Consider the following 57671-nt stretch of genomic DNA (forward strand, 5'->3'; position numbering starts at 1 on the left):
GGTGGTCGATGGCATGGATCGTTGCCACATGCCGCAGATGGACAAAGCTTTGGCTGGGGTCTGTTTTGACCCGATTGAGATAGGTGCGCGTGTCATTAAGGGCACGTCGCGTTGCGTCCAGGCGTTCTTCCTCTGCATCGTCTCTTAAATGCGGGTCTAACAAATCCGCAAGAATCTGAAACAGATCCAAAGCAATAGCCTGCGCTGTTGCCGCTGCCGCATCCACGGCGGCCGAGGCGTCTGGGATTAAGCGGTCGTCTAGGCGCGTCGTCAAATGTGGGCCGCGCTCGGGCACCAATCGGGTAATCAGGTTTGCAAACGCCGTTGTAAAAGGCAGCACCAGCAGCACGCCGATGATGTTGAACAGAGAATGAAACGCCACCAGGGCGACTTGCGCATCACCACTGCCGGCGCTCAAGCTGCCGTGCACGGCAGCGGTGTAAAACCCCAACAGGATAAACGCCATAACACCGGTCATGATATTGTAAACGACATGCGCATAGCCGGTTTGGCGCATCGCCGTCGACCCACCGATGGTGGCCAGAAACGCGGTGAAGGTCGTGCCCACATCCATGCCAATCACCATGGCGGCGGCTTGGGGAAACGAAATCGTTCCGGTGGACAGTGCCACCATCGCTGTGGCAATGCCCGCGCTCGAGGATTGCGTCACCAGGGTAATGGCAATGCCAATCCCCACCAGTTGCAGGCGACCGATAAGGCTGTCGCCGGGAAAATCACTGGGCGTCACACGGCCTTCAAATACCGCCATACCTTGCTGCATGGCATCGATGCCGATGAACAGCAGGCTGAACCCAGCCAAGGCCCAGCCCGCAGACTGCGCTCGGCCCCGGCCAAACATTTTCAGCAGAACGCCCAGCAGCACGACGGGCAAAACCACCACACCCAGGTGCAGTTTGAAGCCAATCAAGGCCACCAGCCAGCCGGTCATGGTGGTGCCGATGTTGGCACCAAAAATAACGCCTAACGCTTGAGGAAAGGTCATCAGACCCGCACCGACAAAGCCGATGGCGGTGACCGTGGTCGCACTTGAAGATTGAATGACGGCTGTGGTGACGGCCCCCGCCGCCGCGCCAGAAACCGGGTTGGTCGTGAAGCGCGCGAGGGCCCGGCGTAGGGCGTTGCCCGCCAAGTCTTTCAGACCGTCGGTCAGAATCAGCATGCCCAGCAAAAACAGGCCAACGCCGCCGATCGCGAGCAAGATGTCGGTGTTCATATCCTACTATAGGGGGCGGTGTTTGGGTTTGTGCACCCCTAAAACTCAATCCCTTTTGCTTTGAGGTGTTCAATCAGCTTGGGGTCAACGTTGGCTTCGTGGGCGCGCTTGAGCTGAATCAGGGAGGCCAGGGGCGCTTCAATCCAATGGAAGAATTTCCAAGCCTCGTCCTTTTGCCGCAACAGCGCGGTCACCCGGACTTCACCACCGATGGGCTTCTGGTAAAGTTTTTCGGTGGCGAAATAAACATTCCAGTTCATCGTCCAGAAGGCCTGCACCACGCCCGGGGCGATCTCGCGCGCGGTCACGTCACGATAGGTGATCAGATGGGCGGTGGTGTCCGGGTCGGCCCCACGAAAATAACTTTCAAGGGCCGGCCAACCGCGCAGCGCGTCGATTTCTTCGGCGACATAAATCAGCCCCGGGTCTGCGGTATCCCAGAAGGGCACCATGCCGTCGGCATCGTAATCATTCCATCGCGCCACATAGTCCGAGAGCAGGCGTTCAAACGTATCCGTCATATCGGTCATTTCTGCGTTGTCCTTTTGCAAGCGAGCCTCTTGTGCGCCCGCCCGGTGCGGCGTGGCGACCAGGGTGGCGGCTGTGACGCCAGCCGTGATGCCGGCCATGTGACGGCGGGTAAGTTTGGGCATCATTGTTTTGGTCATTAGGGTTTCCAAATGCTGAGTATAACAATGCCGCCAATCAGCAGCCAAAGCCCCACCAGTATGGCGGTGCCGTAGGTATAGATATGGCGGATTTTTGCTTCCAGGGCGTCAGAAGATCCATCCCGTTTGATGACGGCCCAGGTGCGATAGAAATCGATGATCGAAAGCCGGATGCCCACACCGCAGGCCATCACCCCGGCAAACAGCATGAGTTTCCAGGCCAGCCAGAACGGCACGTTCGTTCCGTTTGCCAAGGCATATAATCCCGCAGCGGCCAATCCAACCATCACCACATACCGCAGTCCCCGGTCGAGTCTGGCGAGGGCGGCTCCGGCAGGGTCTTTGCGTTTGTGATGAATGACCTCAACAAAGAGAAGCCACAGAATTGCTATCGCGGCGGTTGCCATCGCTGTCTCTGATCCGCCAGGCACAAAGCCGTACAGTGCGGCTAAGGTAAAGCCCAGTCCCAGTTGCAGGATCAGCGCATAGCGCACATGCTGGTCCACATCCAAAACATGGTCCATCAGCTTGTTGCGCTCTTCAAAAGGCATAGAGGCCGCGCGGCAGACATAGCGGTAGCCACTGTTAATGACGAATTCTGCACCAAGCCAGTACCCCAGCACGGCAATATGAGCGACCAGCAGTGTGGGTTCCAGCATGGGGTTACTCCTTTACATCCAGCTCATGGAAGTTGATGAACGCGTGACGCGGTTGGTAGTTCAACACCCGCGCCGCAACGCCATCAACGCCGGGCATTTCCCACAGGTACAAGGAGGTTGGTTCATCATTGTAGAGCTTCACCAGCTGTTGGGTTTTGCGCCGGCGTTCTTCCAAGTCGAATTCCCGTTCCGCATCTTCAATCAACGGCACCCATTCCGGGCGGCAATGCCAGGGCGCGGCCCACAGGCAGGAATGAATGCGCAGCGGCCACAGCACGTCCAAGGACGGCAGGTTGTTGAAGTCCATGCCAAAGGCAATGCCGTTCCAGCCGCCCTGGCGGATTTTACGAATATGAACCGGGAAGGGGTAAGACTGAAATGTCACGTTGACACCCACAGCTGCCAGATCACTGGCAATTTGCAAATACCACGTGCCGTCGCCCGCCATCGCGCCGAGGGTCATATCGGCGGGCATATCGAAGCCGTCCGGATAGCCGGCTTCCGCCAGCAACGCCCGGGCTTTGTCCGGGTCGTAAGGGTAGGCTTTAACGTCCGGGTTGTAACCGAACGAGGCTTTCACCGCCGCCTGACCAGACGGCTCGGTTGCGCCGCCCAGCAGAATATCAATGATCTGCTGTTTGTTGACGGCATAGTTCAGCGCCTGGCGCACGCGCACATCGGCCAGCGGGTTATCGCCGGTGGACAGAAACGTCAGCAGTTGCACCCGGCCCGAGGGGCGGAAATTCAGCCGTGCCCCTGCGGCGTCCAGCAACGGGCCATCATCGGGTCCAATATCAAAGGCGATATCCAGCGCCCCGGTCAGTAGACCTTGCAGCCGCGTGGTGATTTCCGGCACCGCTTTGATTTCAATCCGATCCAGCAGCGGCGCGCGCCACGAGTTGGGGTTGGCCACCAGATTAATTTGCGTGGTGTCCCAGCGGGTGGCGATAAACGGCCCTGATCCCACCGGCGCTTGCGCAAAGCCTTGGCGGCCCAGGGCGGCCCAGGGGCCGGGGGCGGGAATGCGAATGCCGGAGAGTCGTCGTGGCAAAAGAATATTCGGCGCTTTGGTTTTGACCTCCAGGGTCAAGCTGTCGATGGCGCGTGCGCTGGCGACATCAATCACCGACTGGGCAACCACTTCAATCAGGCCATCGCCAGAGGCAAAATAATTCAGAGCTGCCGCTGCTGCCGCCGCATCAAACGGCTCGCCGTTTGAGAAAAAGACATCCGGACGCAAATAAAAATGCCAGGTTAGCGGATCAACGCTGTCCCATCGCTCGGCGATCCAAGGCCGCAATGTGCCCTCGAGGTCGATGACCGTGAGAGAATCAAACACCGCCAGTCCCGGCACCACAGAGGGGATGGTATAAGAGCCATAGGGGTTGCCCAGGTCTTGCGGTAAGCTCACGGTGCCGATTCGCAGCATCTTCTCCGCGCTGGCTGTGGTGGGGGCCAGAGCAGACGCCACCAGCATCAAGGTCAAAATCGTCAGGTGCAGCGCACGTTTCATGAGTAAACCAATCCTAATACCGTATCTATCCTGAAATGATTTTGCGGGGTTCTGCGCTGCAACGCAATCGCGCTTGTTTTGCCCCCCGGGGTATGGGGTAGGGTGAGGCATATCTTATGGGACGTTTGGGACGTTCAGAACACATGGGAGGGGCGCATGCGCCACATTTTATTCACGGCAGCGGCTTTGACGACAACGGCTTTGGTGGCAGCTTGGACCATGACCACCGTCACAGAGGCTGTGGCGCAAACGGAACAGTCGGCAGCCGGAAAATTGCTGGCCTCGGTCAATCGCAATCCTTATCCCAGCACCTATGTGCCACGCCCAGCGCCGGTGACCGCTTTGGTTGGCGCGACCATTCTGGATGGGGCTGGCCAGCAGATTGACAACGGCACGGTCGTCATGGCTGGCAGCAAAGTGCTCGCCATCGGGGCCAATATCGCCATTCCCGACAACGCCGTTGTGGTGGATGCAGCCGGAAAATGGGTGACCCCAGGGATTATCGATATTCATTCCCACATTGGCATCGGCCCGGTGCCGGACACGGAACAGTCAGGCGACGTGAATGAAGCCACCTCGCCCAATACCGCACAGGTCTGGACCGAGCATGCTGTATGGCCGCAAGACCCGGCCTTCGGGCGGGCCATCGCCGGCGGCATCACCACTCAGCACATTTCGGTTGGCTCTGCCAATCTGTTTGGCGGTCGCACGGTCGTGGTCAAAAACGTACCCGCCCGCACCACCCAGGGCATGAAGTTTCCGGGGGCTAAACAGGGCCTTAAAATGGCCTGCGGGGAGAATCCCAAACGCGTCTATGGCAGCAAAAGCGGTCCCAGTACCCGCATGGCCAACTTCGCAGGCTATCGCGATGGTTGGTACGATGCACTCCAGTATCAATACGATTGGGATTTGTATGACTCAAAAGTTCAACAGGGCGACCCGGCGGCCAAGCCACCCAAGCGGGATTTAAAGCTGGAAACTCTGGCCATGGCGCTGTCCGGCGACATTCTGGTGCAGATGCATTGCTACCGTGCCGATGAAATGGCGTTGGTGCTCGATATGGCCAAGGAGTTCGGCTATCACGTCACCACCTTCCATCACGCCGTGGAAGCCTACAAGATCGCCGATCTGTTGGCCGAGGCTGGTGTCTGTGGCGCGATGTGGGCCGACTGGTGGGGCTTCAAGCTCGAAAGCTTCGATGGCATTCGTGAAAACATTGCCTTGGTCGATGCGGCGGAAAATGGCTGTGCCATTGTCCATTCGGATTCCAATGTTGATATCCAACGACTCAATCAGGAAGCGGCCAAAGCCATGGCCGCCGGCAATCGCATCGGGTTGAACATCTCCAAGGCGCGCGCCTGGACCTGGCTGTCGCTCAATCCGGCTAAGGCGCTGGAGCTTGACGATCAAACCGGATCTTTGGAACCAGGCAAAATGGCCGACGTGGTGCTGTGGAATGGTGACCCGTTCTCGGTCTACACCCAGGCGGAGCAGGTCTATATTGATGGCGCGCTGACTTATGATCGTGATGATCCGTCCAAGCAGTTTTTGTCGGACTTTGAAGTGGGGTACGTCGAGCAGGGAGACCTGAAATGAGAGCGCTTCTTTTCGGGGCAGCAGTTCTGGTGTTGTCTCACCCGGCTGCGGCAGACGTGACCGCCATCATCAACGGCACCGTGCACACCATGACCGATGCCGGCGTGCTTGAAAACGCCATCGTGTTGATCGATGACGATGAAATCGTCGCGGTCGGCAGCGCTGTTGAAATTCCGGACGGCGCAACCATAATCGATGCCGCTGGCCGCCCGGTCACGCCCGGTCTGATGAACGTGGTCACCAAAATCGGTTTGCTGGAAGTTGGGCAAGTCGATGCCGCGGAGGACTATGGTTTATCCGGTGCACCGTTCACCGCGGCCTTTAATGTTGCCGCTGGACTCAATCCGGACTCAGTATTGATTCCCATCACACGTTTGGATGGCATTACCCGGGCGGTCACAGTCCCATCCGGGTGGGGCGCCGTCTTCGATGGTCTTGGAGCCGTCGTTCATCTTGGCATCGACGACGACATTGTCGAAGAAGATGAAGCGGCGTTGTACACGTCCTTTGGCGGTCGTTCTGCCAGCGTTATGGGCGGTGCACGTGGCGCACTTGATGTGTTTTTGCGCCAAGCGTTTGAGGATGCCTTGCACTTTGATAAAAACCGTCGCGACTTTGAAAAGAACCGAACCCGTGAGTACGTCCTGCATCATCTGGACCTTGAAGCGCTGTTGCTCGTCTTGAGCGGCGAGATTCCCATGGTGGTGGACGTCAATCGCGCCGCTGACATGCGCGTGCTGATGGATCTCGCGGACGACTATGACATTCGCATGATTTTCACCAGCGCAAGGGAAGCCTGGAAAGTGGCTGAGGATCTGGCCGATGAAGAGATCACGGTAATCATTGATCCGTCCAACAACCTGCCGACCACTTTCGATAACATCTACGCCACCAAAGACAACGCACGGCTGTTGCACGAGGCCGGGGTGAAATTTGCCATCGCGACCATTTCGTTCAACGATCTTAATAACCCGCGCAACATCACTCAGCTGGCCGGAATCGCTGTCGCCAATGGTTTGCCCTATGACGCCGCGCTTAAAGCCATCACCCGCAATCCCGCGGAGATGTTTGATGTCGATGATGACTACGGCACGCTGGCGCCGGGTATGGACGCCGATGTGGTGGTGTGGGAGGGCGATCCGCTGGAACTCGTCACCCTCCCAACACATGTCTTCATCAAAGGCGATCTGATGCCGCAGGACAACCGCCAGCTCCGCCTGCGCGACCGCTACAAAAACCTCAGCAATCCAACGCCCATGCAGTATCGGTAAGGGGCGTACGTAACGCCCCTCCTGTCGAATTTCGCCTTGCGGAGAAGGAAGCTGCTGAACTAAATCTTACGTGGGTAAAAGCTTTGTCAGCTAAAGGTGAGCGTGTTGCTTTGAATACCTTGCGCGATAGATTAGGACTAGAAGAAGATATCTGCAAAAAGCTAGATATGTTCAATTGTTCAGGTTTTATGTCTCTTCACTTAACTCCATTAGGTAAGGTCATAGCAATCTCAAGTTTGCAGGCAAATGATCAAATAAATGGAAGTATGGACGAGTTGCTGTGATTTTAAATTCGCTTAAATCACTAGACGTTTATCGAACTTAGCTATGGCCGCTCGTAGTCAGATTATCAGAGATCGTTTGCTGAGCATTCTCCAGTCGCGGCAACATGATTATTCGATTGAATATAGCCGTGAGCAAGCCAAAATGATCGCTAAACACGATGGCTGGCTGTCTAACAGTAGGCGTGGAGTTTGGGCTGGTATGCTAGCACTTACAGAATTTCGAACGTCTATTTTAGTTGTGGGTCGTGCATATCTCAAAAAGTGTAGCCTTTCTAGGGTATGCCCAGCAGATCACATTGATATTGTTGAAGAAGTTATCGCTCACCATGTCGAGCGCATAGAGAGCATATTTATAACTAGTATCAATTCAGGTGCATCTTATGGGCATGTAAGTGGACATAAAAAAGTGTTCTGGAACGTTACCGGGCAGTTTAAGGAGCATGAGCTGCCAGCTTCCTTAAGTGAACTGCAGCGAGGGTTTGTTGATGACGAACTAATTTATGAGCACAAACCGATGATATTGCGTGTTTGGGAAACTTGGCTAAGGTCCACTATCTTAAAAGTGCTAGTGGGTGTTTTTCTTGGCGTCGCCGGTCTGTATTTAGCTCAGAACTTTAAAATCGGCATTAACAATACAATCGGTATTGAAGAACGTAATGGAAAATCGAATTGATGCCGCAGGACAATCGCCAACACCGCCTGCACGACCGCTACAAACACCTCAGCGACCCAGTGCCCATGCAGTTTAGGTAAGAACTTATGACGTCTCATTCACGCTTTGATGGCCAGTCTGCCATTGTTATCGGCGGGTCCAGCGGAATCGGTTTGGCCACGGCCCGGGGGCTGCTGGCCGAGGGGGCAACGGTGACCATTGCCGGGCGCTCACAGGAGCGCCTCACTGCGGCACAGGCTGATCTGGGTGCCGAGGTTTCGACAGTGGTTTTGGATTGTGCCGATGACGCCGCCGTCGCGGCTTTCTTTAACGGCCTCTCCCGCGTTGATCATCTGGTTGTGACCCTGGCGGGTGGTGCGTCTTTGGGGCCATTTACCGACGTGCCCGTCCAAGGCTTTCGCGATACCTTCGAGGGCAAGTTCTGGCCATATCTCAGCGCCATGCATCATGGGGCCAAGGTGCTGAGCGCACACGGCACACTCACCATTGTCACCGGGGCGTCGGCCATTGCGGCGGTGCCGACCGCATCGGCACTAGGTGCGGTCAATGGCGCGTTGGAAGGCATGATCAAAACCCTGGCCGTTGAACTGGCCCCGCGCCGCGTCAACGCGGTTTCGCCGGGTCTCACAGATACGGCCGCCTGGAGCCGCATTCCCGATGACATTCGCGAGGGTATGTATGCGCAGTCTGCGGCTGAAACGCCGGCGGGACGCATTGGTCAGCCGGAAGATGTCGCCGAAGCCGTGATGGCGTGCATGGCAAATGGGTTTCTCACCGGTCTTGTGTTGCCCTGTGACGGTGGCAAGCGTCTTACGTAAGGTCTAGTTTTTTTGAGCAGAGGATGTCCGGTTTCGTGCATGGGCTCGTTCCAAGGGGGCGTGCCGCAGCGCTTCCATGGGCTCGTTCCTGCACTCATACGTCCATGGGCTCGTTTGAACGCAACCAGTCGTGCATGGGCTCGTTCCACCGTCGAGCCCACAAACAATAATTCTCGTTCCACCGTCGAGCCCACAAACAATAATTCTCGTTCCACCGTCGAGCCCACAAACAGCGGATTTTCTTAAATCGTGCCGCCGCCATCGACGCGCAGTTGAGTGCCTGTCATAAAGCGGCTTTCATCGCTGGCGAGGAAGACAGCCGCATCTGCAACCTCTGCTGCCGTGCCCATGCGCCCCATGGGATAGCGCGCATTCACTGAGGCCACAAACGCCTCTTGAGATTGATCTGCGGTGCGATTTTTGTAAATCATTTGCGTATCAATTGCGCCGGGCAGAATGACATTACAGCGAATGCCATAGCCTTGTTCCGCACAATGCAACGCGACGGTTTTTGTCAGATTCACAATCGCGGCTTTAGATGCTGAGTAGGCTGTTGTCGGCGAGCGCGGACGCACCGCCGCCTGTGAAGCCATATTGATAATCACGCCGCCGCCGGTTTCCTTCATGGCTTTAACAGCCGCCTGACAGCCTAGAAACGTGCTGGTCGCATTCACGTCTTGAATGCGTTGCCATTGTGCTAGCGAGGTGTTTTCGATGTTACCGGTTTCCAGAGTACCGGCGTTATTGACCAGGATATCCAGACGTTTAAGCCGGACCAGAAGCGTTTCTATTACAGCCTGCCAGTCATTTTCCTGGGTAACGTCCATGTGTTCAAAAAAGGTCTGATCACCCAGCTCAGTCGCCAGTGCTGAGCCTAGATCCTGATTGATATCAGACACGCAAACCACAGCGCCTTCAGCCACAAACCGCTGTGCGATTTCAGCGCCGATATCACCCGCTGCGCCGGTCACCAGCGCTATTTTTCCATCCAGCCGTTTCATGTCAATGCGCCCATGGCTAATCTTTCCCTGCACGATCATCCAGAGGATCTGCTTGGCCCACCGGCAAAGGCTTCTACAGCGTTGAACCCGGCGTCATTGACCACGATGTAAGCATAATCAACCGCGGGAAACTCTTGCGCACACGCGCTAAACAGCGCCGTCCACCACTCCGCAGATTCCAGCGTGCAATGAGCATTCTCGCCGTTCGGCAGATGTTTGCCCGCCGGGTATGTGGCGATTGTAGCAAACACAGCTTTGTCGGCATGCTCGAAGAGTTCACGCACAATCCACGGCAGGTCGAGGCGGTCACAGTGTTCTAAGACATCTGTGCAGATCACCGCATCATATTTTTGACCCACCGCAGATGAAGTTTCGGGCCGGCCTGCATCGTACACTTTGACCGAGTCCACGCCGAGATAAGCGCTCATGTCGTTATAGGCAGCGTCTGACTTATCGCGTATGTCTTTCAGTGTGTATTGCTGACCCTTGCCGCCACCGTAATCCAGCACGGTTTGATAGTCTTTGTCTTTAAACAGATCTCGGATATAGGGGGCGACCCGCAGAAAGGTCATAATGCCAGCAAACGTGAGATCGCCATCATCCGTATTTTCGCTGTGCATCAGCTCATATTGTTGGGAAAGCTCAGCATAGCGAGGACTAGGCTGGTTTCGGCTGAACATCGGAGCGTTCGCCTCGTTGCGTGGAGGAAAAACAGACGTGTACTCCAGCGGCCTTACGGCAGCCAACCGGTCATAAACGGCTAAACTTTGAACTACATGTCCTGTCAGTGACAGGGCTGTAGATAGCACTTGCAGCATACTTGAGTTTTCAGGGTGTTTGGAGAGCACTTTTTCAGCGTTTTCTCGTGCGCGGTCCCACTCCAGGTTTCTGGCATAGGCGACCGCTAAATCGTGCAATGCTCCCACATGGTTTGGCAGACGGCTGACCAATTTCTCAAAATACGCAACGGCGTTGTGTGTGTCGTTTAAGTGCAGCAACAGAGCCCCCATGGCCGCAATCACGGCCGGCGAGTCCGGATATTTTAAGATGGCCGCGTTAAGCGTGTCCCGTGCTTCTTGAGGCCGACCCTGCGTGTTCAAGAGCGCGGCCAAGCCGAGGTAGATGTTTTTATGTTCAATGCCCGTTGCCAGGGCCGTTCGGTAGGTTTTCTCCGCGCCGTGAATATCTCCGGATTTCTGTAACTCAGATGCACGGCGTAAAAAATCGCTGGGGTCTTGGGGAGTGTTCATCAAGGGGGCTCTATAAGACAGTCAAAACTTAAACCATAGAAGCCTGTTTACCGTATTTTGAAAGTCTATGACACCATCCAGCTTTATACGGGTGTTGCGCTGTTGCTTGAGCGTTATCTTAAGTCCTAGGCGTCCTCGGCAATCATCCACATAAAAAACACGGCAATGAGGATGCCTGTTGCCGCAATGGTGGTCTGTGAGCTGCTCAACCAGTCCGGTATCTTCATGATCTCGAAATTGGGTGAGGGCACAGCAAGTGCCAGCCCAGAAATCTGCCATAGGGTGATCAATGCCGCAGCTGTACCCGTCGTGAACAGGATCAGAAGTCTTAAGCGTGCGCGTCTTCGCAGCCGGTTTGTGATGCGCTCAACGAAAGCGGCGTCGATTAACGGCCCCGATGCGGATGCAAACAGATTGGTTAACCAACGGTCGTTTTCATAGCTCTGCTCTGCGTCAATGTCTTGCTGCGACATTATTTTAATCCTTGTGTGTGATCGTCTTCCGGATCTTGAGTATGCCCCAAGAGTTGCTTCAGCTTTTCCCGCCCCCGGTTGGCATGAGACTTTACTGTGCCAAGCGGTAAACCCGTTGCTTCAGAGACTTCGCGATGACTCATACCCTCGCCAAAACACAATACGATGACGCTGCGCTCATCCGGTTTCAATGTGGCCAAAGCTTTGTCTAAATCCATCATTTCGGCGATCGGTTGACGGCTGGTGTGTTGTTCCTCTGAACCCAGTTCCGCCAATGCCGTCCGCACCGTCCCCTCCTTGCGTTTGGCTTGAAGAAACTGAGTCGTTGCAATGCGCGATAGCCACGGGCCGAAAGAACCCGGCCCACGATACGTGGAGAGTTTGTCGAAGGCCTTCAGAAACGTGTCTTGCGCTAAATCGTCTGACTGAGATCGATCGCCAGCGGTGAGTCGCAACAGCGTCCGCCTGACGCGGTCCTGATATCGTGCGATCAAAACACCATAAGCCTGCATGTCCCCAACGGCGAGAACGTGGACGATGAGATCTTCGTCTAACTGAGACATGAGCCGGGCTAATCCGTGCTCCGGTTTTATTCATCCTGGCTTGCACGGGAGAACTTCCACAGCAGCAAGTAGGCCGCCCCGACAAGAAACGGGAAGGTGGAAATCACCATAAAGAAGGCTGCTCCGCCTTCGTCACGCCCTATCAAAGCGGCGATGATCCCGCACACAAACAAAGCCAACCCGAATGACAAGAGAATAACACCGCGACGGAGGTCGGAATTCTTTGGTGCCGCTGGCTCGCCGAGGGCCTGGATCAACTCCGGAGTCAGTGGGGAGCCCTGGGCCAGTGCTGTTCGAATGGTTTCTTGCACTTGTGCCCGAGTGCGATGGCGGTAGTGCAGAAAAAAAACACCAAAAAAGACAGCGCAAATAATCAGAAAAACTGGGACGATTTGGTCCGGACCCATAAGCTTAACTCCTCGTTCTATATCTTGCCCCTCAAGGGTGCCCTTAAGGTGAAATTACTTGATTATAGATGAGATGCGCTGCCGTCCTCGAATGGATGCAAAAAAGCCTGAAAAAATCAGCCAGCGCCAGCCCCGCCGTCAATATTGAACTCCACACCCGTGATGTATTTTCCAGCTTCTGAGCACAAATAAACCACGGGATCGCCCACATGATGAGGCTCGCCGGTTTCTCCCCAGGGAATACGCGCGGCCACCATTGGTTTCTTTTTCTCTGCATCGGGTCCAAGCACATCAGGCACACCGGCGGTCCAGATCATGCCAGGGTGTATGGAATTGACCCGAATGTTGACCCCAGCTCCTTCAATCGCCCCGGCGCGGGTCAGCCCAAGTTGGGCACCTTTAATCGCGCCATAAGCTGTGCTGCGTGGGTTTGCTTTTTGACCGACGATAGAACTCATGTTGAGGATGACTCCGCCACCTGCGTTAACCATATGAGGCCATGCGTATTTCATCCCCAGAAAAGGACCATCCAGATCAACCAGCCGCAAAAATATCAGATCATCCCGTGTTAACTCTTCCACAGGCTTAACGACGGCTTCACCTGCATTATTGACCAGGAAGTCAAGGCGGCCATAGGTTTCTAGTGTTGTCTTGATCACACGTTGCCAGTCTTCTTCAAGCGTAACATCCTGGCGCACATAAAGGGCATCGCCCCCGGCGTCCCTAATCAGCTGTTCTGTTTCCTTACCGCCAGGTTCTTTGCGGCCTGTGACCACGACTTTAGCTCCGGCCATGGCAAGGCTCATGGCGCAGGCCCGCCCAATGCTGGCTGCGGTTGTTCCGGTTACGATTGCGACTTTTCCGTCTAATGCGCCCACGATTCGCCCCTCTGTCGTCCTAGCTATAACCTCTGTAGTCCTAGCTATAAAATGTTCTAACTATTAGCATGACACTGATGAGGCTAAGCTAAAGGCTGCCGTGCTCATTTGGTCACTGGTCGGCTATCGCCGCTTGAAACCGCTTTTGTAACGCTGAGGCCGGTACAACAGAATGTCATCCCATAGAGGAGACGAGACATGGTTAGCAGGCGACACGCACTTTCCGCTGCAGCGGGGGCAACAGGCGCTCTCATCAGCGGCCAAACTGCCCAAGCTCAGACTCTGACATCTTTAAGTTCACCGATCAGTCAAACCACATCCGAATTTATTTATTTCGATGATCCAGCAGAAGAGTTCCGTGCTCAGTTTCGCATGGGACGGGATTTGGTCGAGGACCAGGGTTCAACCCTAACCTGGTATCATTGGATGGTTTTTATTATTCCAGGCGGTCGTCGACCCGAACCTCTAATGCGCTATGAGGGTATTGAATACAGTTACTTCCGGAATCTGGGCGATAATAATTATCGTATTCATGCTCACAATGTTTCGTTTGCGCGTGATCTGAAAACCAACCAGTTTACAGACCGTGTCACCAATCCGATCACTGGCGAGCAAGTGGACGTTCCGGTTTCACTTTTGCTCCATGATCCTGGGACGGTCGGAAATCCAATCGGTTTTCGTAACCTGAGTGGAGACGGTAATTACCAGAAGGTGTACCGTCAGTTCCGCATCGAAGACAATCTTATTAAGCTCGACAGTGTGCGCAGTGCTCCACCCGATTGGCCCGCAACGCATATCGAAAATTCTTGCAGTTGGGTCGATATGGATCTCTATGCCAATGAGACCATTACCTCTCTGCCGGTTCATTTCTGCGGGCATTACGCCTTTGAATATTATTCTTGGCTGAATATGCCAGAGGAATACAAACACGGACATTTGACGGGGTTTTGGGATGGTAAAAAAGTAAACTCCCCCGCCGAATTGCCACGAGAATTTCTGGATCGCATGGAGCGCGAATACCCCGAGTTATTGGAACCGCGCTGGAACGAATTTGATAGCCCTGTGCCCTTCGAATTATAGAGAAAGTGCTGCAACACCTTGTTTTGGTGTCCACCCATTTGAGGAGAATAAAACTATGGTCAGTCGTCGAGAGATTTTAGCAGGTACAGCTGGCGCAACGGGGGCTCTTTTAGCGGGGAAGCCGTCTATGGCGCAAACTGTTAAATCGGTAAGCCCACCGGTCGCGCAAAGTGTGTCCGAGTTTCTTCAATTTGATGATCCTGTTGAAGAATTTCGCGCACACATGCGTATCGAACGAGACTTGGTTGAGGAGCAGGGCAGCACACTGACGTGGTATCACTGGATGGTCTTTGTCATTCCGGGCGGTCGCCGTCCAGAACCGCTAATGCGCTACGAGGGTATTGAATACAGTTACTTCCGCAACCTGGGGAATAACAATTACCGCATTCATGCCCATAATGTGTCATTCCCGCGCGACCTTAAGACAAACAAATTCACAGATACGGTTGTGAATCCGATCACAGGCGAAACCATAGAAGCCCCTGTGTCACTGCTTCTGACTGACCCTGGCACGATTGCCAGTCCCATCGGGTTTCGCAACATCAGCGGTGACGGTACCGCGCAAGAAGTCTATCGGCAGTTCCGCACAGAAGACAATCTCATCAAGCTGGATAGCGTACGTAGTGCGCCGCCGAACTGGCCAGCAACTCATATCGAGAATTCATGTCAGTGGGTCGAGTTTGACCTGTTTGCCAATGAGACGATTACCTCTCTACCGGTTCATTTCTGCGGTCACTATGCGTTTGAATACTATTCCTGGCTGAACATGCCGAAAGAGTATGAACACGGGCATCTATCAGGGTTCTGGGATGGAAAAAAGATCAACGGTCCAGCTGAACTGCCGCGTGAAATTCTAGATCGCATGGAGCGCGAATACCCCGAGTTGCTGCAGCCGCGCTGGGATGATTTCGACAGCCCAGTGCCTTTCGAAATCTAACACCAACATTTGGTAAATGGATTAAAACTCAAGCCCCCAATGGAGATTTAAATGGTGAGTCGTAGAGATGTTTTAGGCGTTGCTGTTGGTGTGACCGGAACAGCCCTGGGAACGGGCAAAGCCGCAGCTCTGTCTGGCGCTGGGGAACAACTCGCTCAGGCCACTGGCGAGACTTATCGCGCTTTTGAGATCGGTGAACAAAAGGGGCCTGATACATTACGGCTGGTTGAACGTCCGGTCCCAACGCCAGCTCGGGGTCAGGCGCTGATCAAAGTGACGGCGACCTCCATCAATGCCCGTGACCATGGCTTAATCTCTAACCTTTTTCCCTTCCCTCCCGGCCGCCGCCCAGACACACGCATCCCCATCAGCGAGGGCGCGGGTGTCGTTGTCGCCGTTGGTGAGGATGTAACCGGCGTGAAGCCTGGGGACCGTGTTACGGCAAGCCATTTTTCGTCCTGGGTTAAAGGGCCGTGGGACCCTGAGCAGTCTTACATTGGGGATGTCGGCAACAACATTGATGGCTGGCTGGCCGAGATGGCGCTGCTTCCTGCCCATGCTTTGGTCAAGTTGCCCGAAGGTGTATCAGAAGAAACCGCAGCAACTTTTGTTTCATCAGGAGTGACGGCATGGCATGCCCTCTATGAAGTCGCACGCGTGAAACCTGGTGATATCGTTTTGTCTTTGGGCACCGGCGGTGTTTCATCCTTCGGAGTTCAACTGGCGAAATCGAGTGGGGCAAAGGTGGTGGTAACCTCCTCCAGTGATGAAAAGCTGGAAGAAATGAAAGCGTTTGGCGCAGACATCGGTATCAACTATCGCGCCACGCCAGAGTGGGGTAAGGCGGTTCTGGACGCCACGGATGGGCATGGCGCAGATATTGTGTTGGAGAATGTGGGTCGTAGAACGCTTGATCAATCGCTCACCGGAACCGCTGTGAATGGCTATGTTGTGATGATCGGGACCGATCGTTTGCCCGAGCAACTGCCCAAGATGCCGGGCTTTTACATGAAGAACATCACTATGAAGGCGATCAGCAACGCCAGTGTCGCAATGCTCAATGATATGGTGCAAGCCTATGCGGTGAGTGGCCTGAAGCCAGCCATCACCAAGCGATTTAAGTTTGAAGATGCCATTGAGGCCTTCGAGTTTCAGCGGCAACACGATGGCATTGGTAAGGTGATTATTGATCACACTTAAAGGAGAGAGGGCTCGTTATCTGCGTCCCTAACTGAGTGGCCTTATGCTAACTGAGGTGACGACGATACATGAATAGGGCGAGCCTCCTCTTTTACATTGGGCTTCCTGTCGCACTTTCCATATTGAATGGCACGCGGGGCTCTCTCTATGCCCCGGATTTAGGGCCCAGTGTGCTGATCCCTTTTTGGTACGTCTGTAGCCAGTTCTTTTGGCTTGTGAGTGCGGGCCTGACTTTGGGATTGGCAAGGTCGCTCACCATCCAAGGTGCCAGCTTACTTGCTATCGCGGTTTTCAGCGCATGGATCAGTATTGCTCTTAGCTATTTCTATCTTGGCGTTGTGGTTGGCATTTTTCGTGAGTCACTCGGGTCATTGTCAGAAATCGTTGAATCTGATGGCTTTTTACTCGTTGATCCGTTTGTCTCGTTCGCATTCGGTTCAAATGCACTTGGCGGGATAACCGCTTGGGTTGTTGCATTTGCGGTGCGCAATAGAATTCTGACGGGGTCGTGGGGAACGCTTTCGAGCACAGAGGTAATCGCTTCGGAAGGGCCTAACGACACGCCAGAGTTTTTGCAAAAGGCGAATCCAGCCATCGGGCAAGAATTGATCGCTCTGGAAGCACAGGAGCATTATTTAAAAATCTACACCGTGTTAGGCGAGGACATGGTGATGTGCCGCATGCGTGATGCGGTATCGGAACTCAAAAATTGGCCCGGTATTCGCGTTCATCGGTCTTTCTGGGTCGCAAAATCTGCGGTTCAAGAGGTCGAGAAAACAGGCAGAACCTTCAAGTTGACTCTGACCAACGGCCTTAAGGTGCCGGTAAGCCAGTCCTACAGGGGGGTGATCGAGCGAGAAGGTCTCGTTATCACCATTTGAATTGCCGGAAACTCTGCTGCTGCGGATCTGCTGCATGAAAGCGCATTCATGAATTTTGTCGAATCCCGGTCCTAATGCGCATTGCGGCTAACTCGTTGTGTATTCACTATAGCTTCAGTTTGAAAATCACCAGTCAACGGGAGTTAAGATATGCTTGATATTATGAAGCGTGCGTTCGCAGGGGGGGCTGAGTCTGGTCTGTCGCGCCGTGAGGCGTTAAGCGTTCCGGCAATAGGCGCGGCAGCAACAGCATTTGGCATGAATTCTGCGCAGGCGGCCAGTCATGTCGAGGCAACCTATATGCCTCCCTCAAGCGGTCGGGTGCTGTCCGAGCAATTCTCGTTTGAGAACCCCTTGGCCAAGATGAAGGCTGAGTTTCGACTTGGCCGGGCGTGGGAAGATGAGGCTGACGTCTTACTGTGGTACTTTTTCACCATGTTTATTGTGGCGGAAGGCAAGAAGGTTCAACCCGTGGTGCGCTATGAAGGTATTGAGTTTTCCCATCATCGTAAGATCGGCGAAAACCTCTTTGAAGTTCACGGCCATAACACGTCCTATCCGCGTGACGTTTATACGGGTGAGTTCATTGAGGAGTTGGTTAACCCCGTGACTGGCAAAACCCATGGCGTCACCCCGACCATTCTGACCGAAGACCCGGGCATGATTTACGGCGTTGCCGGTAAGCGCCCGCTGGACCGGGAGGGCGCGGAATTTACGGAGACTTATTCTCTATTTCGCCTTGAAGATGACATCGTGAAACAGGAAGAAATTCGGGTTCCGCCCGACAATTGGTTCACACCATTTATTGAGACGTCTCACAATTGGACGCCGCGCGGCATGTTTGAGGATGAGTCCATCACGCGTCTGCCCTTGGGGACCAGTGGGGGATATGTTTTCCCTTATCCATCGTGGTTAGAGATGGAAGATAATCCTGGTCATATGTTTGCGATCTGGAGCGGCAAAAAGCTGGACGGTGTTCATCAACTGCCGCAGAGTTATTTTGATAAAATTCAACAAGACAATCCGGAACTGCTTGTTGTTGATAAGAGTAAGTTTAAAGGATAGCAGCCATGCTTCGAAATCTCCTCTATGGCCTGGGTGGGCTGGCGTTTTGCGTCGTCATTTTTGCCGGTGTTGAGTACTCCTCAGACCCCATATTTTGGCAGCGTTACCTTAATCCACCGGCCGATGCCATGGAGCCGGGACCAGACTTTTATCAACCCGCGTTCGACCTCAACGAACCGTCGACGGTTTTCTTTCCAACAGCTGAAAACCCAACAATTTCAAACGATGTCCTTGAGGCGACTGCGCAGTGGGCGGATGACACTGGGGCAACGGCGTTCATTGTGGTGCACAAAGGTAAAGTGCAGATCGAGCGCTATTGGCGGGAGGGCGGTGTTGATGAACTTATGACCGGTCGCGCCATGACCAAAACAATCAATGCTCTCCTGGCTGGGATCGCGATCGGAGATGGTAAGATCGCCCTTGATGATCGCATTGGCGATTATATCGATGAATGGAGTGATGTTCCGCAAGGCGACATCACACTGCGCAACCTGCTCCACCATGCGAGCGGGTTGGAGAACCCGCCCCTTGGACCTGGGGCTTGGAACCGGTTTACACGGTCGGCCTGGACCGGCGATGTGGTGATGGTGGCTCTCGATCATAGCCAGGAACTTGAACCGGGCACCTTGTTCGATATCGGCAACGTCCCGTCGCAACTTGTCGCTATTGTTGTAGAGCGTGCGATTGGCAAACCCATTGAAGACTACTTTTTAGAGAGAATCTGGCGACCCATCGGGGCTGACCGGGGCAGCTTCTTTATGGACCGGGCCGATGGCATGATCCATATTGATTGCTGTTTTCGAACCACGCCTTACAACTGGATGCGCCTCGGTGCTTTAATGCTCAATGATGGCATCTGGGATGGCGAACGGGTGTTGCCTGAAGGATGGGTGGACACAATGACAACACCGTCCCCCCGCAATCCCAATTACGGCATGCATATTTGGCTTGGACGGGAGTTTGTCACAAACCGGCCTTACTCTGAGCGCCGCGACATTGGCATCCCGCACACCGAGCCGTTTGTTCGGGATGATATCTATTTTTTTGAGGGCGGCGGCTATCGCAACCTCTACATCATTCCGTCTGAAGATATGCTGATTCTCAGACTGGGAAAAAGTGATCCCAATTGGGATGCGTCCTATCTGCCTAATAGGCTGGTTGAGGGCATTATCCCGGTTTCGTCTGAGCCTTAAGCGGCCAGCATCCCACCGTCGATGGGCAGCACGTATCCGGTGATGTAATAGGCTTCATCCGAGGCCAGAAACGCCACAGCTTCAGCGATGTCTTGCACGGTGCCTGGTCGTCCTAACGGCACCGATGCGCCCGCCATGACATCACCCATGGGGGTGCCTTCAATTTGTCCCGATTGCACACAGTTCACGCGGATACGGTCTTTGGCTTCACAACACGAGAGGGCTGCGCCGCGCGTCATCATGCGCACGCCATTCGCTGACGCGCAGAAGGCGGCTTGTCCGGCGACACCGACCGTTGCGGTTGCCGGGGCAACATTGACGATAGCGCCGCCATTACCAAATTCACGCATTTTAACAACGCCATATCGCGTGGCCAGAAAGGCCGCTTCGATGTTGTCACGATTGACGGCGCGAAACTCTTCCAAAGACGTCTCGACGATAGCTTTCGGGGCTGCATATTTGGCTTCGGAAATGGTCACCAGAATGTCCAACCGCCCATGTTGCTTTTCAATGGCTGCAAGACCGTGCTCCCAACCTTCGACGGTTGTGACGTCAAAGTCAGCAGCGATCACCGTTGCGCCGCCGTCCTGAAGCTGCGCGCAGATTGCAGTTCCGGTCGCGCCGTCTGCGTTGGTGACCAACGCAACTTTACCGTCAAACTTTGCCATAGGTTCGTATCCTGAAAGGTCCGGGAAATGATGTGACAGATTACAAGCGAAGTAACAGTTTAGGCCAAGCCCCTGATAGGCTGCTTGTTCGCCTTCTGACTACCTTGGAGGCTTTTAACCCCGTCCTCTATACCCCGGCACACCTTGGTCTGGAATCCAAAGTCCATTCGGGGCGGTGCCGGTTTGCCAGAATACGTCTATGGGAATGCCGCCGCGCGGGTACCAGTAACCGCCAATGCGCAGCCATTTTGGGTCAGTCGCCTCGACGATGCGTTTGCCGATCATCACGGTACAATCTTCATGAAAAGCGCCATGATTGCGAAAAGAACTCAGGAAAAGTTTGAGCGATTTTGATTCTACAATTTTTTTGCTCGGTACGTAATCAATCACCAAATGGGCGAAGTCCGGTTGCCCTGTCACTGGGCAGACGCTTGTGAACTCGGGGCAGGCGAACCGGATGAGATAATCCGTATCACCATGCGGGTTATCGACAATTTCAAGAACAGCGTCCGCAGGAGATGCGGGCGTGTCGGTCATGGTGCCCAGCTGTGACAGTGTTTCAGTTATGTTGGCCAAAATCTTGCTCCATCAGCATAGAAGTTTTTCTCACTCTAACTTGTCTTCAGCGTCAGGGCACTATAGGTGAAGGTGTATGTCAGATACATCATCGATGCCACAGACCGCAAATCCTGAAGATCTCCCCGCCTCGCCGTGTATCGGTGTGTGCACAATTGATCGTGAGACGAAGATGTGCATTGGCTGTCTGCGGACGCTCTCTGAAATTGGCGCGTGGCGCACCATGACACTTGATCAAAAACGCGATGTTGTTGCGGCGTGCAAAATCCGTGCTGAAGATGCGCAGAATAACCGCCCGAAAGGTGCCTCAAACTAACCCTAATTCCACCCTGTTTGCTGCCACACTTTATAAGCACATTTCAATCTCTGTGAGCGCGGGCGATTCGGTGCGCTTAGCGTCTTCACGTCTTGAATCGTGCACTGCGGCGAATCGCCGGAAACCATGCGAATTCCGCGACATGTTGTGCCTTCATGACAAAGCGATACAATACTTTGAGGCAACAAGGATGATTTTGAGATGGATCAGGTTAGCGTTTTTCCGGCAAATGAAGATGGCGAAACAGTTGTGCCTGTCTCACTCCCCGTGCCCGTATCTCTGGTTTTAGATGACGTTCAGGGCATTATTTCTCGTGCTGTTTCGGTGGCTCGTGCGGCCGGACGTGACTACGTGGCACAATGCCATTCGGCAGCGGAAGCGGTTATTGCCGTGCGCCATGATGTGTCTTTCACTGAGGCATTGAAAGCCGTCTATCGCGTTCGAGAACAGGACGCCGCTTAAACGCGCTCGGATGGCTCAGTTGATCTGAGCCACAACAAAAATTCTTTTCATCAGAAACAGCGTTTTTCCGTCCGCTTGCTTAGGATAGGCAGAGAGAACGCGGGTGCTATAATCAGCCAGGAACTCTTCTTGGTCTGGACCTGAGAGCACTGATAAATAAGGTGTCAGGCCGGTGCCGATAATCCAGTCAAAAACCGGATTTTCCCCCTCCAGCACGTGGTGATAATCCGTCACCCAGATGTCCACTGATCGTGCGCAACGCGAGAGAATATCGTACATCTGCTCAGGCTGCATCGGGTCTTGATACATCCAGAGCTGTGCGAGTTTGTCCGCCCACCGCTCCGACGTTACCGTTTCCCGAATGCAAGTCTGGTACGGGCAGGCTTCCGTGACGGGGATCTGAAACGCCAGCCAACCTTCTGGGAGAACCAGTGAGGCAAGGCGCGGCAGAACGGTGGTGTGATCGGGCACCCAATGCAAAGCTGCATTGGAAAACACCAAAGCCAACTGTGACTCCGGCTCCCATGTTGCAATATCGCCTTGCTGCCATTGCAACAGGCCATGTGTGTCCGATGCGCGTGCTTTCGCGAGCATATCTTCTGACATGTCCACGCCCATGATGCTTCTGTCTGGCCAAGCCTCCTTGAGTTTTTGAGTCACATTGCCTGGGCCGCACCCGAGATCGACTATGGAGCCTGCAATTTCAAGCGGGATCTGCGCTAGCAGGTCGAGCGCCGGGCGTGCCCGATAGGCTTCGTAACGCAAATAAACTTCAGGGTTCCAGGTTTGGCTCATAACGCTCTCGTCATATCGGTTGGGCGCGCTTGGATATCACAATCACTCCGCTGAGCAACAGCAAGGCGATGCCGCCGACGGCCCATGAGCCATGCGGCCAGAGTAGAACCACTGCCAGGGCCGCCGTAATGAGGCGAAAGGGAATACTGACTTTTCCTTCTAAGTGTCCATGAAGCGTTGCCGTGAAGGCGTATAGCCCACCGATGGTGAACAACGTAATCTGAAGGAGTGTAACGGCGTCGCCGCCAATCAATGGGGTGAACGCCATGACCAGGGGGATAAGATACAAACCCTTTGCGTAAGCCCAAGCTGTGAATCCCGTGGCTAAGGGGTTCGTCCCCGCAATGCCCGCTGCAGCATAGGCAGTGAGGCACACCGGCGGCGTCACGTTGGAATCTTGCGACAGCCAAAACACAATCATGTGCGCTGTGAGAAGCGTTGCGGCCAGGGTTGAGGCTGACAACGCTTGATCCGAGATTGTGGTTCTCAATTCCGGAGGGATGGCGGCCAAAAAGGTTAGCGCGTCTTCGCGGGGCATGGCAGACCCGAGCGTGGCGGCTTGCTCCGGCAGTATCACCATCAAGATCGTCTTGGCACTTTCGTTTAATGAGCCTGTCATGAGAGCTTCAAGGAGCTTTGCATCGAGCATCAAATCGGCCAAGGCCGGCGCGGCCAGCGGTGCTAAGACCACATATGCGGCAGTGACGGGCAGGCCGAGACCCAGCACCAAAGAGGCGAGGGCGACAAAGGTGAGCGTGAGGAGAAGGCTGCCGCCCGACCAGGATACGATCATCTGCGATACGGTTGGGCCGAGACCTGTTGTTGTCACGGCCATGACCACAAGCCCAACACTCACAAGCAACACGGAGATCGATGCGGCTGTTAAGCTCCCATGAGCCAGTGTCTCAATAACATCGCGCCCGTTCATGGGGTGCGGGCCAAAACGGGCACAGACGACCGTTGCAACAGTGGCCGCTGCTGCCGACCATGTTGGCGTAAACCCGGCAATCAACAATCCGACCAGAACCAGGATGGGTAACAGGACCGGCCAGCGCTTAACTAAATTGTGATTGTCTTGGTCTTGCGGTTGGGTTTCGTTTTCTGGGCGCAAGCCAAGTTTCAACGCTGAAATACGAACGTGAAATGCAATCGATAAAAAGTAGAGTGCGGCAGGTAGTGCCGCGACTGAGATGATGGTCAGGTAACTTTCACCTGTGTAGTTCGCCATCAAGAACGCACCCGCCCCCATCACCGGTGGCATCAACTGCCCGCCTGTGGACGACGCGGCTTCAATTCCGGCAGCGGTGCGCGCCGGAAAACCGGCGCGCTTCATCAACGGTATGGTGACGACGCCGGTTGAAACGGTATTTCCAATAGCTGAGCCAGAGACAGACCCCATCAAACCAGAGCCGATGACAGCCACAAACCCTGGACCGCCAGCGATGCGACCCGCTGCTGAACGGGCAAGCGCAAGAATGACGTCTGAGGCTCCACTCTTCAGCAAAAAGGTGCCGAAGAGGATGAACATGAACACATAGCTCCACGAGATGCGGGCGATCGTGCCGAACATACCGTCACCGCCATAGGTCGCGCGATACAGTACCGTTTCCCATGTTAGACCGGGAAACTGAAACACTCCCGGAACAAATTTCCCCCACCAGGCCGTATAGGTGATGGCAACAATCGCCAAAATCGGAATCACCCAGCCCGTTGCCCGCCGTGTCAGTTCAAGCGCGCAGAGCACCAAGGCAATAGCGACAGCCCAGTTCATCATGCTGAAGGTCTGGCCCCGATCATAAAAGGTATCTTCACCGGCAATCAGAGCGACGCTTGCTCCGAAAGCCACAAGCGCTAAGCCAATATCACAGGCATTGGAAAGGGGTGTTTGAGCGCCTTTGCGGTAAGGCACGGTCAATGCAACCAGCGCCCCAAGGGTGCCGAAATGCAGCAGGGACATCCATAATTCTGAAAGCGGTGAAAACGAGTTAAAGAAAATGTGGAGAAGCGCGATGCCTGCGGCAACCGCGGTTAACCAAGCGGGCCTGTTGTTCTCGGTGGTGAGTGTGGCCGGCGTTGCAACGTCGCTCACGCCTAATTGAGTCCCGGCGGCATCAAGTCTTGATCAATATCCAACCCAGCCTCACGATAAAACCGCAGCGCGCCGGGGTGCAGGGGCACGGGGAGGCCCGGCAAGGCGGTTTCCAAGCTCATATCCGCCGTGGCTTTATGGATGGCTTTCAGAAAGGTGAGGTTGCCATAGATGGTTGAGACGATCTGATAGACGTCTTCGTCAGACACACCCTCATGAACAGCCAGAAAGTTCGGCTGGGCAAGAGTCATCACATCGGTACTTTGTCCGGGATAGGTGTCTGCAGGAATGACATACCGTGTCCACAAAGCCCGTGGTGTATTCGCTCTGATCATTTGCTCATCTGTGAAAGAGAGCAGTTTTGCTTTGTCGCCAAGGGCTGCAGAGGCCCGGGTGACGGCACCGACCGGCGGCCCAGCCGGCAGGTTGGCCGCAGATAAAGTGCCGTTCTGTAGACCGTCGGCGCTCGGTTCATACCCTTGGTAAACCAGATTAAAATCAACGTCTGGATCATACCCCAATTGTATCAAGAGCGCTCGTCCTGACCCTTCTGTGCCTGAGTTGCGCGCGCCAATGGACAGGCGCTGGCCTTTGAGCGCGTCAAAGTCCGATGCCGTGCCACTTGGCGCATACTGCGCGCGCACCAGCCAATGCTCTACATTGGGCCATAGCGTTGTGATGGACCGCAGATAGGTTTGTGGACCATCAGATTGCAGTGCGCCGCTGCCATCTTTGGCCCAGGCACCGTAGATGCCTTGGAGCAATGCAAACTGCACCTGCTGTTCACGCAGCAGCTTGATGTTTTCGGCCGATCCCGCAGAAGAAATCGCTGATAACGAAGGTCCACCTGTGGGATCAAGCTTCACTTTGGTCAGGGTCGCAAGGGCCACGCCAACAGGATAATACGTCCCGCCCGTTGTCGCTGTCGCCAATAGGTATGACTCGGCGCTTGCTTTAAGAGCGCCCAGAGTGAAGGCCAGTGAAATCAGAGAAATAAAGAAATGCTTTTTCATGACGGAAGTGTAGGCGAGGGAGCGCGTCAATCAAAGGACTATAGGACAGAAACCAAAAAGGGTGGTGACCGCGCGGCCACCACCCCAATGGGTTTTAATACCTAAGGTGTTTAGTACTGAAACTTGAGCTCTAAGCCCCAACGACGGCCTTCTTGTAACGTCGAAAGACGCGGTGCACCAAATTGCGCGAACGGCAGAGTCGTGCTTTGCTGGACAATGGCTTCATCGGACAAGTTTTTGCCATAGAAGGTCAGCGTCCATTGCTCATCCATGCTGATCAGACTGACCGAGGCATTAAACACATCGTAAGACGGCAGAACGCCAATGTTGTTGTCAGTGTAGAACGCGCTGCTGCGATGACTGTATTCACCACGCAAACTCAGCACGGCAAAATCACCCAGGTCTTGGTCAAAGGTGGAGCCGACGGTGTAGGTCCAGGTTGGCAGGCGCGGAATAGAGAGCGCCAGGTCGGCATCATTAATCACACCATCGCTGCTGAGATCAAAGCGGACTTCATCGTAGTCGCCATCTAAATAGCCGATAGAGGCGTTAAACGCCCACTGGGGGATTGGCAGAGCAACCATGTCCAACTCAAATCCCTTAATGGTCGCGTCAGCCGTGTTTCTGATGCCCTGAACAACACCCACAATTGGGTTCGCAACATTTAACTCCCGCTGAAGGTCCTGGAGGTCATTATAAAAGGCGGCGCCGTTCATCACGAAGCGACGGTCCATCCAGCTTGATTTAAAACCAACTTCAAAAGAATCCTGCTTTTCTTCGTCCGTTGGGCCCGCGTCAAAAATAGCGGGAACAGTCGTGCGGAAGTTGTACCCGCCAGAGCGGAAGCCTCTTGTCCAATGGGCGTAGAGCAGGGCATCTTCATTGGCGTCATAGCGCACGCCGATTTTAGGTGTCACGTTGCTCCACTTTTCAGAATCTGAGAAATCAGGGGCACACACCAGTGTTGTGACATTGCAAAGTCCAAAGCGTGTAACGTTCGCGCTTTTCTTTTCCTCGGTATAACGCGCGCCTGCCGTGACCGTCAGGGCATCTGTTATGCGATAGTCCGCATTCAAAAACGCGCCGTAGTTCTTGTGGGCTTGGTCACCCCCTAGGCCCGCGACAATGGTGTTAAAGGCCAAGTATCTATTTTCCCGATACAATACATCTTGGTCGAAGTAATAGAGGCCAGCTGTGAGATCCAGTTGATCTGTCACTTCGCCGAAATAGCGCAGCTCATTACTAATCTGATCCTGGTCGATGATGATGTCGCCATGGAACAAGAGCAGTGGACTGGCATCCACATCTGACAGAGCGTTCTGTTCGACTTTGCGGTAGCCGAAGATGTTGGTCAGCGTGCCGGGCCCAATATCCCAGTTTGTTTCGAAAGTGACTTGATTCCACTTAATATCAACGAAACCCGGTTCATCGATTTCAACGAAAATATTATCGGACGTATCCGACGGGTTATTGGTCAATGCGCGTTGCCCAACGGCACCATCACCCTCTAAATCACCGTGTTCATAGATGAGCGTCATGTCCAAATCTTCATTGGGCGTAAACACGAAGGAGGGGCGTAGCATCAGCGTTTCCTGAGCGCCGACATCCCGCGTTGGATCTGCGAGGTTATCGAAATAACCATCGTCGTCTTTGTAATAGACACTCAATTTGCCGGCGAGTTTGTCGCCTGCCAATGGGCCTTCAACAGCAGCCGAAGCGGAATACTCGGGTCCAGTTTCGTAGCTGATTTTAGCCTTGGCACCGAATTCACCCGTTGGACGTTTAGAGCGCAGCAGGACAGCGCCGCCTGTGACGTTCCGTCCGAACAGCAGCCCTTGTGGTCCGCGTAAGATCTCGATGCTTTCCAGATCAAATGTGTCGACCACAACACCAGCGGTAATGCCGAGATACACACCATCCATGAATAAACCGACGGTAGGATCAACCGAGGGGATCGAGCTGTTAATACCCAATCCACGGATCGAGAAGTTTTGCACACCGGGGGTGGTGCCGACTTGATCAAGGCTCACGTTCGGACTTGCAAAGGAAAGATCTTCGATCGTTGTCAACTGGCGGGCATCAAGAGCGCTTTCGTTGAACGCAGAAATGGCGACAGGTACGTCTTGTAACTGTTCAGCGCGGTTTTTCTTTGTGCCGTAGACTTGAATTTCTTCGATGAGTATTGCGGCGCGCCCTGCTTGAGCGACTTGTTCTTGCCCAAGAGTTGCTGTTGATGAAAAACATAATGCAGCAGCAGAGGCAGCCAACATTGCTTTGAAAGTCGGTTTCATAAAAATACCCCAGTCCATAATTATTCTTATCGCCCGGTCTTTTTGATCAAGGCGCAGTGCTTTTTTATATGTCGTAAATGTTAAAGGAAAAACCAAGGTTAACGCTAGCGCTTTACCAGCGAAGGTTTAGTTCCTGTGGTAGTGTGACTTTAGCGCCGCAGATAAAATGCTGCATCGCAGCAGATTAGAATAAATCACACCAAAAACTGCATCAGTGTTCATTGCGCTGCAGCATGGATAGAAAAAACCCGCTCATCATTGGTAAGATTGATATTTTACAGGCTGTTCGACCCGAATGAAAAACCCAGATACTATGCGTCATCATTATTTAGGACGCTAAAATGCCAATTTTCGAGTTTGACCCTTGGCGGATGCAGTATTTCGAAAATATAGCCTGCCCAGACGACGTAAAAGTCCCTACCGAGGATGGCGATGCGTGGCTTTGGTATCCTGAATATAAATGGATATACAACAAGCTCGCCATCGCTGAGAGTCAGGGTTTTGAGTGCGCCCCCCATGGCATAGATCCCCCTGCTTTTCCGACCTTTTCCAAACCGATTTACAACATGCGTGGTATGGGGGCGGGCAGTCGAGTTATTCGTAGTCTCAAGGAATACAAGCACCTCCAACGTCCTGGTCATTTCTGGATGCCGCTGCTGGAAGGTGAGCATGTGTCGAGCGATCTAGCTGTGGTCAATGGCGAAGCTGTTTGGTGGCGCCACACCATAGGTCACCCGCTGGATGGCGGAATGTTTGACTATTGGCATGTCCTGAAGGAAAGCCGCCCTGAAATTGAGTCTTACTGTAGTGACTGGGTAAAGAAAAATTTACGCGGCTACACCGGCATGGCTAATTTTGAAACCATTGGAGCCCGCATCATTGAAGCTCATTTGCGGTTCGCTGATCAATGGCCAGACCTCTATGGTGATCACTGGGTTGACGCTTTGATCAAACTCTATGCAGACGGTGTCTGGGACTATGATGATAGCCATCGGCGCGACGGCTATAGCGTCGTGCTGTTTGGTTCCCATGGTATTCAGTATGCTCACCCTCCGGCCGATCTCGTGGCAGACCTTCTGAAAACACCTGATGTGACGTCTATCCAGATTACGTTTCATGAAGATAAACCTCCGAGTGCTCACTCCATGCCGCCTGGCGGATTTAGATTGGCCATCGTCAATTGCTGGGATCCGAAAGCTGGCCGCGCCGTACGCGAGAAACTGGCATTGAGCTACTGGTCAGCGCAAAAAATTCTGACCAATCGTACACGCAAGGCTGCTGCTGGGTGAGTGCCGCCGAACTGTTCGACCTTGATACTATTGAGGAAATTGAAAACGTCTGGATCCCGTTACCGGACGGATGCCGCCTCGCGGCCCGTTTGTGGTTGCCGAAGTCGGCCTACATGGATCCTGTCCCGGTTATCTTGGAGTACATTCCTTACCGCAAACGCGATTTCATGCGCTCTAGAGACGAGCCAATTCATCGCTACCATGCGCTTCACGGCTATGCCGCAATCCGGGTTGATGTTCGGGGATCAGGCGATTCTGATGGCATATTAGAGGACGAATATACAGCCAGTGAACTGGCCGATGCCATCGCTGTTATCGACTGGCTAAGTCAGCAGGACTGGTGTGACGGTAATGTTGGGATGACGGGTATCTCCTGGGGCGGATTTAACGCTCTGCAGGTTGCAGCCCTACGGCCCGCCGCGCTCAAAGCCGTCATCACATTGTGCTCTACCGACGACCGTTACGCTGACGATGCGCACTACATGGGTGGCTGTTTGCTCAATGAAAACATGCAATGGGGCTCAATCCTCATGCTTTACACCGCCTTGCCGCCGGACCCTGATATTGTCGGCGAGAGTTGGCGCGAGACGTGGAAGCAACGGCTTGAAGCCCTGAATCCATTTCCGGCGGTTTGGATGGGCCATCAAACCCGTGAAGGATTCTGGCAGCATGGTTCCGTCTGTGAAGACTGGAGCGCCATTCAATGTCCGGTGTATGCCGTGGGCGGTTGGGCCGACGGCTACACCAACGCCATTCCAAGGCTGCTGGAGAACCTGCGCGGCCCCAAAAAGGGTTTGATTGGTCCGTGGGCGCATTGCTTTCCGCACGATGGCACGCCCGGGCCTTCTATTGGCTGGATGCAAGAGTCGCTGCGCTGGTGGGATCATTGGCTTAAGGGCCGGGATACCGGAATGATGGACGAACCCGTTCTGCGGGTGTGGATGCAAGAGAGTGTTCCGCCTCAGCCGCAATATGCGGAATGGCCGGGGCGGTGGGTGGCTGAACCGGTGTGGCCAAGTCCAACCATAAAAACGCAAACGTGGGTAATGAATCCGGGCCACCTCAGCCGTGACCCTGAACCACAGACAGAAATTTCCTTTTCCTCCCCACAAACCACCGGCGTGCGGTCGGGCGAATGGTGTGGCTTTGGGGCCGATGGTGAAATGCCGCGCGATCAGCGCCCAGATGATGGCGGTTCACTGGTGTTCGACAGCGATGAGTTGACGCAGCGGCTCGAAGTGCTTGGTGCTCCAGTGGTCGAAATTGACGTCTGCGCGGACTCTCCGTCAGCCATCATTGCCGTACGCTTAGGGGATGTGGCCCCTGATGGTTCCGTGCTACGCGTCAGTTATGGGCTTCTCAATTTAACGCATAGAGACTCTCATGAACGTGCGAAGCCTCTTGAGCCAGGAGTCTGGTATCGTGTGCGCATCCAATTGAATGACATTGCGCACGCCTTTCCGGTGGGGCATCGTTTGCGTGTCAGTTTATCAACATCATACTGGCCGATTGCCTGGCCATCACCGTCCGCAGTGATCATTGATGTGAAAACGGGCACCAGCACTTTAACTTTACCGGTTCGCCCACTCCGCCCGGAAGACGAAGAGTTAAAACCATTCCAAGCCCCGGAAGCGGCGCCTGGCACCAGTCATAAAAAACTGCGTGCACTGCCCATGCAGCGCGGCCTGGAAATTGATCTGACCAGCAATGAGATGGTGTATACGTTGCGCAGTGATGGGGGTGAGTTTGATGGGGCGTCTCTGGCCCATATTGCGGAGATCAACCTCGATATCGGGTATACGCTGTTGAAGCGTTACCGCATTGTTGAAACGGATCCGCTTTCGGCCGTGGCGGAATTTGAGCAGTCTGCGGTGCTACGGCGGGAAGGCTGGAATATTAAGGTGCTTTGTAAAACGCGGCTCACCTCGACAACTGACACATTCGAGTTTACCGGCAGTGTTGAATCCTTTGAAGAGGGAGACGCTTTTGTGCAACGGGATTGGACACTGTCCATTCCGCGCGATTTCGTTTGATGACATTAAAGCTAAAGCGCTCTGGTTTTAACCCGGGCCCAGGCGGTGTCGATAATCAGGCGCAGCATGTCAGGATAGCTCAGGCCATCAAACGACGACATGATGGCTAGCTTGCCGCCTGACTCCCAGGCCGGGTTAGGATTCACTTCCATCAATTTTGGTTCGCCGTCAGCGGCGACGCGAAAATCAAACCGTGCATAGTCGCGCAAGTGCAGGCGCTGAAACAGTTGTGAGACGCCGCCGAACATTTTTTCTTTAACCAGAGCGGCTATATCCGCTTTCCGGAATCCGATATCAGTCCAATAGGGTGAGTCAGGCAATGATTTTGATTCATAGGATAGAATTGGATTTAGCCCCTTTGGCAGTTTAGAGAAATCCACTTCAAGCGGTGGTAGAATTCGCAGGCCGGACTGCGGATTGCCAATGATTCCAATGCCGTATTCTGGTCCGGGCAAGTATTCTTGATACAGCGCGTCCCGGCCCGGCAATGCCTCACGGAGCCAAGTCATATAGGCTCTCGCTTGCGCCGCATCGCACACCACGGCATCCTTTGTGATGCCTAAACTGCCATCCGCTGTATTGGGCTTAATCAGGGCCGGGAAAAAATCAGGCAACGTGTCGAGCGGCGCGTGCGCTGGTATGAAGACCTCTTTTGGCACAGCGATACCCAGACTTTCTGCAGCCATCCGCACCAAAGCCTTATCATAACAGATCACCATGGCTGCCGGGGGTGCTCCTGTGTAGGGCACGCCAAGCATTTCCATATATGCAGGGAGGTTCAGCTCAAGGACAGCTTGATTGAGATAGCCGGTGTCATTGAAATTGACGACCAAGTCTGGCGGAGAGTGCCGTAAGCGGTCGAGCACGGGCGGGTGCTCATTCCAGACGTCAACGTCGTACGCTCCATGGCTTTGAAAAGCGGCCACCATGATCTGGTGTTGTTCAATATCCTCTGGATTATAATGCCCGCCAGGTTTCGTTGGATCGACTGCAGTGTGATCCCCTGTCATAATTGCGATGCGACGTGGACGGTCAGGCAAAGATTCAACCATGGGCTGGATAGTACTCCGTCGTTAACGCGAGACCTGTTGCATATGCGAGCCGATTAGCAGTGTCAGGCGCGCAATCACGCCATAGTAATTCAATAATTCCGCCTCAACCTGTTTAGTGAAGCGATGCATTTAGCTATGTCATGATTAAACTAAAATGGTTTCACTTTGCCAAGAAACGCGATCAGTGCGACGATGCCCCAGAGCGTCAGCGCAGCAACTTTAGAGCGGCCCAGGGCGGCCTCGATGATGTCGTTGCCTTTTTCAGCGTCTGCGCCACCTGCGCGCACCATACCAAACCCAATAATCCAGTCTTTAATGACACTGCGTAAATACACCCCGAGGGAGACCGCGCCTGCGAATAGGAATATCTTTGCGGCGAGCCAATTGCCCGCAATTGGATTGTCAGAGATCAAAGACCAGAGGCCGAGTCCGCCCATGCCGAGAATCACGATGTACCTCAGGTACATATCGATCCCGCGTACCTTGGCTGTCATTGGATGCTGCTCGTTAAAAAACATCCACCAATTTGCAGCCAACCAGATGAGACTGACGACCCAGATTGTCACTAGGCCGAGACCGCCGATGGGTGAGACACCGATCATCCACGACATTTGGAAACCCACGGGAATGAGAGCAATCAAAGCGGTCCTTGGCCCCATATCGCATTGCATAAGAACGTGCATGAACCGGAAGCGCTCGTCTAAGGGTAGATTGCGGTTCGCAACGTATTGTGCCGTGAAGTACACGCCGAGGTCTCCGCCCAGCCAATATACGAACAGGAGGGTATGGATATAGATAAGTAGGTCGTATGATGTGAAGTCCACGGTTGCTCCCCAAAGGTTCCCATATGATTGATGTCAAAAATTCATCATACCTGAAGCCTGACCGGGCGCCAGGGTCTGAATTGTTCGTGCGAGGGTCATCATGACAGATAGGTTTTTATCACATACTTTAACCGGCTTGGCATGTGCTGGCCTCTTTATGATGTTGGTGTCGGCGTCTGCCTTCAGCTATGAAAAACGCGGTGGCACAGCAGAAGATTATGCCGCCATTGAAGCGATAGAAGTGCGATGGCAGGCCGCTTACGGGGCACGAGATTTTGATGCTTTGGCTGAACTTTACACTGAAGACGGATGGGTAATGGCACGCCGTCAACCGGCCATGCGCGGGCGCGCACAAATCCGAGATTTTTTTCAGTCTGTTGCAGAAGATACCAAACTCGCGGTGACTTTTGATGTCGAAGAACTAGAGGTGATTGGCGATTATGCCTGGAATACAGCCCGCTTCGCCTTAACGTATCAATCTATGTCAGGTGCGGCACCTGTTCATGATTTCGGCCGCGCTTTGATCTTGTACAAAAAAGGTTTAGACGGTCTTTGGCGTATCCATCGTGATATGGATACACCAACGCCAGACGCCGAAGATATGAGCCCCCCAACCCCACGTTAAGCAGTACACTGGTTCCATGGCCCGCATATTCAATGTTCTTGGCATTCTGCTGACAATCCTTGCCTGTGCTCAGGTTGTTCCTTTGCTGGCCGATCTGGTGGCTGGAAATCCGGACTGGATGGTTTTTGCGGTTTCTTCGGTCCTCACATTATTCCTTGGAATGTCTCTGGTTCTCGCCAATGCTAGCCATGCGGAACGGATTACCATCAGGGAAGGCTATTTGCTTACGGCTTTGGCTTGGGTGGTCTTGCCTGTTTTTGGGGCGGCCCCATTTCTCTTCAGCGTTGAAGATTTAAGCATCACGGATGCCATCTTCGAGAGCGTATCGGGCATCACTACCACAGGCTCTACGGTGCTCACCGAACTAGACACCCTGCCACCCGGGCTGCTGTTGTGGCGGTCTATGCAGCAATGGATCGGCGGCATTGGAATCATTGTGATGGGCGTTGCAATTCTGCCGCTGCTGCGGGTCGGTGGTATGCAACTCATGAAAACCGAGAGTTCAGACACATCCGATAAAGTTCTGCCACGGGCCAGGCAAGTCGCGACAGGTATCTTTGCAGTTTACATTATTCTGACTCTCATTTGTGCGATGGCGTATGGCTTCGCAGGGATGACCAGTTTCGACGCCATAAATCATGCCATGACCACGATTGCGACGGGCGGCTTCTCGACCCATGACGATTCATTTGGGCACTTTCAGTCAACTTGGCTGCCCTGGATTGCTGTATTTTTCATGATCTGTGGAGCATTGCCCTTTAGCTTGTATCTCAAGGCAATCGGCAGAGATCCGATGCTGTTATTTAAGAATTCACAGGTTCAGTTTTTTCTTGGGTTTTGCCTGTTTGTGATCGTTCTTATGGCTATTTGGGCGTGGCGCACGATGCCGCTTTCCTTCCCGGAGGCGCTCTCTCAATCTGCATTTAATACGATTTCAATCGTCACAACGACGGGATTTGTAAATGCGGATTATACGTTATGGGGAAGTGCATCCGTTGTGTTTCTCATTATTACGTTTGCCGGTGGTTGCTCGGGGTCGACATCCGGGTCTGTAAAAATGTTTCGCTACCAATTGATGTGGTCTTTTCTGAAGTCACAGGTAAATCGGTTGATTCACCCCCATGGAGTGTTTCCCGTGACCTATGATGGTCATGATGTGTCTTCTGATATTGTGCTCTCGGTTACAGCTTTTCTTGCTCTGTATCTGATCAGTTGGTTTGGGCTGTCTGTGGCTCTGGCCGCCTGTGGTTTGGAGTTCCAGACCAGTGTTTCAGCGGCGGCCACAGCCCTCACAAATGTTGGTCCGGGCTTAGGGCCTATTGTTGGTCCAGCTGGTAATTTTAGTAGTCTTGGTGATCCAGAGAAGTGGCTACTTTCCGCCGGGATGCTTTTGGGGCGCTTGGAGCTATTTACTCTTTTTGTGATGATCACACCGCGGTTTTGGCGCGACTTCTAGGCCAGTTCTGCTGAAGGTGCGGTGTTCTCGCGCTTTGTGTCTTCGTCAAAAGCACGCTGAGGCGAGGCAGCGAAGACAGCTTTCTCGCGACCCTGTTCAATCGCGTCTTCCAATCCTTGTTCAACTCTTTTGAGCAGATCATTCCCAGTGTGGTCCGAGCGACTTGCTTCGGTTACACCCGCCGAAACCGTAAAGTGAACGACCTCACCGTAGACGTTTACTTCCAAGCTTTTCAAATCATCCACCATCCGGTGGGCGAGTGTTAGGGCCCCTGGGCCTGGCGTTTCCGGGAGCAAGGCGACAAAGCGGCGTTCGGATAACCGGCCAAAACTATCGCAATGGCGCATAACCAACACGCAGTAGCCCGCAAACACGCGCGCCACCGTATCAGCGGCGTGGTCTCCCCAGGTGTCGCGGATTGCAGCAAGACCATCAATCTCGAACATGATGCACGAAAAGGGCTCGTTGTAACGTCTCGCACGGGTGAACTCATTGTTGGCCAACACCCGGATGTGTGTTTTGTTGGCGACGCCTGATAGTTCATCAGTGGTTGCGCGGCGGCTCAGTTCCCATTTGTATGAAAAAGCTTCACGCGCCGTCCGGTCAGCCACAAAGGCAACCACAACCGCAATGGCAAGTGCTGGCGCTAAGTATCCGAACGCCGAGACCATGCTGATGGCCACGTCCTGAAGGGGGAACAGAAACAACGTCGCCAGCACGGCAACCACAAGTGCTGACGCCACAGCCGCCAGAGATATTAGCAGCGTTGGTGAAAGGGCGGTCAGATAAATACATAACAGCCCCATGAGCAGAGCAAAGCGCGTGTCGCCACTGTCAGGAAGACTTGCCGTGCCAAAAGCAATGTGAGTTGCAAAAGCCAACGCAAAAAGGATCGGCAACAGTTCAGCCCGGTCTTGAACAAAGCGTATGAAACTGGTGGCAAAGAGAATCAGAGTGAAGGCGAGAAGCATCAACGAGGAATTGCCAAGCACGCCGCCCGCTTGGCCTGAACTGTACGCAACCCACATGGTGCCAAGACAATAGAGTCCCCCGCCGACGAGAACGAACCATCGCTGCAATACGGTCTGGTTTTCCGCCCGATCCGTTTGGTATGCGGCTTCTTTTTCTTGGCCGAAGTGAGATTCAAAGATCATAACTCATATGCTCCAGAGCTTAGCTTATCACACCCGGAAAATAGAGCCACCTAACACAACGGCACATTTTTTCTAATGGGTTTTTGCTATGCTTATCTCTGTCGCCCGAGTCATGCGACAGGTGCGTTTGGCTTCTGTCATGGCGTCGGCAGCTCTCTGTAAAACGTCAGTGCCAGATACATGCTCGCCGCCGCGACTAAAGGCTGTAACGCCGATAGCGGCACTCATTTCATGTTCTCCATCAAATGTCCGCACAGGTTGTGCGAAAGCCGTGGCAATGCGTCGTGCAACCATCATGGCATTGGCAGTGTCAGAGACCTGATCAATGAGGCAGCCGAACTCGTCACTGCCTAAGCGGGCCATTGTTTCACTTGGCCACTTCATGGCTTTTAAGCGCCGGCCTGTCTCACGCAGAATAGCATCACCAACTTTAAGTCCGTACGCTTCATTGATGAATTTCAGACCGTTTAAGTTGACGTAAACCAGAGCCCCCATCGAAGGCCCCGCGCTAGGAGCGGTTGAGATTGTTTTGTTGATCGCATCTAAAATGGCTTTGCGGTTTGATAAGTTTGACAGCGGATCGTGGAAAGCCGCTTTGGCCAACTCTGACTGCCGTTTATGGCGCGCGAGTGTATAGCGGATAGATCGTTCCAACCCTTCAACGGTCATATCGCCTTTAACCATGAAATCATAAGCCCCGCGCGAGAGCGCGCCTTCATCAACGGCGGGGTCCTGCATGCCGGTTAGCATAATAAAGGGAATGTCGATGTCACGCCGACGGGCTTCGTCCATCAGATCAAAGCCGGTATTGGGTGTTAAGTAGTAGTCGGTGAGACAAATATCCACGGATTGATTGGTGAGGGCATCCATCGCGTTCGGAATCTCATCCGTGGTCACGATGTTGTCTCGCCGGATACCGCTGGCCTCAAGGAACCGTTTAATCAGGCTGGCATCCATTGCATTATCTTCAAAAAGCAAAACACGCAGGGCGTTATCGACCTGTGACCGCGGCAGAACCATATCTGTCCTCAAACTCATCCGCTTCTGACGGCGGAAATTGATTTATACCGCCTGATGGGAGCGGCCTCGTGTTGAGCATCAAGCTAGCTTCAAATGGTTACCACGGGGTGAATCAATCAAGGCAAAACCGCGGTAGGTCTGGCGTAAATCGCGAAAATGTTTGCCGCAAATGAGAAAAAGAATGTGACAGAGCGGCAATGTCACTGGGATGTGAGGCAGAATCCTAGGCGTTGTGTGCCATAGTCTGATGAGTGATCGGTTCAGAGCACCGATTCGTAGATAAATTAAGATGCCCGCTGCCGGGCCGCTGAAAATGACTAAGGAGGTCCCATGCTGATTCGAATGGCCAAGAAATCTGACCCAAAACCGAGCGAGATCACATCAAAGCAAGATTATTTGAATCGCCGGTCTTTTATGGCTGCAACCGGTCTGGCCGCTGGGTCTGCCGCGCTCGGCTTCAATCTGTCTCCGGCTTCGGCAGCCGTCGAGCGTCCTGGGGTCAATGAGGCCCTATCCCCTCTTGTTGATGGGTATGGGAAGGTCGGCGAAGACGATTCGTTGACTCCTTACGATGATGTCACGACCTACAATAATTTTTATGAGTTCGGCACGGGCAAGAGTGATCCGGTTGAAAACTCAGGCCCGTTCACCCCCCGGCCTTGGGAAATTACCGTTGACGGATTGTGCGCAAATCCCGGGACGATCGGGTTAGAAGATTTTCTGAAGTCCCACGATCTGGAAGAGCGCATTTATCGCCTGCGTTGTGTTGAAGCGTGGTCGATGGTTGTGCCGTGGGTCGGTATTTCCCTGGCGGATGTGGTCAAGCGTTTCGAGCCCAAGAGCGCTGCCAAGTACGTACGCTTTGAGACGGTTGTACGACCGGAAGAGATGGTGGGGCAGAGGTCTCGCCGTATTTTGCCATGGCCTTATGTGGAAGGTCTCCGACTCGATGAGGCAACGCACCCGCTTTCCCTATTGGCTGTCGGCCTGTATGGCGAAGTCCTGCCAAACCAAAGTGGTGCGCCAATCCGACTGGTGGTGCCGTGGAAGTATGGCTTTAAATCTATTAAATCGATTGTCAGACTCTCCTTTACCGATGAACAGCCTGAGAACACATGGAACGTCATGGCTGCCAACGAGTATGGCTTCTATGCCAACGTCAATCCGAACGTTGACCATCCCCGCTGGTCGCAAGCCCGCGAACGCCGCATTGGCGATTTTCTGCGCCGGGAAACACTCATGTTTAACGGCTACGAAGAAGAGATTGGTGATCTCTATGCCGGATTAGATTTGAGAAAGAACTACTGAGGTTATGACTGTTGCCGCAGTCTTAAAAAATGAACGTTCAACTCTGAGGCGATTTGTTCACTACATATTTGCTGTATAGTGATTGGCCATAGTCCATTTTTCGGGATTAATCGCATGGTCAATTTAAAGACACTCGCAATAACCAGCGCAATAATCAGCATTGTCAGTGGATTTTCTGCTGTTAGTGGCATTGCCCAAGAGCCTTCCGTTGAACGATCAAGCTTTTTCACTTTTAATGAAGGTGATCGCATTGAAGACTCAGGCGTCATTGCCGTTGAGTCTGGTCGCTTCGCGCGTTCCGAAGCCTTCGAGGTGGTGCGTCATGCCGAGGGTGGCCGGACCATCACCAGCATCATTACGGGAGCTGACGGCAGCTATCGTGTTGAGGGACGATGGTCCTATGATGCTACTGAACATGCGATCGGCGCCGACGGAAAAGCCAGTTATAATGGGGTCCCCGCCAGTATCAATATTGTGGCAACGCCTCCAACAGCGGCGATCACGGTGCGTGCCGGTGCCGTAGAGCGCACAATTCCCGCGCCGTGCGATCCAGACTGTCTGATTGATATGGCCCCAAGTGCTCTGCCGATGTTCACGATGACCCGCCGGTACGATGTGTCCGTGGGTGGAGATCAGGCGTTTCGATGGATTGGGCAGGGGCTGGTTGCCGATCAAGTGTTACTCGAAGGAGTTGCGAAGATTCGCCTGCTCGACCGTCAGACCGTCGGTGATGTTGACGTTTCACATTTCATTTTTGTCGAAACACTGACAGATGCCAAGACAGGGGCCGTGACCAGCTTTGCGTTTAATCTTTGGGTCGACGCAGACCATCGCCCCCTGGCGTTCGGTATGACCAGCGGTACACTTGGGGTGCGCAAAGGTTTTGAAGCCGTCCCGGCCGCAATGCCCGCGCAGTTTGCCGAATAGTTTTATCCCGGTCTTTAACGTCTGATTGCTACCGCGTTATCTTTAGCTGTCGGGTACGCCAAACACTGAGCCCTTGCCGCCCGGTCCGCCGCGTCCGGCGGCGCGTTTTTCGTCGATGATTTTCTTGGCGTAAGACCACGTGTTCTCGTTTTCGCTCAGACCTTTCCATTCTTTCGGGGCTTCAAGATATTTCGGGTAATTCTTGGCTGTGTAATCCCGAATATATTTTGGTAACCCCTCAACACCATTCATGAACTTAAACGACTGCGAATGATAAACCATGTGGCCGGCACGATTGCCCATTTCCATGAATGGCAGCCACATGCCACAGCGTGCCCAGGCTGTGTGGTTTGAGGCCGAGGCCACGTCCGGGTTCGCCACTTCGCTGAGGCTGCTGGAGATGGCCCATAACTCGCAGGATTGGTAGACGTCCTGTTGCGAATGCAGGGGATAGTCTTTGCGTGTCAGCGGGTTCTCTTGGGTGCGGAACACGTCGATTTGAAAGACAATGCGATCGCCGACAATCTCGTGATCAAAAGGCGGAGACCGGAAACCACCTGACACCCGCGAAATACGGTTCACGGGATCATTCAGAATATGCAGCACTTCAACGGTTCGCCCTGTCGCTGGATTCGTCCATGTATCGAGAATTTCTCCCGTTTTGGGGTCCATGTAGTACAGAATTTCTCGATGATAGAAATGCCAGACGCCATCGCCTTGATAATCCAGGCGCGTCGCGCCCACACCATAGGTTTGAAAGGCCAGATAATTTGCTTCTCCAGGCACCCACATCCAGGCTTTGCCTCCAAAACCGCTGATCACGTCTTCACCGGAGAGGTCGCCCTGAATTTTTAGCAACGACCGTAAATTGGTTTCCGGGTCCATGCTGTCAAAATCTGTCGGCACAGCTGCGTTTGCGCTTCTCGGCATAATTGATGGTGCGGCCAGTCCAGCAGCGCCTAAGCCCGCAGCTTTCAGCATATCGCGGCGGCTGGATGCCTCTGTGGCAGCAAGGGTTTCAGACAGAAGCGGTGGCAGAGCGGCGGAAGAGGGCAAGGTCATACGAGAAGTCCCTTATGGCTAGTCTTGAAGATATAAAAACCTACCGCGCAAATTGACTGACCTGCGGCCCTCTCTCCAAGACTGTCCGACTGGCGGGCGGCGACACTCGGTGGCATAATTGCTGTTAATCAAACATTTTGAAAGCCAACATGGAAAATCAATCTGGAAAATCAATCTGGAAAATCAACGTGCTAAGTTTGTATTCTGTCCGGCGAAAAAGTAAGGGAGTTATCTCAATGCGTAATGCGGCAGTTTTAACGGGTGCACTTGGCATTTTCTTCGGCTTTATGCCGGTCGCTCCAACTTCGGCTCAAATCATAGAGTTGTCTCCAGGCGCGGTCTTGTCAGACTGCGCCGACTGTCCAGAAGTTGTTGTGATTCCCCCCGGCACGTTCACAATGGGATCCGACCATATGGAACCCATGCGGGACGATGAACTGCGCCCAGAAGGGCCGGTTCGCACCATCACAATCTCAAAGCCATTTGCCGCTGGCCGTTATGAAGTGACCAAAGCGCAGTTTGACTCTTTCATCAATGCCACAGGCTATATTCCAACTAACTCCTGCGTGACCTGGGGGGGACGTGATCCGGTTGATGGCGTCACCTGGCAAGAACCTCGTCTGGGTGTTGAGCCCCGCGACACTGATCCAGTGGTTTGTGTGGATTGGAATGATGCCAAGGCTTACACCCAATGGCTGGCGGGGCGCACGGGGCAACCCTACCGTTTGCTCACTGAGGCCGAGTGGGAGTACGTGGCTAAAGCCGGCGCACGCACGGTGTGGCCGTGGGGTGATGATCCCGATCAGATTTGTGAGTACGGCAACGTCTTCGATAAGTCCGGGTTAACTGAACCGCGCTCTACATCCAATTCAAACGCGGCCGCCCAGGCTGCAAACTGTGATGATGGTGCCATGCTGGTGGCTGAAGTTGGGCAATACAAGCCCAACGCTTTCGGTCTTTACGATACCATCGGCAATGTGTGGGAGTGGGTCGAAGACTGCTCGTTGATGCTTTACACAGACGGACCCTTGGACGGATCGGCGTATCAGTCTATGGGAACGTGCGAGAAGCGTGCCGTGCGCAGCGGCAGTTGGCGTAGTCGCATATCGCGGCATCGCCCTACGTTCCGCGGGCGTGATCCAGACGATTTGGCTTATTACATCTTTGGTTTCCGGATTGCCCGCGATCTGAACTAGGGCACCTATTAGAACCTAAACCGGACCGTCACAGCGCCAGTGTGGGCGGTGTACCCACTGGCTTTTTCGCCATCATAATCAAAGGCGACTGTGGCGTGTTCATTCTTGTAGAAAACGCCGAGGCCAAGCGAGAACACGTTCTGCAGGTGCTTGGCACCTTCTAGTGTGAAGGTTGGACCGCCGGCTGCGAAAGCATACTCTAAATCCTGCGTGCCAGTCATGAATTCCCGCGTGAAGGTGCTGCGGACTTCAAACTCTAAGGTTGTGTTGTCTTCCTGCAAGAACGCTTTTCGTGCCGCTAAACCGAGGCTGCCCCGCAAGGAGTCGACCGTGTTCGACGGTACGCTGAGGTTCAAGCCGTTGCCGCCACCTTCTTCAATATAGGAGCCTTGGTTAATGTAGAGGTACTGCACCCGCGCCGTGGGAACGAAACTCAGCGTGCCGCGACGGACACCAAGTGCCAATTGCCAGGCTGTACCGAGTTCGTAGCCATTGCCGTCGCCTAGGAGAGTTCGGTCAATGCCAGCAAACTCCACATTGCGCTCGGTGTTAAACGAGTCATAGGCAAAAGTAACACCACCTTGGATATGACGGATGGGTGTGCCGGTGCGGAAGTAGCCGTTGAGTTGGGAGCTGCTGAATTCTGTGGGTTTGTTAGGTGACTCTAAGAGATCTGGGAAGCTCCAGAGTTGCGTGTAGGCTAAACCTGCGCGCGTGCTGTTGCCCACATAACGATCCGTGCCAATCGCAATGCCGCCCGACCACTTGGTGTACCCAAGCTGTTCGCCATCCGCTTTGCGTTTGGCGTAGTGCCCCATGGGCTGAATCCAAACCGTTGGACGGTCGCGGTAGAAACCAAGTGCGGGAACACGGTCTAGTCTTCGGTTAATAGACCCCAGCGCCATATTCTGTTGATCAAGCGCTGATTGAACGATGGCATTTGTCGTGTCTGGAAGAATTTGACCGAGTGCGGACTCAAAGTCAGTTTGTGTGGTTAGCGCCGCGAGGGTAGTAAAAAATTCTGTGTCTGCGCTGAGTGCGGCACCGGAAGATTCATACAAGATGCCCAGGTTGGTTGGCAACGCAAGGTCTTCCGCCGTGCGGCGTGTCACTTCCAGTAAAATTGCATTCGGTGTTGCTGTCTCTGTCACGACACGAATGTTATGCATGTATGACGTTTCTGCAGGCACTGCGTCCGCTGGGATCAATGTCGTGTTCAGTTGTCCAGCCTCAACAAGCGTAAATGTTTGTTGATCTGTGATGAAGTTGCGCAAAATCGGAACAATTTGTGTATCGGCTGACAAGGTGGCCGTTCCGGTTGTGCTGATCGTGCCCGCTCTTTCGTTCACACCATCCACTTCAATGCGTAGCGTCGTGCCGCCTTGGATATCCAAGCTGGATAAAGATGCGCCCGCGTCTGCTGGAATGGTCCAGTCCGTATTTGAAACGGTTAGGTCGACCGTAGACCCGGTTCCAACAAAGCCGCCTGTGTATGTAGAGTTGACGATGGAGGCTGTTTTCGCGCCAGTGGTGAAGCGAAACGTTCCCGACACAATTGAGTCTGAGAGGGAGATGACATCCGTGCCGCCGCCCATGGAGATCACAGACGCGCCGATTGAGCCGCCGGTTGCGGTGAAGGTATCGTTGCCCGCGCCGTTGCCGAGGTAAATATCGCCTGTCATCGTGCCTGAGTTAAAGAAGGTGAAATCCGCAGCCGTGTTACGCGCATCAAGCGCCATGATTGTGCCTGTCGATCCATCTCGGATAGTGGCAAGGACGTCGCCAGTGTTTGAAAAATTGGCGAGGTTGCCGCCCCGGTCGACGATCGCAAAAGCACTTGAGCCAGACCCGGCGGCGTTGGCTTGAATAACACCTGTGTTGGTGACGCTGGTCAGCACGCCCTGTTCTTCAACAATAATGGCGTAGGCGTCACCACCAAGGTCGCTGATCGTACCTTCGTTGATGTCCTCGTCTGAATCGTTGGTCACGGCGAGAATTGAACCACTGTTCACAATGCTCGGCACGGTTCCGTAGTTGGCAATCCGAATTGCGGTTGAGGTTGCGTCCGTTGTGCCGGCCCGAATGTCACCGCCATCATTACGCAATCCGCCCGTCACCGTGGCCGTGTAAATTGTTCCACCAGAAACCAGACCGCCAATCGTGATGCCTTCGGCTGGAACGCCTTCCACGGTTCCACCGACCGAGAGAACACCGCGGTTGATGATGCCAAAAGCGTCATCACCGCTGCCCACAGCGCCAATATTTATACTGTTGAATGTTCCTTTGGGACCGCCGGGCCTGACCCGGATGGCCTGACCATCGCCAAGCACTGAAATCTCAGCATCTGCGATGTCGAGTGCCGGATCGTCCGCATCTAAATCGGCTTCCTGGGCGTCCGTCACACTGTTGCCGAGAATCTCGATTCCACCGCCGACAGAGTTGGCAATCCACATCCCGGCCTCGCCGGCAGATTCTGGAATGATATTGAAATCGACGTCTCTAAAGGATGATCGGCCCGCATTAATGCTGCCCGCATTGGTGATCTTACCCGACACTTCTCCGCCAACATACAGCGCGATGCCGTCTTCGCTGGAAGACGTCAGCACCCCATTGTTTGAAAGATCGCCATTCACATCGCCATTGAAGCTGAGAGAAATAGAACTGCGTCCGATGGTGGTAATGCGACCGTTGTTGACAAAGGAGCCGTTCATTCTGGTGTTGAGCAAGATGCCAATCGTCCCGTCACCGCCAACTTCCAGCACACCAGTGGAATTGTTAACCAATGAACCATTAAATGTTCCAGGGCCGCTGATGAGGATGCCCTTATTGTTGACAGGTGTATCAATCAGGTTGCTGTCATCTGCCGGTCCCGGAATTGAGATCACACCGTTATTTGTAATGTTTCCAGTCAGGGTGCCGACCGAGCCATCGACCAATATGCCAACCGCGTTGGACTCCGCTTCTAAAGAGATCTGACCATCGTTGGTGATGGAGTTGTTGCTGTTCAGTGTGACAGGAATGCCCGTCGTCAGAGCGATCGAGCCGCCACCCTCAATCACGATATTGCCTGGGCCAGAGCCGTCTCCCGTCGCCGTATTTGCTGGTGTTGTGCGCGCATCTGTAACTGTTAAATCGCCGGCTAAGGCATAGCCCGTTATTCCAACGGAGAGGGCCATACTTGAAGCAAGCAGTTTGGCTGCCAAGGTGGTCTGGTAGGACTTTGTAAAACTCATGGGAACCGTCACTCTACACACACAGGTATTAAGGAGGCGGATGCCCCCAGGGAAACCTCAATATTTTGAAGGCCAATGTAGACACGTCTTGGGGCGGTTAAGTCAATCCATGGCAAACTTTATCGCCAGTTTTTTATTGTTGAAATGTGGCGGGAATGCGCTGAAAACCATTGTCTTTCATAAGATCCAATGTCTTTCGTATGATTCAGAAAGATTAAATGGTGGGGGCCGGGGTGTCCCTGCTGGTATCATCAGGCTTCGTTTCGCCTGGCATCCGTCCAGGCGCTTTCCAGCGCACCAAAACGGCGCAGAGGAAGACAAGGCTGTTAATGCCGCCAACCATGATGAAAACCGCATTGGGGGCAATGGAGTCAAATAGCCAGCCGCCAACAAACGAACAGAACAGGATGCCGATGGCACCTGAGATGTTGAACCCGCCGATCACTGCGCCCCGCTCTGCCAAGGGTGCTTCTTGGCCAACCAAGGCCTGAGACCCAAAGAAGGCTGAGATTTGTCCAATACCCAACAAGACCAACAGCGGGCGGGCGTCAGCAGCAGTGGGGTCATCAACAAAACCCATGCCGAGATACCCCAGCGCTGCAAGCGCCATGCAAAACGCAAGAAACCCAGTGCGGCTGAAACGGTCAATGAAAAATACAATTAAGATCGTCCAGATCAAAGCTGCGGATTGCGCGATGATAAAAGCGGTGGTCGCTTTACGGGTTGCTTCCCCCGTTGGGAGCCCTTGGTCAACGCCAGCAACGGTTCCCCACAGCGTCAAAAATGTGCCGAGAATGACGAGATCGCCGCGGGCGATGAAGGCCGCGCCGTAAGACAAGGCAATACGAGGATTTCTCCACCCTTGTTTTACGGCGCTGACGGCGAGGTCTTTAATCGGCGGCTTTTCATCTTCGTTCGCGGGTGTTCCGTCTTTCAACCCAAACCACAGCACGATTGTAGATAGCACGCACAGCCCGGCTATCAGCCAATGAACCATTTCACCAGCTTCGGGCCCCGTCATACCATTCTCGACAAACCGTTCTGGAAGAGAGCCAAAGACGCGGTTAATGAAAACAACACCTAACCCGTTCATGGCGCCGACAATGCCAACGAGTTTTCCACGCGAGGCTTCTTGCGGGTAGTCTGTCACAATGGTGGCAAGCATCCCGGTCGAAGTGGCGACGCCAATCGCGTAAATAATGCGGTAAAGCGTGAGTTCGAAGATGCTATCAGCGATAGGATACAGGGCGTATCCCAAGCCCATGGTCAAGAACCCGAACAGGTAAACAGATTTGCGTCCAATGCGGTCTGCGGCAATTCCGACAGGCCCAAACAGAAGGAGCGTGATGATCTCCGTCCAAAAGACCAGATTGCCGCTGACCACGCCCTGCTCATCTGTGGGAACGCGTAAAATTTCAGTCAGGACATAAGGCGTCCCAATGCCAATAAAAGTGAGGAGGCCAATCGTAAAAAAAGCCGCGTACATCAGGGTCAGAGTGTTTCCCTTGGTCACACCCGGGGCCAACCAAACTGGGCCGAATTTGTTGCAGCTCTTATCGATGACCATACCGTTTCCCCCTCACGGTTCCGTGCTTCACGCGGATGTGTGAAGCCAGATGCTTCCCTTGTGTGGAGAGGTAGACTACACGGCTAGAGTTATGACTGATACGGCAGAAATCACAACACCCCCTCAGCGGCACGCGCGCAAGTCACCAGATCGATGGCTCAAGCCAATTGTTTTCTGTACCTGTCTTTTGCCGCTGATTTGGATCGTCTTTAGCGCCGCTACTGGTGGTCTTGGCGCCAACCCAATTGAGGCTATTACCAGAGAGCTTGGCGATTGGGCTCTAAGATTTCTGCTTATTACTTTGGCCGTAACACCGATACGTGTGGTGACGGGGTGGAACGTAGTCGGAAGAGTGCGGCGTATGCTCGGGTTGTTCGCTTACTTTTATGTGCTCTTGCATCTTTTCAGCTATATCGGTTTGGATCAGTTCTTTTACTGGTCTGGAATCTGGCAAGATATCGTAAAGCGCATTTACATCACGCTAGGTTTGGCAGCTGTGCTTCTGTTAACCCCGCTCGCGATTACATCGACGGATAAAATGATAAAGCGTCTCGGTGGGCGAACGTGGCGTAGGATGCATGTGCTGGTTTACCCAGCGGCCATCCTAGGCGTGATCCACTTTTACATGATGATCAAGGCCGACTTCACAGAGCCGCTGATCTATGCCCTGATCTTGAGTGTATTGCTCGGCTTTCGCATATACAAAAAATGGACCTGAACTCGGCAGCAGGTTTAAGACTTTGGCCGACCTTTTTGGTTGCTCTGATTTGAGCTGCGCTCGTTTCTTCTGTTTCACTGCAATGCGCATCCCGCCGTCAGATGCAAAATTAATCGCTAACCACGGATTATGACTAACAATCCCGGCAGGGTGAGTTGCGAAGTAAGGAATTGGCCTAATCATGGCATAAGCCTTTGAAAATAAGCGGCGACAATTAGTTTTTATTCGAAACTAATATATACTGACCAAGTCACAAGGTCAACGGCCTCAATTTAACGGCCATCTTCCTCCCTAAAAATAAGCTGCCACGCGCCCTCTAGGCTTTTTCACCGCGCATGGTTACACTCAACAAGCGCAATAAAAAAATAAAATGCGCCAGGGACGTGGCCAGGGATGTGGTAGGGGGAATTGCGCGCGGCATCGCATATTTTTTGAGGTGCCGCTGAAACACATGATGACTGAACACCAGAAAGTCTCTGATCATTCGGAAATTGAGTCTCTGCGCGAAAACGAAGAGCACTGGCGTCGTATGGCGCAACAGACCCAAAAAATTCTGAATGCTGCGAATGAGGGAATCATTGCGATTGACCTAGAGGGCCGCATTACCATGGCCAATACGGCTGCCGCTGAGGTTTTGGATCGTGACCGCAGCGCCTTGTGCGCCAGCACCATTGACGGTGCTTTAACATACGGCACCGGTTCTGACCGGGCAGGAGAGTCTCTCGGCCTCTCTGCCACGCTTAGTTCGGCAAACTATTATGTTGCCCAAGATGTAAGGTTGGCACGCGGCGATGGACGTGCCTTTGAGGCTGAATACGTGATCGCTCCGATGCGTGAAAAAGGGAAGACCACGGGGTATGTGATGACCCTTCGCGACGTGTCGGAGTGGAAGGCGGTGGAGGCTCAACTCCGGCTGGCAGCAACCGTGTTTGATTATACCAGTGAAGGTGTATTGGTTGCTGATTCGCGGGAAAGGATCACCAAAATAAACCGCGCCTTTACCGAGATTTCAGGCTTCAAGCCGAGCGAAGTTGTAGGGCAGCCGATACGGTCCTTTTTGTTTGTTGACGATAAAATTTATCGCGAAACGATGGCTGATTTGCATAAGTCGGGTCAGGTTGAGTGGGAGCAATGGTGCAAAAATAAAAACGGCGATCGCTATGCTGCCCGGCAGGCATTATCACTCGTAAGGGGACCCGATGGCGAAGTCCAAAACTATGCTGCGGTCATTAACGACATCACCAAACGTAAACTCGATGAAGAGCAGATTCGTTATCAGGCCAACTACGACCAGTTAACCGGAATCCCAAACCGGGCGCTGTTTATGGATCGTCTGTCACGGATGGTGATCGAAAGCCGCCGGACCAAAACCAATATTGGTTTGATGTTTATTGATTTGGATGGTTTTAAGGCGGTCAATGACTCGCTCGGTCATGATGCGGGTGACTTGCTGTTGAAACAAACCGCCGATCGGTTGAATTTCTGTGTGCGTGAGTCTGATACGGTTGCCCGCCTCGGTGGAGATGAGTTCACGGTCATTATGCCACTAATTGATAGCATTGAGAGCACTGTGGTGGTGGCAGAACGCATCCTCAAATCTTTGACAGATCCCTTTGATCTTGATGGCCAGATCGGGCGAATCTCTGCCTCTATTGGGATCTCGATGTACCCTGATCAGGCCGCCGACGATAAAGAACTGCTCCATAAGGCGGACGTCGCCATGTTTCACGCCAAATCCCAAGGCAAGGCGAATTACCAGTTTTACCGTGAAGGCCTTGAAATTGAGGGGGTTCCGGAGCGCGAGGAGGCGTGATCACCAGCAGCCTCAATTTGCACACCCGTAACAAAAATCCTGGCCTTGCAATCCCTGGCCTGGTCAGCCAAAACCCTTAACACGACCAGACCATGTACCCGCCCATTCACAGCCAGTTGCGATCCAGGTATCATATGACCCTTTCAGACACCGCAGTTACCCAAACGGAAATGGCAAATGCCATCCGGTTCTTATCTGCTGATGCCGTCCAGGCGGCCAATTCCGGCCATCCAGGGATGCCTATGGGCATGGCCGATGTGGCGACCGTGCTGTTTACCGAGTTCTTGAAGTTTGATGCCGCTGATCCACGCTGGCCGGATCGTGACAGATTTATCCTGTCTGCTGGCCACGGGTCGATGCTGCTGTACAGCCTGATGTACCTCACAGGCTCGAAAGACATGACCATCGAGCAGATCAAAAATTTCCGCCAATTGGGCAGTATTACGGCTGGTCATCCTGAGTATGGTCATGCGTCTGCGGCTGAGACCACGACGGGTCCGTTGGGACAAGGTCTGGCCAATGCCGTGGGCATGGCTCTGGCTGAACGCATGCTTGAGGGCCGTTTCGGGTCCAGTGTTGTGGATCATTACACCTATGTGATTGCCGGTGACGGCTGTCTGATGGAAGGCATCAGTCACGAGGCGATTTCTTTGGCGGGTCATCTTAAGCTCGGCAAGCTGATCGTTTTGTTTGACGATAACAAAATCAGCATTGATGGGCCGACAGATTTAACGGTCTCAGATGATCAATGTGCGCGCTTTGCGGCTTCCGGGTGGGATACCTCAAGCGTTGATGGGCATGACCCGGAAGCGGTTTCGGCTGCGATTGAACAGGCCCGGCAAACCGATCAACCCTCACTCATTGCCTGTCGCACCACCATTGGGTTTGGCGCACCAACTCTGGCAGGAACATCAAAAACTCACGGTTCTCCCTTAGGTGATGAAGAGATTGCCGGTGCCCGGGAAGCGCTTGGATGGACTGCGGCACCGTTTGAGGTGCCTCAAGAAATCTTATCAGCGTGGCGTGAAGCTGGACGCCGTGGTGAATCGGCGCATGCCAGTTGGAAAAAGGCATTAAATGCGCTGCCCGCAGACAGAAAAAGTGAGTTTGAGCGCACCGTTTCGGGTGAACTGCCCGCCGGTTGGGAGTCGGCGATTGCTGACGTCAAAGCCGTGGCTGTCAAAGATGCGCCGAAAATGGCAACCCGCAAAGCTTCAGAGGAAGTTCTAAAGGCCTTAACCCATGTTATTCCTGAACTGGTTGGCGGCTCAGCTGATTTAACAGGATCCAATAATACTAAAGTCGCGGCTCAGAAACCGGTGACTGCAGACGATTACTCTGGAGCATACATCTACTGGGGTGTGCGTGAGCACGCCATGGCCTCGGCCATGAACGGCATAGCCTTGCACGGCGGGTTTATCCCCTATGGCGGCACGTTCTTAGTCTTCACAGATTATTGCCGGCCAGCGATCCGCTTGTCTGCGCTGATGGAGAAAAGAGTCATCTATGTCATGACTCATGATTCCATTGGTCTTGGCGAAGATGGACCGACACACCAACCGGTCGAGCATATCGCCAGCCTGCGTGCGATGCCGAATGTTCTGATGATGCGCCCCGCTGATTTGGTCGAAACAGCCGAGTGCTGGGGCATTGCTGTATCTCAAACGAAGCGGCCATCTGTGCTCGCGCTGAGCCGCCAGGGCCTGCCAACGGTTCGATTGTCAGACACGTCCGAGAACCTCTGCGCAAAAGGCGGCTACGTTTTGTCGGAAGCCGATGGGCCACGTCAGGCAACGCTGATTGCCACCGGCTCTGAGGTCTCGTTGGCTCTTGAAGCACGTGATGTGCTGAAAGCGGATGGTATCTCAGTTGCTGTGGTTTCCATGCCGTGCACCGCGTTGTTTGATGAGCAGGATGAAGCCTATCGCCTGTCTGTTTTAGGCACTGCCCCCCGGGTTGCTGTTGAAGCGGGCATAAGCTTCGGCTGGGAACGTTACATCGGTACAGATGGCGCATTCATTGGCATGTCCACGTTTGGCGCCTCTGCTCCAGCCGGCGACTTATACAAACACTTTGGCATTACGGCTGATGCGGTTGTGGCTGCCGTCAAAGAACGCCTTTAGGTGGTGTTGGAATTAACCTTGGGAGCCATGCGTTATGGCCGTTAAGATTGCGCCGTCAATATTGTCCGCAGACTTCGCCAAGCTTGGTGAAGAAGTCAAAGCGATTGACCAGGCCGGTGCAGACTACATTCATGTCGATGTCATGGATGGCCACTTTGTTCCGAATATCACCATTGGCCCTGCCGTGGTGAAGGCGCTTAAGTCGCACTCCAAAAAGCCATTTGATGTTCATCTCATGATTGATCCTGTGGACCCGTACATTCAAGCATTCGCCGATGCTGGGTCAGACATCATCACGGTGCATGCAGAGGCGGGGAAGCATCTGGACCGTACGCTTCAATTGATCAAAAGCCTTGGTGTTAAAGCTGGCGTTTCCCTCAACCCGGCTACTCCACCGGAGTCCATCGCTTACGTATTAGACAAGATCGATTTGGTCTTGGTGATGTCCGTGAACCCGGGGTTTGGTGGCCAGAGTTTTATTGAGTCCCAAGTGGCAAAAATCAGTCGTTTAAGAGAGATGATTGGCTCAAATCCCACCGAAATTGAAGTCGATGGTGGAATCACCCCTGAGACGTCTAAAAGGTGCATTGCAGCAGGAGCGACTGTTCTTGTTGCTGGGAGTGCTGTTTTTGCGACGCCAGACTATGCGAGCAATATCAAAGCTTTGCGCGGTTAAATCCCCTTAACTCTATAAATATCTATATATTGTAGGGGTTTAGCACTGCTGCTCGGGCCTGATCGCGGGCGTGTTTTTCATGCGAAAAATGCTGTCATATTTCTTTAATAAATGTGTCACAATCGTGACGCCGACAACGGATAACGTCCGCTCGAAATGCACCGATCCTCGAGTGTATTTGAACAGTCGTATGACGTTCTTCAGTCTTGGAGACAAACATGAACAAAACAGCTTTCGCACTGGTCCTTGCGGTCCAGATGGGTGGTGTAGCGATTGCAGAAGCACGTGATCAAATTCGTATTGTTGGGTCCTCAACAGTCTTTCCATTTTCAACAGCCGTTGCAGAGCAGTTTGGCCGCACGACCAGTTTTCCAACCCCTATCGTTGAGTCGACGGGATCTGGAGGCGGTTTGAAATTGTTTTGTGAGGGCGTTGGAACCAATACACCCGACATGACCAATTCTTCCCGGCGCATCAAAGCATCAGAAGTTGCACTCTGTGCCAGCAACGGTGTCACGGAAATCACTGAAGTGCGGATTGGGTTCGATGGTATTGTTCTTGCCAATGCCAAAAGCGGCCCATCTCTTGATGTGTCGCTCAAGCAGGTGTTCTTGGCCCTGGCGAAAGAGGTTCCAGTGAACGGCAAGCTTGTGGCCAATCCCTACACCAAGTGGAACGAAATTGACGCTTCCCTGCCAGATATGGAAATTGAAGTGCTTGGCCCTCCGCCAACATCTGGAACGCGTGATGCGTTTGTTGAGCTTGCGATGGAAGCCGGATGTGAATCGGTTGAAGGTGCCGCTGAACTCGGCTTAGAAGGCAAGGCGTGTCACATCATTCGTGAAGATGGTCGTTTTGTCGAAGCCGGCGAGAACGACAACCTGATTGTCCAGAAGCTGGAAGCCAATCCTGCGGCTTACGGTATCTTTGGGTTTAGCTTCCTTGATCAGAACGCCGACAAGATGAAAGGTGCCACAGTCGCCGGCGTGGAGCCTGAATTTGAAAACATTGCCGCTGGAGACTATCCGGTCTCTCGTTCCCTTTATTTCTATGTCAAGAAAGCCCATGCCGGGGTCATTCCAGGTATTGAAGCCTATCTTGCTGAATTCACAAGCGACCGGGCCTCTGGCCCGGACGGGTATTTGCTTGATAAAGGTTTGATTCCTCTGCCGGATGATCAACGTGAATTGGTCCGCCAGCAGGCAGAAAGTCTTGCAAATTTGACGATGTAATTGGCTTAAAGATGTAATTGGACTTAGTAGCGGCACTCTTTTTGGGAGTGCCGCTGCCGTCCAAATCAAAAGTCCGGGCACCGTCTTGGAAAAAATGTGCAGTCCAAGCAAGGCGTATGACTGGGTTAAATAGGAACTAGAATGAGCTTGTCGTTCGTCATTATTGGGGTGCTCTTATTTGCATCGTACGGATTTTATTCCGGGCGGCTAAAATCTCTTCGTACGGTGAATGGCGACATTCGCACACTGCATTCTCTGCCAAACTACTATGGTGGTTATGTTGCCCTATGGTGCGGCTTGCCTGCATTACTGCTCATCTGCGTGTGGGTCTCCGTCGAAAATTCTGTAATTTTGTCGTTGGTTTTATCCGGCCTGGGACCAATTGCTGAGAACCTAACAACGTCTGAGCGCAGCCTTCTCATTGTTGATATCCAAAATTTAGCATCCGGTAACATTGCGTCACGAAACGACGCCGAGATCGTTGCTGCGGCGAACCGCTACAGTTCTTTTCAAAGCATCAGCATGATGGCCATGGTGGTCACCGCGCTTTGTGTGGGGATTGTTGCTTTAATCATAACCAAGCATCGGATTGCCCCCCAGTTCAGAGCGCGCAACCGTGTCGAGCAAATTATTTCCTTTTTACTGGTGATCTGCTCTCTGATTGCGATTCTAACAACCATCGGCATTGTTCTCTCATTGCTGTTCGAGACCATTCGCTTTTTCGGTAAGGTTCCGTTCACCGAGTTTCTCTTTGGGATGGAATGGAGTCCGCAAACAGCACTCCGGGCCGATCAGGTTGGGTCGTCTGGCGCTTTTGGCGCTGTGCCGCTGTTCGCGGGCACGCTGCTTATTGCCTTCATTGCGATGTGTGTCGCGACACCCATTGGTTTGTTCTCAGCCATCTATATGGCCGAGTACGCTGACCAGCGGGTGCGGGCCGTCCTGAAGCCTCTTTTAGAAATTCTCGCGGGCATCCCAACCGTTGTGTACGGCTTCTTTGCCGCGATCACGGTGGCACCGGCTATTCGCGGTTTTGGCGAATCTATCGGGCTGGACGTGGCATCGGAAAGCGCGCTCGCCGCCGGTTTGGTTATGGGAATCATGATCATTCCGTTTATCTCGTCGCTTGCGGATGACGTGATTACAGCCGTGCCACAATCCCTGCGGGAAGGCTCTTTGGGGTTGGGTGCGACCAAGTCAGAAACCATCAAACGCGTCGTCTTCCCTGCCGCATTGCCGGGAATCGTCGGTGGTATTTTGTTGGCGGTGTCCCGCGCCATTGGCGAAACGATGATCGTGGTGATGGCCGCAGGTCTGGCGGCAAACCTGACCATTAATCCGCTTGAAGCGGTGACCACCGTGACGGTTCAAATTGTGACTCTTTTGGTCGGTGACCAGGAATTTGACAGTGCCAAAACGCTGGCAGCATTTGCCTTGGGCTTGGTCCTGTTCTGCGTGACTCTGGTGATTAATATTGTTGCTCTTAAAGTTGTGCGACGTTATCGCGAGCAATACGAATGACGGATGGTGTTATGAACGAACCACACTCCAGCACGACTCGTCACCCCACCACAGAATTGGTTAACGCGGGTTTGAAGAAACGTTATCGCTCTGAGCGGCTGTTCAAGCTGTATGGTTTGATCGCGGTAACAATAGCGATCGGTATGTTGGGTTTGCTCTTTGTCACCATCGGTGGCCGCGCGTTGCCTGCATTCGTGCAAACCTTCGTCACCATTGACGTGCAACTCGATGCGGAAACCATTGACCCGGCTGGAACGCGTGACCCTGAAGTGCTCTCCACGGCCAACTACCAGGCTTTGGTGCGGCAGTCGCTGAGGGATATTTTCCCCGATGTTTCTGGACGGCGTGATCAGCGCGAACTCTATCGCTTGTTCAGTTCTGGTGCGCCGTTTGAAGTGCGCGAGATCGTCATGGCAAACCCAAGCCTGATCGGATCTGAAATCACGGTGTCCTTCCCAGTCTCAGCGGATATTGATCAGCTTTCTAAAGGCAACATATCCCGTGATGTGCCTGAAGCAGACCGGCGGGTTTCAGACAAACAAATCGTCTGGTTTGATGCCTTGGACAGCCAGGGCCGCATTGAAACCAGATTTAATACGGCGCTCTTCACGCAGGGTGACAGCCGGGAGCCTGAGCTTGCGGGTATCTGGGGCGCTGTGGTTGGTTCTTTTTATGCGCTGGCCATTACGCTGCTGCTGTCCTTTCCCATTGGCGTTGCGTCTGCTGTGTATCTTGAAGAGTACGCGCCAAAAAATAAACTGACCGATATTATTGAGGTCAACATCAACAACCTGGCTGCGGTGCCGTCCATCGTGTTTGGATTGCTTGGCTTGGCGATGTTTCTCAATTTCTTTGGGTTGCCCCGGTCAGCGCCTTTGGTTGGCGGTTTAGTGCTTTCGCTCATGACATTGCCCACGGTGATTATTGCCAGCCGCGCCTCTTTGATGTCGGTTCCACCGTCTATTCGTGAGGCGGCACTGGGCCTTGGCGCTTCAAAGCTTCAAGTCATTGTGCATCATGTTCTGCCTTTGGCGATGCCGGGCATGATGACCGGCACCATCATTGGTATGGCCCGTGCGCTCGGAGAATCAGCGCCGTTGCTGATGATTGGCATGGTCGCGTTTATCGTCGATATCCCGCAAGGCCCCATGGACCCGGCAACGGCTCTGCCGGTCCAGATTTTCCTCTGGGCGGATGCCCCTGAGCGGGCTTTTGTTGAACGAACCTCAGCGGCCGTCATGGTGTTGCTCGCCTTCTTGATTGTGATGAACGGGCTGGCCGTCTGGCTTAGAAGCAAATTTGAACAGCGTTGGTAAAGATGGATCAAGAAGCAGTTATCTTTGAAAAGACGGCGGGTCAGCCGCGGATGCCAGCGGCCCAGATTAAGCTGGCCGCTAACAATGTCTCTGTGTTTTACGGCGAGAAGCAGGCGTTGATCGACGTCAGCCTCGATATTGTTGACCGTCAGGTCACGGCGTTCATTGGTCCGTCTGGGTGCGGTAAATCTACATTCCTGCGCTGTTTTAACCGCATGAACGATACCATCGAAAGCTGCCGTATGGATGGCAAGATCACTCTTGATGATCAAGATATCTACGATCTCTCCGTCGATCCCGTTCAGATTCGGGCGCGCATCGGCATGGTGTTCCAAAAGCCAAACCCGTTTCCAAAGTCGATCTATGAGAATGTGGCCTACGGACCCCGCATTCACGGCTTGGTCTCGCATGCCGATGAGCTTGAAGAAATTGTCAACTCAAGCCTGGAAAAAGCCGGTCTTTTGAAAGAAGTCAAAGATCGCTTAGAAGCCCCGGGTACCAGTTTATCCGGTGGTCAGCAGCAACGGTTGTGCATTGCCCGCGCGATCGCGATCAATCCTGAAGTCATTTTGATGGATGAGCCCTGCTCGGCGCTTGATCCAATCGCGACGGCGAGGATTGAGGAGCTGATTGATGAACTGCGCGAGAATTACACGATCATCATCGTGACTCACTCTATGCAGCAAGCGGCGCGCGTATCACAACGTACGGCGTTCTTCCACTTGGGGCATTTGATCGAATGTGCAGACACGGAAACGGTCTTTACCAATCCTGATCACGAGCTGACTCAGGGTTACATCACAGGGCGCTTCGGGTAGGTCTTGAAGAGATGATCGCGCAAAAAGACGACCGTCATATCGTCAAGTCGTTCAGCGAAGAGCTGCAAACGCTGTCAAAGCGTATTGCCATCATGGGTGGTGTCGCCGAGGCGCAATTGTCCTCTTGTATTATTGCGGTTGAGTCGCGTGATTCTGAATTGGCGGCGAAGATCATCGACGCCGATACGGCTCTGGATGACATGGAAACCGATATCAACGCGTTTACGGTCAGAGTCCTGGCCTTGCGTCAGCCAATGGCGTCTGATTTGCGCCACGTTGTTGGCGCTTTGAAGATCTCATCCAACATCGAACGTATTGGCGACTATGCCGCAAACGTGGCCAAGCGCTCTCAGATTGTGAATCAGTTTCCCCCGGTGCGTCCCGTTGCCGGTGTCATCGAGATGGGCAAGCTGGTGCGACAAAACGTGCAAGACGTTCTCGACGCTTATATCGAACACAATGTCGAGAAGGCGGAAGCGGTCGCCAACAATGACCGCACCGTTGACGATCTGCACACCAGTGTCTTCCAGGAACTCCTCACCTTAATGCTGGAAGATTCTGAAACCGTGCCAGCCTGCACGCATTTATTGTTCATGATTAAGAATATGGAACGTATAGGCGATCACGCCACAAGCATTGCTGAGACAATACAGTTCCTCGTTGCCGGTAAGCCTATGCAGGCGGGCCGGCCTAAACAAGATCCCATCCTCAGCGGTCTGACTCAGCAAGACCCCGATTTCGCAGCTGCATTGGAGAACTAAGATATGAAACCCAGAGTCCTTATCGTTGAAGACGAAGCCTCTCTGGTTACGATGCTACGGTACAACCTTGAAAAAGAAGGTTTCGACGTTTCA

At 53.5% G+C, this 57671-nt stretch carries 53 protein-coding genes (2 of these 53 only partly in view); 30 read left to right on the forward strand and 23 right to left on the reverse strand.

The annotated features are described in order from the left end of the window. The 4 genes in view from RIC29_17875 to RIC29_17890 are tightly spaced (at most 38 nt apart) and all read right to left on the reverse strand, a layout consistent with a single transcriptional unit that may run on beyond the window. Window positions 1–1234: the 5' portion of a Na/Pi symporter gene (locus RIC29_17875; GenBank protein MEQ8736796.1), read on the reverse strand. 401 nt of this gene lie to the left of the window's left edge; 1234 of the gene's 1635 nt are visible here — the first part of the coding sequence; the start codon lies at window positions 1232–1234; the stop codon falls past the left edge of the window. Window positions 1235–1272: 38 nt separating this feature from the next. Beyond that, a complete protein-coding gene (locus RIC29_17880; protein ID MEQ8736797.1) occupies window positions 1273–1902 on the reverse strand; it encodes a nuclear transport factor 2 family protein in 630 nt (209 codons plus the stop codon). Continuing rightward, complete coding sequence (locus RIC29_17885; GenBank protein ID MEQ8736798.1) at window positions 1902–2561, reverse strand: hypothetical protein; 660 nt, start codon at window positions 2559–2561, stop codon at window positions 1902–1904. Before RIC29_17885 ends, RIC29_17880 begins: the two co-directional genes overlap by 1 nt. A 4-nt stretch (window positions 2562–2565) precedes the next feature. Then, entirely contained in the window at window positions 2566–4074 is a 1509-nt protein-coding gene (locus tag RIC29_17890) for an ABC transporter substrate-binding protein (protein ID MEQ8736799.1), read from the reverse strand. A gap of 156 nt (window positions 4075–4230) precedes the next feature. Here RIC29_17890 and RIC29_17895 point away from each other — a divergent pair, with 156 nt between their 5' ends. The 5 genes from RIC29_17895 to RIC29_17915 all read left to right on the forward strand — a co-directional run bounded on the left by RIC29_17895 (window position 4231) and on the right by RIC29_17915 (window position 8716). Then, on the forward strand, window positions 4231–5670 hold the full coding sequence (locus RIC29_17895) for an amidohydrolase family protein (protein ID MEQ8736800.1): 1440 nt from the start codon (window positions 4231–4233) through the stop codon (window positions 5668–5670). Next, window positions 5667–6941, forward strand: coding sequence for an amidohydrolase family protein (locus RIC29_17900; GenBank protein ID MEQ8736801.1), 1275 nt, complete (start codon window positions 5667–5669; stop codon window positions 6939–6941). Before RIC29_17895 ends, RIC29_17900 begins: the two co-directional genes overlap by 4 nt. Before the next feature lie 83 nt (window positions 6942–7024). Continuing rightward, window positions 7025–7225 carry a hypothetical protein gene (locus RIC29_17905; protein MEQ8736802.1) on the forward strand — a complete coding sequence of 67 codons (201 nt, stop codon included), beginning with the start codon at window positions 7025–7027 and terminating at the stop codon, window positions 7223–7225. A gap of 43 nt (window positions 7226–7268) precedes the next feature. Further along, window positions 7269–7898, forward strand: a complete 630-nt coding sequence (locus RIC29_17910; protein ID MEQ8736803.1) for a hypothetical protein — start codon at window positions 7269–7271, stop codon at window positions 7896–7898. A gap of 86 nt (window positions 7899–7984) precedes the next feature. Further along, window positions 7985–8716, forward strand: coding sequence for an SDR family oxidoreductase (locus RIC29_17915; GenBank protein ID MEQ8736804.1), 732 nt, complete (start codon window positions 7985–7987; stop codon window positions 8714–8716). Between the two features lie 242 nt (window positions 8717–8958). Here the strand turns inward: RIC29_17915 and RIC29_17920 are convergent, their stop codons facing one another. From RIC29_17920 to RIC29_17945, 6 genes are all read right to left on the reverse strand, one after another. Beyond that, the gene (locus RIC29_17920) at window positions 8959–9717 is read right to left on the reverse strand and encodes a glucose 1-dehydrogenase (protein ID MEQ8736805.1); all 759 of its coding nucleotides are present in this window, start codon (window positions 9715–9717) and stop codon (window positions 8959–8961) included. A gap of 35 nt (window positions 9718–9752) precedes the next feature. Further along, on the reverse strand, window positions 9753–10967 hold the full coding sequence (locus RIC29_17925; protein ID MEQ8736806.1) for a tetratricopeptide repeat protein: 1215 nt from the start codon (window positions 10965–10967) through the stop codon (window positions 9753–9755). Between the two features lie 125 nt (window positions 10968–11092). Continuing rightward, window positions 11093–11440, reverse strand: a complete 348-nt coding sequence (locus tag RIC29_17930) for a hypothetical protein (GenBank protein ID MEQ8736807.1) — start codon at window positions 11438–11440, stop codon at window positions 11093–11095. Next, window positions 11440–12003: a sigma-70 family RNA polymerase sigma factor gene (locus RIC29_17935; protein MEQ8736808.1), complete on the reverse strand. Its 564-nt coding sequence runs from the start codon at window positions 12001–12003 to the stop codon at window positions 11440–11442. The genes RIC29_17930 and RIC29_17935 overlap by 1 nt, the downstream gene beginning before the upstream one ends. 26 nt (window positions 12004–12029) lie before the next feature. Beyond that, window positions 12030–12410, reverse strand: a complete 381-nt coding sequence (locus RIC29_17940) for a DUF6249 domain-containing protein (protein MEQ8736809.1) — start codon at window positions 12408–12410, stop codon at window positions 12030–12032. 116 nt (window positions 12411–12526) lie between these two features. Further along, window positions 12527–13288 (reverse strand): SDR family oxidoreductase, encoded by a 762-nt coding sequence (locus RIC29_17945; protein ID MEQ8736810.1) that lies wholly within the window; start codon window positions 13286–13288, stop codon window positions 12527–12529. A 198-nt stretch (window positions 13289–13486) separates the two neighbouring features. Here RIC29_17945 and RIC29_17950 point away from each other — a divergent pair, with 198 nt between their 5' ends. From RIC29_17950 to RIC29_17975, 6 genes are all read left to right on the forward strand, one after another. Next, window positions 13487–14368, forward strand: a complete 882-nt coding sequence (locus RIC29_17950) for a hypothetical protein (GenBank protein MEQ8736811.1) — start codon at window positions 13487–13489, stop codon at window positions 14366–14368. A gap of 55 nt (window positions 14369–14423) precedes the next feature. Further along, a complete protein-coding gene (locus RIC29_17955) occupies window positions 14424–15305 on the forward strand; it encodes a hypothetical protein (GenBank protein ID MEQ8736812.1) in 882 nt (293 codons plus the stop codon). A gap of 51 nt (window positions 15306–15356) precedes the next feature. Next, window positions 15357–16505: an NAD(P)-dependent alcohol dehydrogenase gene (locus RIC29_17960; protein MEQ8736813.1), complete on the forward strand. Its 1149-nt coding sequence runs from the start codon at window positions 15357–15359 to the stop codon at window positions 16503–16505. A 68-nt stretch (window positions 16506–16573) separates the two neighbouring features. Next, window positions 16574–17386: a LytTR family DNA-binding domain-containing protein gene (locus RIC29_17965; GenBank protein MEQ8736814.1), complete on the forward strand. Its 813-nt coding sequence runs from the start codon at window positions 16574–16576 to the stop codon at window positions 17384–17386. Window positions 17387–17536: 150 nt separating this feature from the next. After that, complete coding sequence (locus tag RIC29_17970; protein ID MEQ8736815.1) at window positions 17537–18451, forward strand: hypothetical protein; 915 nt, start codon at window positions 17537–17539, stop codon at window positions 18449–18451. Between the two features lie 5 nt (window positions 18452–18456). Beyond that, window positions 18457–19644 carry a serine hydrolase gene (locus RIC29_17975; GenBank protein ID MEQ8736816.1) on the forward strand — a complete coding sequence of 396 codons (1188 nt, stop codon included), beginning with the start codon at window positions 18457–18459 and terminating at the stop codon, window positions 19642–19644. Here the strand turns inward: RIC29_17975 and RIC29_17980 are convergent. After that, entirely contained in the window at window positions 19641–20312 is a 672-nt protein-coding gene (locus RIC29_17980; protein MEQ8736817.1) for an SDR family oxidoreductase, read from the reverse strand. The two genes, RIC29_17975 and RIC29_17980, sit on opposite strands and share 4 nt — an antisense overlap. 114 nt (window positions 20313–20426) lie before the next feature. Further along, complete coding sequence (gene queF / locus RIC29_17985; GenBank protein ID MEQ8736818.1) at window positions 20427–20888, reverse strand: preQ(1) synthase; 462 nt, start codon at window positions 20886–20888, stop codon at window positions 20427–20429. Between the two features lie 76 nt (window positions 20889–20964). On the opposite strand from queF, the gene RIC29_17990 reads away from it, so the two are divergent. After that, window positions 20965–21204 carry a DUF1289 domain-containing protein gene (locus RIC29_17990; GenBank protein ID MEQ8736819.1) on the forward strand — a complete coding sequence of 80 codons (240 nt, stop codon included), beginning with the start codon at window positions 20965–20967 and terminating at the stop codon, window positions 21202–21204. 201 nt (window positions 21205–21405) lie between these two features. Further along, window positions 21406–21666 carry a hypothetical protein gene (locus tag RIC29_17995; GenBank protein ID MEQ8736820.1) on the forward strand — a complete coding sequence of 87 codons (261 nt, stop codon included), beginning with the start codon at window positions 21406–21408 and terminating at the stop codon, window positions 21664–21666. A gap of 15 nt (window positions 21667–21681) precedes the next feature. On the opposite strand, the gene RIC29_18000 is transcribed toward RIC29_17995, so the two are convergent. The 4 genes from RIC29_18000 to RIC29_18015 form a co-directional block, all read right to left on the reverse strand. Continuing rightward, a complete protein-coding gene (locus RIC29_18000) occupies window positions 21682–22461 on the reverse strand; it encodes a methyltransferase domain-containing protein (GenBank protein MEQ8736821.1) in 780 nt (259 codons plus the stop codon). A 10-nt stretch (window positions 22462–22471) separates the two neighbouring features. Then, entirely contained in the window at window positions 22472–24550 is a 2079-nt protein-coding gene (locus RIC29_18005) for a TRAP transporter fused permease subunit (protein MEQ8736822.1), read from the reverse strand. Window positions 24551–24552: 2 nt separating this feature from the next. Next, window positions 24553–25563, reverse strand: coding sequence for a TAXI family TRAP transporter solute-binding subunit (locus RIC29_18010; GenBank protein ID MEQ8736823.1), 1011 nt, complete (start codon window positions 25561–25563; stop codon window positions 24553–24555). Window positions 25564–25673: 110 nt separating this feature from the next. Further along, window positions 25674–27854, reverse strand: coding sequence for a TonB-dependent receptor (locus RIC29_18015; GenBank protein MEQ8736824.1), 2181 nt, complete (start codon window positions 27852–27854; stop codon window positions 25674–25676). Window positions 27855–28195: 341 nt separating this feature from the next. Between RIC29_18015 and RIC29_18020 the strand changes: the two genes are divergently transcribed. Both RIC29_18020 and RIC29_18025 read left to right on the forward strand, forming a co-directional pair. Next, entirely contained in the window at window positions 28196–29143 is a 948-nt protein-coding gene (locus RIC29_18020; GenBank protein MEQ8736825.1) for a hypothetical protein, read from the forward strand. Continuing rightward, the gene (locus RIC29_18025; GenBank protein ID MEQ8736826.1) at window positions 29140–31176 is read left to right on the forward strand and encodes a CocE/NonD family hydrolase; all 2037 of its coding nucleotides are present in this window, start codon (window positions 29140–29142) and stop codon (window positions 31174–31176) included. Before RIC29_18020 ends, RIC29_18025 begins: the two co-directional genes overlap by 4 nt. Before the next feature lie 11 nt (window positions 31177–31187). On the opposite strand, the gene RIC29_18030 is transcribed toward RIC29_18025, so the two are convergent. Both RIC29_18030 and RIC29_18035 read right to left on the reverse strand, forming a co-directional pair. After that, complete coding sequence (locus RIC29_18030) at window positions 31188–32228, reverse strand: hypothetical protein (protein ID MEQ8736827.1); 1041 nt, start codon at window positions 32226–32228, stop codon at window positions 31188–31190. A gap of 149 nt (window positions 32229–32377) precedes the next feature. Then, window positions 32378–33052, reverse strand: coding sequence for a hypothetical protein (locus RIC29_18035; GenBank protein ID MEQ8736828.1), 675 nt, complete (start codon window positions 33050–33052; stop codon window positions 32378–32380). 100 nt (window positions 33053–33152) lie between these two features. Here RIC29_18035 and RIC29_18040 point away from each other — a divergent pair, with 100 nt between their 5' ends. Together RIC29_18040 and RIC29_18045 are read left to right on the forward strand one after the other, a co-directional pair. Then, the gene (locus RIC29_18040; GenBank protein ID MEQ8736829.1) at window positions 33153–33677 is read left to right on the forward strand and encodes an SgcJ/EcaC family oxidoreductase; all 525 of its coding nucleotides are present in this window, start codon (window positions 33153–33155) and stop codon (window positions 33675–33677) included. Between the two features lie 16 nt (window positions 33678–33693). Next, a complete protein-coding gene (locus tag RIC29_18045; protein MEQ8736830.1) occupies window positions 33694–35133 on the forward strand; it encodes a TrkH family potassium uptake protein in 1440 nt (479 codons plus the stop codon). On the opposite strand, the gene RIC29_18050 is transcribed toward RIC29_18045, so the two are convergent. Beyond that, window positions 35130–36287, reverse strand: coding sequence for a GGDEF domain-containing protein (locus RIC29_18050; protein ID MEQ8736831.1), 1158 nt, complete (start codon window positions 36285–36287; stop codon window positions 35130–35132). The genes RIC29_18045 and RIC29_18050 overlap by 4 nt on opposite strands. A gap of 72 nt (window positions 36288–36359) precedes the next feature. Further along, the gene (locus RIC29_18055; protein ID MEQ8736832.1) at window positions 36360–37307 is read right to left on the reverse strand and encodes a GGDEF domain-containing response regulator; all 948 of its coding nucleotides are present in this window, start codon (window positions 37305–37307) and stop codon (window positions 36360–36362) included. A gap of 330 nt (window positions 37308–37637) precedes the next feature. On the opposite strand from RIC29_18055, the gene msrP reads away from it, so the two are divergent. Both msrP and RIC29_18065 read left to right on the forward strand, forming a co-directional pair. Continuing rightward, on the forward strand, window positions 37638–38615 hold the full coding sequence (msrP, locus tag RIC29_18060) for a protein-methionine-sulfoxide reductase catalytic subunit MsrP (protein MEQ8736833.1): 978 nt from the start codon (window positions 37638–37640) through the stop codon (window positions 38613–38615). 114 nt (window positions 38616–38729) lie between these two features. Further along, window positions 38730–39542, forward strand: a complete 813-nt coding sequence (locus RIC29_18065) for a hypothetical protein (GenBank protein MEQ8736834.1) — start codon at window positions 38730–38732, stop codon at window positions 39540–39542. A gap of 42 nt (window positions 39543–39584) precedes the next feature. On the opposite strand, the gene RIC29_18070 is transcribed toward RIC29_18065, so the two are convergent. Then, a complete protein-coding gene (locus RIC29_18070; GenBank protein MEQ8736835.1) occupies window positions 39585–40604 on the reverse strand; it encodes a DUF1838 family protein in 1020 nt (339 codons plus the stop codon). 236 nt (window positions 40605–40840) lie between these two features. On the opposite strand from RIC29_18070, the gene RIC29_18075 reads away from it, so the two are divergent. Beyond that, on the forward strand, window positions 40841–41800 hold the full coding sequence (locus RIC29_18075; protein ID MEQ8736836.1) for a formylglycine-generating enzyme family protein: 960 nt from the start codon (window positions 40841–40843) through the stop codon (window positions 41798–41800). A gap of 8 nt (window positions 41801–41808) precedes the next feature. Here the strand turns inward: RIC29_18075 and RIC29_18080 are convergent, their stop codons facing one another. Together RIC29_18080 and RIC29_18085 are read right to left on the reverse strand one after the other, a co-directional pair. Continuing rightward, window positions 41809–45033 (reverse strand): autotransporter domain-containing protein, encoded by a 3225-nt coding sequence (locus RIC29_18080; protein ID MEQ8736837.1) that lies wholly within the window; start codon window positions 45031–45033, stop codon window positions 41809–41811. A 214-nt stretch (window positions 45034–45247) separates the two neighbouring features. Then, entirely contained in the window at window positions 45248–46600 is a 1353-nt protein-coding gene (locus RIC29_18085) for an MFS transporter (GenBank protein ID MEQ8736838.1), read from the reverse strand. Window positions 46601–46691: 91 nt separating this feature from the next. Between RIC29_18085 and RIC29_18090 the strand changes: the two genes are divergently transcribed. The 10 genes from RIC29_18090 to phoB form a co-directional block, all read left to right on the forward strand. After that, window positions 46692–47318 (forward strand): protein-methionine-sulfoxide reductase heme-binding subunit MsrQ, encoded by a 627-nt coding sequence (locus tag RIC29_18090; GenBank protein MEQ8736839.1) that lies wholly within the window; start codon window positions 46692–46694, stop codon window positions 47316–47318. Between the two features lie 451 nt (window positions 47319–47769). Then, window positions 47770–49131 (forward strand): diguanylate cyclase, encoded by a 1362-nt coding sequence (locus tag RIC29_18095; protein MEQ8736840.1) that lies wholly within the window; start codon window positions 47770–47772, stop codon window positions 49129–49131. 134 nt (window positions 49132–49265) lie between these two features. After that, window positions 49266–51254, forward strand: a complete 1989-nt coding sequence (gene tkt / locus RIC29_18100; GenBank protein MEQ8736841.1) for a transketolase — start codon at window positions 49266–49268, stop codon at window positions 51252–51254. A 34-nt stretch (window positions 51255–51288) separates the two neighbouring features. Further along, on the forward strand, window positions 51289–51930 hold the full coding sequence (rpe, locus tag RIC29_18105; protein ID MEQ8736842.1) for a ribulose-phosphate 3-epimerase: 642 nt from the start codon (window positions 51289–51291) through the stop codon (window positions 51928–51930). 218 nt (window positions 51931–52148) lie between these two features. Next, the gene (locus RIC29_18110) at window positions 52149–53162 is read left to right on the forward strand and encodes a substrate-binding domain-containing protein (protein MEQ8736843.1); all 1014 of its coding nucleotides are present in this window, start codon (window positions 52149–52151) and stop codon (window positions 53160–53162) included. A gap of 141 nt (window positions 53163–53303) precedes the next feature. Beyond that, entirely contained in the window at window positions 53304–54683 is a 1380-nt protein-coding gene (gene pstC, locus RIC29_18115) for a phosphate ABC transporter permease subunit PstC (protein ID MEQ8736844.1), read from the forward strand. 11 nt (window positions 54684–54694) lie between these two features. Beyond that, window positions 54695–55999 (forward strand): phosphate ABC transporter permease PstA, encoded by a 1305-nt coding sequence (gene pstA, locus RIC29_18120; protein MEQ8736845.1) that lies wholly within the window; start codon window positions 54695–54697, stop codon window positions 55997–55999. A 2-nt stretch (window positions 56000–56001) separates the two neighbouring features. Further along, window positions 56002–56817, forward strand: a complete 816-nt coding sequence (gene pstB, locus RIC29_18125; protein ID MEQ8736846.1) for a phosphate ABC transporter ATP-binding protein PstB — start codon at window positions 56002–56004, stop codon at window positions 56815–56817. Between the two features lie 11 nt (window positions 56818–56828). Further along, a complete protein-coding gene (phoU, locus tag RIC29_18130) occupies window positions 56829–57578 on the forward strand; it encodes a phosphate signaling complex protein PhoU (GenBank protein MEQ8736847.1) in 750 nt (249 codons plus the stop codon). Between the two features lie 3 nt (window positions 57579–57581). Continuing rightward, window positions 57582–57671 carry the start of a phosphate regulon transcriptional regulator PhoB gene (phoB, locus tag RIC29_18135; GenBank protein MEQ8736848.1) on the forward strand. 651 nt of this gene lie beyond the right edge of the window, so only the first 90 of its 741 coding nucleotides appear in the window; it begins with the start codon at window positions 57582–57584; its stop codon lies beyond the right edge, outside the window.

The sequence above is a fragment of the Rhodospirillaceae bacterium genome (assembly GCA_040219235.1).
Classification (GTDB): Bacteria; Pseudomonadota; Alphaproteobacteria; order Rhodospirillales; family Rhodospirillaceae; genus WLXB01.

What these genes read in the sequence shown, in the direction of transcription:
- RIC29_18045 (MEQ8736830.1), top strand. Translation starts at nt 33,694, where the DNA reads ATGGCCCGCATATTCAATGTTCTTGGCATTCTGCTGACAATCCTTGCC.
- RIC29_18070 (MEQ8736835.1), bottom strand. Translation starts at nt 40,604, where the DNA reads ATGACCTTGCCCTCTTCCGCCGCTCTGCCACCGCTTCTGTCTGAAACC.
- RIC29_17950 (MEQ8736811.1), top strand. Translation starts at nt 13,487, where the DNA reads ATGGTTAGCAGGCGACACGCACTTTCCGCTGCAGCGGGGGCAACAGGC.
- RIC29_18050 (MEQ8736831.1), bottom strand. Translation starts at nt 36,287, where the DNA reads ATGATCTTTGAATCTCACTTCGGCCAAGAAAAAGAAGCCGCATACCAA.
- pstA (MEQ8736845.1), top strand. Translation starts at nt 54,695, where the DNA reads ATGAACGAACCACACTCCAGCACGACTCGTCACCCCACCACAGAATTG.
- RIC29_17940 (MEQ8736809.1), bottom strand. Translation starts at nt 12,410, where the DNA reads ATGGGTCCGGACCAAATCGTCCCAGTTTTTCTGATTATTTGCGCTGTC.
- RIC29_18110 (MEQ8736843.1), top strand. Translation starts at nt 52,149, where the DNA reads ATGAACAAAACAGCTTTCGCACTGGTCCTTGCGGTCCAGATGGGTGGT.
- RIC29_18075 (MEQ8736836.1), top strand. Translation starts at nt 40,841, where the DNA reads ATGCGTAATGCGGCAGTTTTAACGGGTGCACTTGGCATTTTCTTCGGC.
- RIC29_18065 (MEQ8736834.1), top strand. Translation starts at nt 38,730, where the DNA reads ATGGTCAATTTAAAGACACTCGCAATAACCAGCGCAATAATCAGCATT.
- RIC29_17900 (MEQ8736801.1), top strand. Translation starts at nt 5,667, where the DNA reads ATGAGAGCGCTTCTTTTCGGGGCAGCAGTTCTGGTGTTGTCTCACCCG.
- phoU (MEQ8736847.1), top strand. Translation starts at nt 56,829, where the DNA reads ATGATCGCGCAAAAAGACGACCGTCATATCGTCAAGTCGTTCAGCGAA.
- RIC29_18085 (MEQ8736838.1), bottom strand. Translation starts at nt 46,600, where the DNA reads ATGGTCATCGATAAGAGCTGCAACAAATTCGGCCCAGTTTGGTTGGCC.
- RIC29_18095 (MEQ8736840.1), top strand. Translation starts at nt 47,770, where the DNA reads ATGATGACTGAACACCAGAAAGTCTCTGATCATTCGGAAATTGAGTCT.
- RIC29_17910 (MEQ8736803.1), top strand. Translation starts at nt 7,269, where the DNA reads ATGGCCGCTCGTAGTCAGATTATCAGAGATCGTTTGCTGAGCATTCTC.
- RIC29_17975 (MEQ8736816.1), top strand. Translation starts at nt 18,457, where the DNA reads ATGCTTCGAAATCTCCTCTATGGCCTGGGTGGGCTGGCGTTTTGCGTC.
- RIC29_18030 (MEQ8736827.1), bottom strand. Translation starts at nt 32,228, where the DNA reads ATGGTTGAATCTTTGCCTGACCGTCCACGTCGCATCGCAATTATGACA.
- RIC29_17880 (MEQ8736797.1), bottom strand. Translation starts at nt 1,902, where the DNA reads ATGACCAAAACAATGATGCCCAAACTTACCCGCCGTCACATGGCCGGC.
- RIC29_18055 (MEQ8736832.1), bottom strand. Translation starts at nt 37,307, where the DNA reads ATGGTTCTGCCGCGGTCACAGGTCGATAACGCCCTGCGTGTTTTGCTT.
- tkt (MEQ8736841.1), top strand. Translation starts at nt 49,266, where the DNA reads ATGACCCTTTCAGACACCGCAGTTACCCAAACGGAAATGGCAAATGCC.
- RIC29_17980 (MEQ8736817.1), bottom strand. Translation starts at nt 20,312, where the DNA reads ATGGCAAAGTTTGACGGTAAAGTTGCGTTGGTCACCAACGCAGACGGC.
- RIC29_17930 (MEQ8736807.1), bottom strand. Translation starts at nt 11,440, where the DNA reads ATGTCGCAGCAAGACATTGACGCAGAGCAGAGCTATGAAAACGACCGT.
- RIC29_17935 (MEQ8736808.1), bottom strand. Translation starts at nt 12,003, where the DNA reads ATGTCTCAGTTAGACGAAGATCTCATCGTCCACGTTCTCGCCGTTGGG.
- RIC29_17960 (MEQ8736813.1), top strand. Translation starts at nt 15,357, where the DNA reads ATGGTGAGTCGTAGAGATGTTTTAGGCGTTGCTGTTGGTGTGACCGGA.
- RIC29_17890 (MEQ8736799.1), bottom strand. Translation starts at nt 4,074, where the DNA reads ATGAAACGTGCGCTGCACCTGACGATTTTGACCTTGATGCTGGTGGCG.
- RIC29_18010 (MEQ8736823.1), bottom strand. Translation starts at nt 25,563, where the DNA reads ATGAAAAAGCATTTCTTTATTTCTCTGATTTCACTGGCCTTCACTCTG.
- RIC29_17925 (MEQ8736806.1), bottom strand. Translation starts at nt 10,967, where the DNA reads ATGAACACTCCCCAAGACCCCAGCGATTTTTTACGCCGTGCATCTGAG.
- rpe (MEQ8736842.1), top strand. Translation starts at nt 51,289, where the DNA reads ATGGCCGTTAAGATTGCGCCGTCAATATTGTCCGCAGACTTCGCCAAG.
- RIC29_18040 (MEQ8736829.1), top strand. Translation starts at nt 33,153, where the DNA reads ATGACAGATAGGTTTTTATCACATACTTTAACCGGCTTGGCATGTGCT.
- RIC29_18020 (MEQ8736825.1), top strand. Translation starts at nt 28,196, where the DNA reads ATGCCAATTTTCGAGTTTGACCCTTGGCGGATGCAGTATTTCGAAAAT.
- RIC29_17990 (MEQ8736819.1), top strand. Translation starts at nt 20,965, where the DNA reads ATGTCAGATACATCATCGATGCCACAGACCGCAAATCCTGAAGATCTC.
- pstC (MEQ8736844.1), top strand. Translation starts at nt 53,304, where the DNA reads ATGAGCTTGTCGTTCGTCATTATTGGGGTGCTCTTATTTGCATCGTAC.
- RIC29_18090 (MEQ8736839.1), top strand. Translation starts at nt 46,692, where the DNA reads ATGACTGATACGGCAGAAATCACAACACCCCCTCAGCGGCACGCGCGC.
- RIC29_17955 (MEQ8736812.1), top strand. Translation starts at nt 14,424, where the DNA reads ATGGTCAGTCGTCGAGAGATTTTAGCAGGTACAGCTGGCGCAACGGGG.
- RIC29_18080 (MEQ8736837.1), bottom strand. Translation starts at nt 45,033, where the DNA reads ATGAGTTTTACAAAGTCCTACCAGACCACCTTGGCAGCCAAACTGCTT.
- RIC29_17885 (MEQ8736798.1), bottom strand. Translation starts at nt 2,561, where the DNA reads ATGCTGGAACCCACACTGCTGGTCGCTCATATTGCCGTGCTGGGGTAC.
- RIC29_17965 (MEQ8736814.1), top strand. Translation starts at nt 16,574, where the DNA reads ATGAATAGGGCGAGCCTCCTCTTTTACATTGGGCTTCCTGTCGCACTT.
- RIC29_17895 (MEQ8736800.1), top strand. Translation starts at nt 4,231, where the DNA reads ATGCGCCACATTTTATTCACGGCAGCGGCTTTGACGACAACGGCTTTG.
- RIC29_18015 (MEQ8736824.1), bottom strand. Translation starts at nt 27,854, where the DNA reads ATGAAACCGACTTTCAAAGCAATGTTGGCTGCCTCTGCTGCTGCATTA.
- RIC29_17915 (MEQ8736804.1), top strand. Translation starts at nt 7,985, where the DNA reads ATGACGTCTCATTCACGCTTTGATGGCCAGTCTGCCATTGTTATCGGC.
- RIC29_18000 (MEQ8736821.1), bottom strand. Translation starts at nt 22,461, where the DNA reads ATGAGCCAAACCTGGAACCCTGAAGTTTATTTGCGTTACGAAGCCTAT.
- RIC29_17920 (MEQ8736805.1), bottom strand. Translation starts at nt 9,717, where the DNA reads ATGAAACGGCTGGATGGAAAAATAGCGCTGGTGACCGGCGCAGCGGGT.
- msrP (MEQ8736833.1), top strand. Translation starts at nt 37,638, where the DNA reads ATGCTGATTCGAATGGCCAAGAAATCTGACCCAAAACCGAGCGAGATC.
- pstB (MEQ8736846.1), top strand. Translation starts at nt 56,002, where the DNA reads ATGGATCAAGAAGCAGTTATCTTTGAAAAGACGGCGGGTCAGCCGCGG.
- RIC29_17995 (MEQ8736820.1), top strand. Translation starts at nt 21,406, where the DNA reads ATGGATCAGGTTAGCGTTTTTCCGGCAAATGAAGATGGCGAAACAGTT.
- RIC29_17970 (MEQ8736815.1), top strand. Translation starts at nt 17,537, where the DNA reads ATGCTTGATATTATGAAGCGTGCGTTCGCAGGGGGGGCTGAGTCTGGT.